Origin of the sequence: Rhodovulum sp. PH10 (assembly GCF_000293785.1) — a bacterium.
Lineage (GTDB): Bacteria > Pseudomonadota > Alphaproteobacteria > Rhizobiales > Xanthobacteraceae > Rhodoplanes.
The window spans coordinates 57,466-104,623 of record NZ_AKZI01000030.1 but is presented as its reverse complement, the minus strand read 5'-3'; the positions used below and the strand labels follow the sequence as shown (position 1 = coordinate 104,623).

The 47,158-nt window shown below is 70.1% G+C and carries 48 protein-coding genes (1 of these 48 cut by a window edge); 28 read left to right on the top strand and 20 right to left on the bottom strand.

Going from position 1 to position 47,158, the window contains the following annotated elements; all coding sequences use genetic code 11:
* Positions 1-78: 78 nt before the first annotated feature.
* On the bottom strand, positions 79-645 hold the full coding sequence (gene thpR, locus A33M_RS06275; RefSeq protein ID WP_040619518.1) for an RNA 2',3'-cyclic phosphodiesterase: 567 nt from the start codon (positions 643-645) through the stop codon (positions 79-81).
* A gap of 99 nt (positions 646-744) precedes the next feature.
* A complete protein-coding gene (locus A33M_RS06270) occupies positions 745-1,428 on the bottom strand; it encodes an arylesterase (protein ID WP_237718289.1) in 684 nt (227 codons plus the stop codon).
* Positions 1,429-1,528: 100 nt separating this feature from the next.
* Here A33M_RS06270 and A33M_RS06265 point away from each other — a divergent pair, with 100 nt between their 5' ends.
* The 4 genes from A33M_RS06265 to A33M_RS06250 all read left to right on the top strand — a co-directional run bounded on the left by A33M_RS06265 (position 1,529) and on the right by A33M_RS06250 (position 6,947).
* Complete coding sequence (locus A33M_RS06265; RefSeq protein WP_008384780.1) at positions 1,529-2,260, top strand: ABC transporter ATP-binding protein; 732 nt, start codon at positions 1,529-1,531, stop codon at positions 2,258-2,260.
* The gene (locus A33M_RS06260) at positions 2,257-4,845 is read left to right on the top strand and encodes an ABC transporter permease (protein WP_008384777.1); all 2,589 of its coding nucleotides are present in this window, start codon (positions 2,257-2,259) and stop codon (positions 4,843-4,845) included. Before A33M_RS06265 ends, A33M_RS06260 begins: the two co-directional genes overlap by 4 nt.
* A gap of 297 nt (positions 4,846-5,142) precedes the next feature.
* A complete protein-coding gene (locus A33M_RS06255) occupies positions 5,143-5,964 on the top strand; it encodes a Bax inhibitor-1/YccA family protein (RefSeq protein ID WP_008384776.1) in 822 nt (273 codons plus the stop codon).
* A 212-nt stretch (positions 5,965-6,176) separates the two neighbouring features.
* Positions 6,177-6,947, top strand: a complete 771-nt coding sequence (locus A33M_RS06250) for a Bax inhibitor-1/YccA family protein (protein ID WP_008384774.1) — start codon at positions 6,177-6,179, stop codon at positions 6,945-6,947.
* 231 nt (positions 6,948-7,178) lie between these two features.
* Here the strand turns inward: A33M_RS06250 and map are convergent, their stop codons facing one another.
* Positions 7,179-8,027, bottom strand: coding sequence for a type I methionyl aminopeptidase (gene map, locus A33M_RS06245; RefSeq protein WP_008384771.1), 849 nt, complete (start codon positions 8,025-8,027; stop codon positions 7,179-7,181).
* A gap of 336 nt (positions 8,028-8,363) precedes the next feature.
* On the opposite strand from map, the gene A33M_RS06240 reads away from it, so the two are divergent.
* From A33M_RS06240 to A33M_RS06205, 8 genes are all read left to right on the top strand, one after another.
* Complete coding sequence (locus A33M_RS06240; protein WP_040619517.1) at positions 8,364-9,134, top strand: transporter substrate-binding domain-containing protein; 771 nt, start codon at positions 8,364-8,366, stop codon at positions 9,132-9,134.
* A 671-nt stretch (positions 9,135-9,805) separates the two neighbouring features.
* Positions 9,806-10,858 (top strand): MaoC family dehydratase, encoded by a 1,053-nt coding sequence (locus A33M_RS06235; RefSeq protein WP_008384767.1) that lies wholly within the window; start codon positions 9,806-9,808, stop codon positions 10,856-10,858.
* A 136-nt stretch (positions 10,859-10,994) separates the two neighbouring features.
* Positions 10,995-11,405 (top strand): succinate dehydrogenase, cytochrome b556 subunit, encoded by a 411-nt coding sequence (gene sdhC / locus A33M_RS06230; protein ID WP_008384766.1) that lies wholly within the window; start codon positions 10,995-10,997, stop codon positions 11,403-11,405.
* Positions 11,402-11,791, top strand: a complete 390-nt coding sequence (sdhD, locus tag A33M_RS06225) for a succinate dehydrogenase, hydrophobic membrane anchor protein (RefSeq protein ID WP_008384763.1) — start codon at positions 11,402-11,404, stop codon at positions 11,789-11,791. The genes sdhC and sdhD overlap by 4 nt, the downstream gene beginning before the upstream one ends.
* A 1-nt stretch (position 11,792) precedes the next feature.
* Positions 11,793-13,628 carry a succinate dehydrogenase flavoprotein subunit gene (gene sdhA, locus A33M_RS06220; protein ID WP_008384761.1) on the top strand — a complete coding sequence of 612 codons (1,836 nt, stop codon included), beginning with the start codon at positions 11,793-11,795 and terminating at the stop codon, positions 13,626-13,628.
* A 57-nt stretch (positions 13,629-13,685) separates the two neighbouring features.
* Positions 13,686-13,982: a virulence factor gene (locus A33M_RS06215; RefSeq protein WP_008384759.1), complete on the top strand. Its 297-nt coding sequence runs from the start codon at positions 13,686-13,688 to the stop codon at positions 13,980-13,982.
* Between the two features lie 24 nt (positions 13,983-14,006).
* A complete protein-coding gene (locus tag A33M_RS06210) occupies positions 14,007-14,789 on the top strand; it encodes a succinate dehydrogenase iron-sulfur subunit (protein WP_008384757.1) in 783 nt (260 codons plus the stop codon).
* A gap of 111 nt (positions 14,790-14,900) precedes the next feature.
* A complete protein-coding gene (locus tag A33M_RS06205; protein ID WP_008384755.1) occupies positions 14,901-15,293 on the top strand; it encodes a VOC family protein in 393 nt (130 codons plus the stop codon).
* 130 nt (positions 15,294-15,423) lie between these two features.
* On the opposite strand, the gene A33M_RS06200 is transcribed toward A33M_RS06205, so the two are convergent.
* Positions 15,424-15,933 (bottom strand): GNAT family N-acetyltransferase, encoded by a 510-nt coding sequence (locus A33M_RS06200; RefSeq protein WP_008384753.1) that lies wholly within the window; start codon positions 15,931-15,933, stop codon positions 15,424-15,426.
* A 221-nt stretch (positions 15,934-16,154) separates the two neighbouring features.
* On the opposite strand from A33M_RS06200, the gene A33M_RS06195 reads away from it, so the two are divergent.
* Positions 16,155-16,712 carry an O-acetyl-ADP-ribose deacetylase gene (locus tag A33M_RS06195; RefSeq protein WP_008384751.1) on the top strand — a complete coding sequence of 186 codons (558 nt, stop codon included), beginning with the start codon at positions 16,155-16,157 and terminating at the stop codon, positions 16,710-16,712.
* Here A33M_RS06195 and A33M_RS06190 read toward each other — a convergent pair.
* Positions 16,709-17,815 carry a CaiB/BaiF CoA transferase family protein gene (locus A33M_RS06190; RefSeq protein ID WP_008384748.1) on the bottom strand — a complete coding sequence of 369 codons (1,107 nt, stop codon included), beginning with the start codon at positions 17,813-17,815 and terminating at the stop codon, positions 16,709-16,711. The two genes, A33M_RS06195 and A33M_RS06190, sit on opposite strands and share 4 nt — an antisense overlap.
* 178 nt (positions 17,816-17,993) lie before the next feature.
* Between A33M_RS06190 and A33M_RS06185 the strand changes: the two genes are divergently transcribed.
* The 10 genes from A33M_RS06185 (at position 17,994) to A33M_RS06140 (ending at position 25,528) form a co-directional block, all read left to right on the top strand.
* A complete protein-coding gene (locus A33M_RS06185) occupies positions 17,994-18,521 on the top strand; it encodes a hypothetical protein (RefSeq protein WP_008384744.1) in 528 nt (175 codons plus the stop codon).
* 117 nt (positions 18,522-18,638) lie between these two features.
* Positions 18,639-19,151, top strand: a complete 513-nt coding sequence (gene ruvC, locus A33M_RS06180; RefSeq protein ID WP_202801805.1) for a crossover junction endodeoxyribonuclease RuvC — start codon at positions 18,639-18,641, stop codon at positions 19,149-19,151.
* Between the two features lie 79 nt (positions 19,152-19,230).
* Complete coding sequence (gene ruvA / locus A33M_RS06175; protein WP_008384740.1) at positions 19,231-19,848, top strand: Holliday junction branch migration protein RuvA; 618 nt, start codon at positions 19,231-19,233, stop codon at positions 19,846-19,848.
* Positions 19,849-19,873: 25 nt separating this feature from the next.
* A complete protein-coding gene (locus tag A33M_RS06170; protein WP_008384738.1) occupies positions 19,874-20,332 on the top strand; it encodes a cytidine deaminase in 459 nt (152 codons plus the stop codon).
* Between the two features lie 82 nt (positions 20,333-20,414).
* Positions 20,415-21,461: a Holliday junction branch migration DNA helicase RuvB gene (ruvB, locus tag A33M_RS06165; protein WP_040619514.1), complete on the top strand. Its 1,047-nt coding sequence runs from the start codon at positions 20,415-20,417 to the stop codon at positions 21,459-21,461.
* Between the two features lie 176 nt (positions 21,462-21,637).
* Positions 21,638-22,522 carry a DUF6869 domain-containing protein gene (locus A33M_RS06160; protein ID WP_008384733.1) on the top strand — a complete coding sequence of 295 codons (885 nt, stop codon included), beginning with the start codon at positions 21,638-21,640 and terminating at the stop codon, positions 22,520-22,522.
* A gap of 76 nt (positions 22,523-22,598) precedes the next feature.
* Positions 22,599-23,525, top strand: coding sequence for a metallophosphoesterase (locus tag A33M_RS06155; RefSeq protein WP_008384731.1), 927 nt, complete (start codon positions 22,599-22,601; stop codon positions 23,523-23,525).
* A gap of 78 nt (positions 23,526-23,603) precedes the next feature.
* Positions 23,604-24,071, top strand: a complete 468-nt coding sequence (ybgC, locus tag A33M_RS06150) for a tol-pal system-associated acyl-CoA thioesterase (RefSeq protein WP_008384729.1) — start codon at positions 23,604-23,606, stop codon at positions 24,069-24,071.
* 86 nt (positions 24,072-24,157) lie between these two features.
* A complete protein-coding gene (locus A33M_RS06145) occupies positions 24,158-24,817 on the top strand; it encodes a TetR/AcrR family transcriptional regulator (RefSeq protein ID WP_008384728.1) in 660 nt (219 codons plus the stop codon).
* 294 nt (positions 24,818-25,111) lie between these two features.
* The gene (locus A33M_RS06140; RefSeq protein WP_008384727.1) at positions 25,112-25,528 is read left to right on the top strand and encodes a DUF2852 domain-containing protein; all 417 of its coding nucleotides are present in this window, start codon (positions 25,112-25,114) and stop codon (positions 25,526-25,528) included.
* Between the two features lie 134 nt (positions 25,529-25,662).
* Here A33M_RS06140 and A33M_RS06135 read toward each other — a convergent pair whose 3' ends face one another.
* The 13 genes from A33M_RS06135 to A33M_RS06075 form a co-directional block, all read right to left on the bottom strand.
* Entirely contained in the window at positions 25,663-26,691 is a 1,029-nt protein-coding gene (locus A33M_RS06135; protein WP_008384723.1) for a DUF4424 domain-containing protein, read from the bottom strand.
* 52 nt (positions 26,692-26,743) lie between these two features.
* Positions 26,744-27,076: an AzlD family protein gene (locus A33M_RS06130; protein ID WP_008384721.1), complete on the bottom strand. Its 333-nt coding sequence runs from the start codon at positions 27,074-27,076 to the stop codon at positions 26,744-26,746.
* The gene (locus A33M_RS06125) at positions 27,057-27,770 is read right to left on the bottom strand and encodes an AzlC family ABC transporter permease (RefSeq protein ID WP_008384719.1); all 714 of its coding nucleotides are present in this window, start codon (positions 27,768-27,770) and stop codon (positions 27,057-27,059) included. The genes A33M_RS06130 and A33M_RS06125 overlap by 20 nt, the downstream gene beginning before the upstream one ends.
* A gap of 317 nt (positions 27,771-28,087) precedes the next feature.
* The gene (gene ftsH, locus A33M_RS06120; RefSeq protein WP_008384718.1) at positions 28,088-30,013 is read right to left on the bottom strand and encodes an ATP-dependent zinc metalloprotease FtsH; all 1,926 of its coding nucleotides are present in this window, start codon (positions 30,011-30,013) and stop codon (positions 28,088-28,090) included.
* Positions 30,014-30,243: 230 nt separating this feature from the next.
* A complete protein-coding gene (gene tilS, locus A33M_RS06115; RefSeq protein ID WP_008384714.1) occupies positions 30,244-31,344 on the bottom strand; it encodes a tRNA lysidine(34) synthetase TilS in 1,101 nt (366 codons plus the stop codon).
* Positions 31,331-32,431 (bottom strand): tol-pal system protein YbgF, encoded by a 1,101-nt coding sequence (gene ybgF / locus A33M_RS06110; RefSeq protein WP_008384711.1) that lies wholly within the window; start codon positions 32,429-32,431, stop codon positions 31,331-31,333. The genes tilS and ybgF overlap by 14 nt, the downstream gene beginning before the upstream one ends.
* Positions 32,432-32,568: 137 nt before the next feature.
* Positions 32,569-33,075 (bottom strand): peptidoglycan-associated lipoprotein Pal, encoded by a 507-nt coding sequence (pal, locus tag A33M_RS06105; protein ID WP_008384709.1) that lies wholly within the window; start codon positions 33,073-33,075, stop codon positions 32,569-32,571.
* 367 nt (positions 33,076-33,442) lie between these two features.
* On the bottom strand, positions 33,443-34,777 hold the full coding sequence (gene tolB / locus A33M_RS06100) for a Tol-Pal system beta propeller repeat protein TolB (RefSeq protein WP_008384705.1): 1,335 nt from the start codon (positions 34,775-34,777) through the stop codon (positions 33,443-33,445).
* 202 nt (positions 34,778-34,979) lie between these two features.
* Entirely contained in the window at positions 34,980-36,059 is a 1,080-nt protein-coding gene (tolA, locus tag A33M_RS06095) for a cell envelope integrity protein TolA (RefSeq protein ID WP_008384703.1), read from the bottom strand.
* Positions 36,056-36,442, bottom strand: a complete 387-nt coding sequence (gene tolR / locus A33M_RS06090; RefSeq protein ID WP_237718288.1) for a protein TolR — start codon at positions 36,440-36,442, stop codon at positions 36,056-36,058. Before tolR ends, tolA begins: the two co-directional genes overlap by 4 nt.
* A 251-nt stretch (positions 36,443-36,693) precedes the next feature.
* On the bottom strand, positions 36,694-37,398 hold the full coding sequence (gene tolQ / locus A33M_RS06085) for a protein TolQ (RefSeq protein WP_040619511.1): 705 nt from the start codon (positions 37,396-37,398) through the stop codon (positions 36,694-36,696).
* 266 nt (positions 37,399-37,664) lie between these two features.
* Complete coding sequence (locus A33M_RS06080) at positions 37,665-39,140, bottom strand: hypothetical protein (protein WP_192814091.1); 1,476 nt, start codon at positions 39,138-39,140, stop codon at positions 37,665-37,667.
* Between the two features lie 513 nt (positions 39,141-39,653).
* On the bottom strand, positions 39,654-41,594 hold the full coding sequence (locus A33M_RS06075; protein WP_040619509.1) for a propionyl-CoA synthetase: 1,941 nt from the start codon (positions 41,592-41,594) through the stop codon (positions 39,654-39,656).
* A gap of 357 nt (positions 41,595-41,951) precedes the next feature.
* On the opposite strand from A33M_RS06075, the gene A33M_RS06070 reads away from it, so the two are divergent.
* From A33M_RS06070 to A33M_RS06055, 4 genes are all read left to right on the top strand, one after another.
* Entirely contained in the window at positions 41,952-42,734 is a 783-nt protein-coding gene (locus A33M_RS06070; RefSeq protein ID WP_040619551.1) for a sulfite exporter TauE/SafE family protein, read from the top strand.
* 113 nt (positions 42,735-42,847) lie between these two features.
* The gene (locus tag A33M_RS06065) at positions 42,848-44,488 is read left to right on the top strand and encodes an acyl-CoA synthetase (RefSeq protein ID WP_008384690.1); all 1,641 of its coding nucleotides are present in this window, start codon (positions 42,848-42,850) and stop codon (positions 44,486-44,488) included.
* A gap of 229 nt (positions 44,489-44,717) precedes the next feature.
* Positions 44,718-45,497 carry a PadR family transcriptional regulator gene (locus A33M_RS25215; protein ID WP_008384688.1) on the top strand — a complete coding sequence of 260 codons (780 nt, stop codon included), beginning with the start codon at positions 44,718-44,720 and terminating at the stop codon, positions 45,495-45,497.
* A gap of 48 nt (positions 45,498-45,545) precedes the next feature.
* Positions 45,546-46,091 (top strand): Fur family transcriptional regulator, encoded by a 546-nt coding sequence (locus tag A33M_RS06055; protein WP_008384686.1) that lies wholly within the window; start codon positions 45,546-45,548, stop codon positions 46,089-46,091.
* 236 nt (positions 46,092-46,327) lie between these two features.
* Here A33M_RS06055 and A33M_RS22795 read toward each other — a convergent pair whose 3' ends face one another.
* Complete coding sequence (locus A33M_RS22795; protein WP_083850333.1) at positions 46,328-46,504, bottom strand: YdcH family protein; 177 nt, start codon at positions 46,502-46,504, stop codon at positions 46,328-46,330.
* A gap of 252 nt (positions 46,505-46,756) precedes the next feature.
* Between A33M_RS22795 and A33M_RS06050 the strand changes: the two genes are divergently transcribed.
* Positions 46,757-46,978 (top strand): YdcH family protein, encoded by a 222-nt coding sequence (locus tag A33M_RS06050; protein ID WP_008384681.1) that lies wholly within the window; start codon positions 46,757-46,759, stop codon positions 46,976-46,978.
* A 101-nt stretch (positions 46,979-47,079) separates the two neighbouring features.
* Here the strand turns inward: A33M_RS06050 and A33M_RS24805 are convergent, their stop codons facing one another.
* Positions 47,080-47,158, bottom strand: the final stretch of a protein-coding gene (locus A33M_RS24805; protein ID WP_008384679.1) for a GGDEF domain-containing protein. Its footprint extends 662 nt past the window's final position; only the last 79 of its 741 coding nucleotides appear in the window; the start codon falls outside the window, past its right edge; the stop codon is at positions 47,080-47,082.

Below are 47,158 nucleotides of genomic sequence, written 5' to 3'. Positions count from 1 at the left end.
ATATCGGCATCGCTTTTCTCCTGGCCTCCGGCAGTTCGCGCCGCAACGCAGCCCGCGTCCGAGTTTCCAAACGGGCTCTCAGCGGGCGCCGAGCCGGGCGCGTTCGGGAAGCACCTCGAGCGGATACTCGGCCTCGACCACGTAGGGCCCGCCGCCGACCGAGGCTCGCGAGGAGTAGAGCACGAAGCGCTCGACCGGGAACGGCATCGAGCGGAAGCCGGCGCGGGTGGCGAGATAGTCGGCGACCTGACGCGGCGAGGAGTCGCGCAGCCGCGCGAGCGACACGTGCGGCGCGAATTTCCGCCCCTCCGCCGGCAGGCCGACCCGCTGCATCAGCCGCTCGTGCTCGGCCTGCAGCTCGACGAGCGCCGGATTGGGCGCGACCGCCGCGAACACCGCGCGCGGCTTGCGGCCGCCGAACGCATCCACCCCGTCGAGCCGCAGCGTGAAGGGGGCGCGCGCCACGCCTTCGAGCGCATAGGCGACCTCGCGGGCGGTGGCGTCGTCGATGTCGCCGATGAAGCGCAGCGTCAGATGGTAGTTCTCGCGGTCGATCCAGCGAGCGCCCGGCAGCCCACCGCGCAGCATCGACAAGGCCTCCCCGACATCGCGGGGAATCTCTATGGCGGTGAACAGTCTGGGCATGGGGGATACCTGCGGCTGGAGGACGCGTCCCGCTCGCCGGCCGCGCTGTTTCGCGGACCGGTCGGGAACGGAGGGCAGGCGGGCCGGAGGCTTTTCGTCTCAGCTCCGGTCGCGCCGGGCGGCGGCGCGGGCGATCAGCTCCTCGACGCGCGGCAGGATGCCCCGCACGATCACCCGCACGCCCGCGGCGTTCGGATGCATCCCGTCGGCCTGATTGAGGCTCGGCTGGGCCGCCACCCCCTCCAGGAAGAACGGGTAGAGCACCGAATCATAGGCCTTCGCCAAGTCGGGAAATATGACGTCGAAGGCGCGCTTGTAGTCTGTCCCCATGTTCGGTGGCGCCTTCATGCCGGCGAGCAGCACCGGAATGCCGCGCGCTTTCAGCCGCCGCAGAATCTCGCCGAGCGCTTTCCGGGTGACCGCCGGGTCGATGCCGCGCAGCGCGTCGTTGGCGCCGAGCTCGACCACCACCGCGTCGGTGCCCGAAGGCACCGCCCAGTCGAGCCGGGCGAGGCCGTCCGTGGTGGTGTCGCCCGACACGCCGGCATCGACGATCTCGACCGGCGGCGCGTTTTCCGGATGTCCGCCCTCCGCCAGGGCCTTTCGCAGCTGGGCGGCAAAGCCGTCGCCCGGCGGCAGGCCGTAGCCGGCGGTGAGCGAATCCCCCAGCAGCACGACTTTCAGCGGCCGCTCGCCGGCTTTTTCCGCACGTGCCGAGGAAAATGTGGCCGGTGCCACGTAAAAGACGATGGCGGCGAGCAGCCCGGCGAGAGCGGCGACCACGCGTCGCGCCGGCTTCATCCGCCAATGCGGGGCCCCATATGCCGCCCCATATGACGAAAACCCCGCCCGCGGCCCCGGTACGCACGAAAAAGACGGCAGCATGGACGATACCTCGCTTCTCCGATCCCCGCCCGCGATCGCCCTGTCGGGGGTCGATCTCTCCCTCGGCTCCGAGGCCGCACGGGTCCACATTCTGAAACACGTCTCCCTCGATATAGGGGCGGGCGAGGCGATCGGCCTGGTCGGGCCGTCCGGATCGGGCAAATCGACGCTTTTGATGGTGATGGCCGGGCTCGAGCGGCCGGATTCCGGCACGGTGACGGTCGCCGGCACCGATCTCGGAGACCTCGACGAGGACGGGCTCGCGCAGTTCCGCGGCCGAAACATAGGAATCGTCTTTCAGTCGTTCCACCTGATCCCGACCATGACCGCGCTCGAGAACGTCGCGGTGCCGCTCGAGCTCGCCGGGCATCAAGATGCCTTCGAGATCGCGGCCCGGGAGCTGGAGGCGGTCGGCCTCGCCGCGCGGCGCGACCATTATCCGGCGCAGCTGTCGGGCGGCGAGCAGCAGCGCGTCGCGCTGGCGCGCGCACTCGCCCCGCGCCCGGCGATCCTGGTCGCCGACGAGCCGACCGGCAATCTCGACGAGACGACCGGCCGCGGCATCGTCGACCTCTTGTTCGCCGGCCATCGCGAGCGCGGCATGACGCTGGTGCTGGTGACGCACGATCCGGGGCTCGCGGCGCGCTGCGACCGCACGGTGCACATCCATTCCGGCCGGATCGACGAGACCGCCGCGCACGAATCCGCGGACCGCGAGGTTTTGGCGTGACCGCCGCCGACGCGACGGGCTCGCCCGCCATCGCCCGCCCCGCCGGCACGCCGTGGCGGCCGCTCCTGAAGGTGGCATTGCGCGATCTGCGCGGCGGCTTTCGCGGCTTTGCCGTTTTCGTCGCCTGCATGGCGCTCGGGGTGATGACCATCGCCGGGGTCGGCTCGCTCGCGACCTCGATGACCGCCGGCATCGCCGGCCAGGGCAGGGCTATTCTCGGCGGCGACGTCGCCTTCACGCTGGTCCAGCGCGAGGCGGGGCCGGCCGAGCGCGCCTTCATGGAGGAGGCCGGGACAGTCTCCGTCACCGCCTCGATGCGGGCGCTCGCCAGAACCGCCGACGGCCGCTCGACGCTCGTGGAGCTGAAGGCGGTCGATGCCGCCTATCCGCTCTATGGCGCGGTCGTCACCGACCCGCCGGCCCCGCTCGACCAGACGCTCGCTCGCGACGGCGACGCCTTCGGCGCGGCGGCCGACCCGCTGCTGCTCGCCCGGCTCGGCCTGACGGCGGGCGACAAGATCACCATCGGCTCGGCGACCTTCGTGCTGCGCGCCAGCGTGACGAGCGAGCCCGACCGGCTCGCCGGCGGCATCGGCTTCGGGCCGCGGCTGATGGTCTCGGCCGATGCGCTCGCCGCGACCGGCCTGGTCCAGCCCGGAAGCCTGGTGCGCTGGGTCTACCGGCTGCGGCTCGACGATGCCTCGGCGCGCCACATCGACGCGGTGACCGAGGCGGCCGAGCAGAGATTCCCGAACGCCGGATGGGACGTGCGCTCCAGCGCCAATGCCTCGCCGCGGCTCGAGCGGTCGATCGGCCGCTTCACCCAGTTCCTCACGCTGGTCGGGCTGACGGCGCTGCTGGTCGGCGGCGTCGGCGTCGCCAACGCGACCCGCCACCATCTCGACCGCAAGCGCGACACCATCGCCACGCTGAAGGCGCTCGGCGCCGGCGGTGGCGGCGTGGTCGCGGTGTATCTGGCGCAGATCCTGGTGCTGGCGGCGATCGGCTCGGCGATCGGCCTCGCGCTCGGCGCCGCGCTGCCGTTCCTGATCGCCGCGGTGTGGGGCGCGGTGCTGCCGCTGCCGATCGCGCCGTCGCTGCATGCCGGGCCGTTGGCGCTCGCCTTCGTCTACGGCCTCCTCACCGCGGTGACCTTCGCGCTGTGGCCGCTCGGCCGCGCCCACGACGTGCCGGTGTCGGCCTTGTTCAGGGATGCGGTCTCCCCCGACCGCCAGCGTCGGCCGCGCCCGCGCTACGTCGTCGCGACCGTCGTCTCGGCGCTCGCGCTCGCGGGGCTGGCGATCGGCGCCTCCTACGATCCGCCGGTGGCGGCCGTGTTCGTCGGGGTGGCGGTCGCGGTGCTGGTGCTTCTGCGCCTCGTCGCGAGCGGGGTGATGGCCTTGGCGCGACGCGCGCCGCGGGCCCGCAAAACCGTGCTGAGGCTGGCGATCGCCAACATTCACCGGCCGGCGGCGCTGACGCCGACGGTCGTCATCTCGCTCGGGCTCGGCATGGCGCTTCTGGTGACCATTCTCGAGGTCGACGCCAATCTGCGCCACGCGCTGACCTCCGAGCTGCCGCAGCGCGCGCCCTCCTTCTTCTTCCTCGACATTCCGAGCCGCGAGACGGCGCGCTTCGACGCGCTGATGAAGGACACCGCGCCCGCCGCGACCCTCGAGCGCGTGCCGATGCTGCGGGGACGAATCGTCGCGGTGAAGGGCGTGCCGGCCGAGGAGCTGAAGACCACCGGGCGCGGCAGCTGGGCGCTGCACGGCGATCGCGGCATCACCTATGCGGGCACCGTGCCGGAGGGCTCGCGGGTGGTGGCGGGCGACTGGTGGGGCGCCGATTATCGCGGGCCGCCGCTCCTCTCGCTCGAGGAGAAGGTCGCCGACGGGCTCGGGCTTTCGGTCGGCGACCGCCTCACCGTCAACGTGCTCGGCCGCAACATCGGCGCCACCGTCGCCAATCTGAGAAAGGTCGACTGGCAGTCGCTCGGCATCAATTTCGTGCTCGTCTTCTCGCCCGGCGCCTTCGCCGGGGCGCCGCACAGCGACATCGCCACCGTCTCCTTCCCCGACGGCGGCACGCCCGCCGAGGAGGCCGCGGTGATGAACGCGGTGGCGAAGGCGTTTCCCTCCGTCACCCCGGTGCCGGTGAAGGAGGCGCTCGACCAGGTGGCGGGCGTGCTCGCCGATCTCTCCCGCGCGATCCGCGCGGCGAGCGCCGTCACGCTGATCGCCGCGGTGCTGGTGCTGGGCGGCGCGCTCGCGAGCGGCCATCGCCACCGCGTCTACGACGCGGTGATCCTGAAGACGCTCGGCGCCACCCGTCGCACCATCGTCACGGCGTATCTGATCGAGTACGCGCTGATCGGCCTCGCGGCGGTGCTGTTCGGGGTCGCTGCCGGCTCGGTCGCGGCGTGGCTCGTGGTCGGCGACATCATGACGCTGCCCTTCACGTGGCACGCCGGGCCGGCGCTCGCCGCCGCGTTCGGCGCGCTCGCGGTGACGCTCGCCTGCGGCCTCGTCGGCACCGTCTCGGCGCTCGGCCGCAAGCCGGCCGCCGTGCTTCGCGCGTTGTGAATGCGCTCGAAGCGCGCTCCGAGCGCGCGCGAAGTCCCGCCGCCGTTAACGATCGCTGAACCATGCGGCCCGATGATCGCCCCGCCACCGGCCGGCAGGGGACGGGCGGGCGGCGACCGCCTCGGCTGCGCAACACGCGGCGCGCGAGATCTTTGCGACAATCCGTCGCCGCCGGGAGTCCGCCAGCGGTCGCATATAATGCGTTCCTATCCGGCACGTGCTTTTCGGACCGCCGGGCGACGGGCTGCGGCACACAGCGGGACGGCACACAGCGGGACAACGGAAGGGGGTTCGACGATGTCGGACTACGATCGGAACACCTGGGGCGTGCCTTACGGCGCGGCCGGCCACGCGGAGGCGGCCGCGTTCGACGCCGGGCTGCGCGCGTACATGCTGCGCGTCTACAACTACATGGTGCTGGGGCTGGCGATCACCGGGTTCGCCGCGCTCGGCATGTATCTCGTCTCGGTCACCGGCGACGCCTCGGACGCGGCGCGGGTGGTGAGGAACGGCGCCGAGCTGCCGGCCCGCATCGGCGGCAGCATGTTTCTCACGCCGATCGGCTGGGCCGTCTATGTGAGCCCGCTCAAATGGGTCATCATGCTGGCGCCGCTCGCGCTGGTGTTCGCCCTGAGCTTCGGCATCCAGCGGCTCAAGCCGGCGACCGCCCAGGCGCTGTTCTGGGTCTATGCGGCGCTGGTCGGGCTGTCGCTCGGCGCGATCTTCATGGTGTTCACCCACACCTCGGTGGTGCGGGTGTTCTTCATCACCGCCGCCTCGTTCGGCGCGCTGTCCTTGTGGGGCTACACCACCAAGCGCGACCTCTCGGGGATGGGCTCGTTCCTGATCATGGGCTTGTTCGGGATCATCATCGCGAGCCTGGTGAACGTGTTCGTCGCCTCCTCGATGATGCAGTGGCTGATCTCGGTGATCGGCGTCCTGGTGTTCGCCGGCCTCACCGCCTACGACACCCAGCGGCTGAAGAGCGAGTATCTCTACGGCGCGATGGACGGCGAGACGATGGAGCGCTCGGCGGTGATGGGCGCGCTCTCGCTCTATCTCGACTTCATCAACCTGTTCACGCTGCTCCTGCAGCTGCTCGGCGAGCGGGAGGAGTGACGCCGGCCGGGTAACGCTCCGGTAACGCCACGCGAACGCCGTGGCGTAACGGGGCCGAGGGTGGCGAATTTGTCATGATCGGACAGGGGCCCGTCCCCTTCACGGCGACCATGACGAGGCCTACATTGAGGCCGAATTCGACGGTGTCGGACCGGGTGCCCTTCCCGGCCGCTGACCAGCGGTGAACGGGCGGACAGAAAGGACTATCCCCCATGTCGGACTTCGACCGGAATACGATCGCATCGCGCGGCTACGGGGCCGACCGGGCGGTCGCCATCGACCAGGGCCTGCGGGCCCACATGATCCGCGTCTACAACTACATGGCCAGCGGCGTCGCGCTCACCGGCGTGACGGCGTGGCTGACCTATCTCGCCGCCGGTGGTGATTCCATCACGGTGGCGAACGGCCGCATCTCCGGGCTCACCGGGTTCGGCGAGGCGGTGTTCACCAGCCCGCTGATGTGGGTGCTGGTGCTCGCCCCGCTCGGCCTCGTCTTTTTCATGAGCTTCCGGATCAACTCGCTGTCCGCCTCGACCGCGCGGACGCTGTTCTTCGTCTATGCCGGCATGCTCGGCCTGTCGCTCGCCTCGATCTTCCTGATGTACACGGCGGGCTCGATCACCCGGGTGTTCTTCATCTCGGCCGCCTCGTTCGGCGCGCTGTCGCTGTGGGGCTACACCACCCAGCGTGATCTCTCGGGCATGGGCTCGTTCCTGATCATGGGCTTGTTCGGCCTGGTCATCGCGATGCTCGTGAACATGTTCCTGCAGTCGAGCGCGCTCGACTGGGCGCTGTCGGTCGCGGGCGTGCTGATCTTCGCCGGCCTGACCGCCTGGGACACCCAGAAGATCAAGGAGATGTACAGCGCGATGGACGACGGCACCGTGGCCGGCCGCAAGGCGGTGATGGGCGCGCTGTCGCTCTATCTCGACTTCATCAACCTGTTCCTGATGTTGCTGCGCCTGGTCGGCGACCGCCGCTAGACCCGCGCATCCGCCACGACGGGCGCTGCGGGACGACCCGGACGACGATCGGCAAGCAGATCGGCACACGCGGCGCCGAGAGCGAACCCAAGCAAAAAGGCCCGGGCGACACCCGGGCCTTTTTTCGTGGCGACGGTGGGACCGACGACCGCGGCCCGAGGTCTCGCGTCCGGATCCTCACGCGGATCCGGGCGAGGATCAGGGCTTCGGGCGGCCCGAGGGCCGCGCCGGTCAGTGCCGCGAGGCGAGCGCCGGGCCGCCATTGACCGGCGGCTTGTCGAGCCCCTTGGGCGAGTAGGTGAACACCTCGACCCCGGTCTCGGTGACGCCCACCGTGTGCTCGAACTGTGCCGACAGCGAGCGGTCGCGCGTCACCGCGGTCCAGCCGTCGGACAGGACCTTCACGTGCGGGCGGCCGAGATTGATCATCGGCTCGACGGTGAACAGCATGCCGGGCCGCAGCACGATGCCCTCGCCGGGCCGGCCGACATGGACGATGTTCGGCTCGTCGTGAAACAGCCGGCCGAGCCCGTGGCCGCAGAAATCGCGCACCACGCTCATGTTGTGGCCCTCGACGAACTTCTCGATCGCCGCGCCGATGTCGCCGGTGGTGGCGCCGGGCCGCACCGCGGTGACGCCGATCTCGAGCGACTCGAAGGTCACGTCGATCAGCCGCTCGGCGCGGCGCGGAATCTCGCCGACCGCGTACATCCGGCTCGAATCGCCGTGCCAGCCGTCGACGATCAGCGTCACGTCGACATTGACGATGTCGCCCTCGCGCAGCGGCTTCTCGTTGGGGATGCCGTGGCAGACCACGTGGTTGATCGAGGTGCAGGTCGACTTGGTGTAGCCGCGGTACATCAGCGTCGCCGGATAGGCGCCGTGGTCCATCGCGAACTCGAACACCAGCTGGTCGATCCGGTCGGTCGGCACGCCCGGCTGAATCTCGGGCACCAGCATGTCGAGGCACTCGGCGGTCAGCCGTCCGGCCTTGCGCATCCCGGCGAACGCCTCTTCGCCGTGAATCTTGATCTGTCCGTTCTTGCGAAGCGGAGCCGCAGTCGCGTCGATATAGGTCATGGGGAGAGCCTTTCTGGCGCCCAATGTAGGGTTTTCGGGACGCGAATCAAAGCGCTTCGGCGGGACTGGCGTCGGTTTGCGCGCATATCTGTCGTGATTCGCGCCGTCGAACCGGTCCGGCTGCCGGCCGGGCCGCCGGTGCCGCTGCACCGTCCGCTGGCGGACATTGGTGCCTCGGTGCGGCATTCCTTCGGCAAGGTGCGAATTTTTCAGAGGAATTGCCGCGAATCGTGCGCTTCCCCATGGCGCCCCGCGACGCCTTCGTGTCATGATTGTGTCGGGCGCACACCGACCTTCGGAGGAGCAGATGCCCGCGCCGGAGCCGAGCGCACGACCATGACGGCCCTTCGCGCGACCGGGTGCACGGCCGCAGACGCGGCCCTGTCCGAGCTGATGCCGACCGGCCGGCTGCGGGTGGCGATCGCCGTCGGCGCGACGCCCTCCGCGGCGTTCGCGGTGCGCGATGCGGCCGGCGCCCTGCACGGCGTCACCGTCGACCTGGCGGCGGCGCTCGCCGACGAGCTCGGCGTGCCGGTCGAGTGGCTGGCCTATCGCAGCTCCGGCGAGATCCAGAACGCCGCCGCGCGCGGCGCCTGGGATCTCGCCTTCATGCCGGTCGACGCGCAGCGCCGGCAGGTGGTGGCGTTCGGCGCCGCCTATCATCTGATGCGGGCGAGCTACCTCGTGCCGGCCGGCTCGCCGATCAAGCGGATCGCCGATGCCGACGCGCCGTGGGTGCGGATCGCCGGCGTGCGCGACACCGCGACCCTGCGCGCCTCGGCGCTCGCCTCGCCGCGCGCGGTGCATCTCGCGCTCGATTCGTCGGAGGATGCCGTCACGCTGATGACGAGCGGCGGGGCGGACGCGATCGCGCTCGGCCGCGAGTCGCTCGCCGCCACCTCCGCCCGGATCGCCGGCGCGCGGGTGCTCGACGGCGCCTTCCTCGAGGCGCGCACGGCGGTCGCGGTTCCGCGAGGGCGGCCGGTGGCGCTGGCGCTGGTCAGCGGCTTCGTCGAGCAGGCGAAGGCGACCGGCCGGGTGCGGCGCTGGCTCGATGCCGCCGGGCTCACCGAGGCGTCGGTCGCGCCGCCAGGCATGGGCGGCTGACCCCGCCGCCAAGAGATCGTTTGGAAGCTCGGACGGCGGCTGGGATGCGGTGCGAACTGCCGGGGGCCAGGAGAAAAGCGATGCCGATACCGCGGATGTCGACGAACTTTTCGATGCCGCGGCCGGCGTTTGCCCCGCAACCCATGCAAATGGGGCTTGCCCGACTTGCGAACGTCCACGTGCCGAACACCGGCGAGCCCGTGTGTGTCTTCGTGCCGAACACGGGCAAGCCCGCGTTCGCTGGCCGGGGCCGCTTTCGGCCGCCCGGTTCGTCACCGATCTCGCGCGTGCTCCCGGTACGCGCGTCGATTCGCTCTGTGATGGTGGCGACGTGGCGCCGCCGCAGCTCACCGGGAAAGTGCCGACCCCGTTCGGCCAATCCACCTCGCGGGCGACCGTGACGGTGTGGCCTTCGATGCCGCCGTTGCTCTTGCCGTGGTCGGGGACGCTCGACGGGGGCGCCCCGGCTCGGGTGGGTTCGCGATTGCCGACAGGTCGCTGATCGTGGAACTCCAAGTCGAGGCCTTTCTCCGAATCCGACCTTCCGCAACCCTGAAGCCCGGTCGCGCGCGTCCGCTCGGCCGGGTTCGCGCGTCCCGCCCATTGCCAAGTGGCCCGGCCGCGGGTACGACTCGCTGCACTGCAACCTCACCCCCAGTCCGTCCTGAACCATGGCCAGCAAGACCAGTCCGGGGCGCTTCTTCGAAGACTTTCGCATCGGCGAGGTGATCCGGCACGCGACCCCGCGCACCGTCACCGCCGGCGACGTCGCGCTCTACACCGCGCTGTACGGCCCGCGCTTCGCCGTGCAGTCCTCCGACGCCTTCGCCCGGGCGATCGGCTATCCGAAGGCGCCGATCGACGACCTGCTCGTCTTTCACGTGGTGTTCGGCAAGACCGTGCCGGACATCTCGCTCAATGCCGTCGCCAATCTCGGCTATGCCGAGTGCCGGTTCCTCGCCCCGGTCTATCCGGGCGACACGCTGAGCGCGGTCTCCGAGGTGATCGGCCTCAAGGAGAATTCGAGCCGCCGCACCGGCGTCGTCTATGTCCGCTCGACCGGCTTTCGCCAGGACGGCGAGAAGGTGCTGGAATACGTGCGCTGGGTGATGGTGCACAAGCGCGACGAGGCGGCGAAGCCGCAGGGCGAAGCGGTGCCGGCGCTCGCGAAGGTGCTCGATCCGGCGACGCTCGGCGCCGCCTGCCCGCCGATCGATCCGGCCGCCTGGGACGACGGGCTGTCGGGCTCGCCGCATCGCTTCGGCGACTACGAGATCGGCGAGAAGATCGACCACGTGGACGGCATGACGGTGGAGGACGCCGAGCACCAGATCGCCACGCGGCTCTACCAGAACACGGCGAAAGTGCACTTCAACCACTTCGCCCAGGTGCGGACGCGAATCGGCCGGCGGCTGATCTATGGCGGGCACGTGATCTCGCTCGCCCGCGCGCTGTCGTTCAACGGCCTCGCCAACGTCTTCCATGTCGCGGGGATCAACAGCGGCTCGCACGTCGCGCCGCTGTTTGCGGCCGACACCGTGTTCGCCTGGTCGGAGGTGCTCGACAAGGCGGATCTGCCGAACCGCAACGACGTCGGCGCGCTGCGGCTGCGGCTGGTCGCCGCCAAGGATCGCGCCTGCGACGACCATCCGTTGCGGGTGGGCAGCGACTACGATCCGGGGGTGGTGCTCGACCTCGACTACTGGGCCCTGGTGCCGCGCTGAGGAGCGCGAACGCGGGCGGGGGCCGCGCCCCCGTCCTGTCTCGGCGTGCCCCCCGGCGAGGCCCGCACGCGTGATTGGGCATTGCACCGGGGGCGCGCTTCTGCTTCAAGGGACTGGCCCTATTTGGAGTTCTTCCATGGCTGAACGCCCGGCGCGGGTCGCGCGGCCGCTGTCGCCGCATCTTCAAGTCTATCGCCTGACCTTCACGTTCCTGATGTCCGGGTTCCACCGGGTCACCGGGGTCGTGCTCTATGCCGGCTTCCTGCTGGTGGTGTGGTGGCTGCTCGCCGCCGCCGCGGGGCCGAATCAATATGCCTGGGTGCAGTGGTTCATGAGCACCTGGATCGGCCGGCTGGTGCTGCTCGGCTTCTCCTGGGGGCTGATCCACCACTCGCTGGGCGGTGTCCGCCACCTGATCTGGGACACCGGCCGCGGCTTCGCCCCCAACGAGCGCGAATGGCTCGCCCGGGCGACGCTGATCGGCTCGATCTCGCTCACCCTGCTCGCCTGGATCATCGGCGGCTTCGTGATGGGAGGCCTGCGATGAAGCTGTCCAGCATCCGCACCCCGATGGCAAAGGCCCGCGGGCTCGGCTCGGCGATGTCCGGCACCGAGCACTGGTGGGAGATGCGGCTGACCGCGATCGCGCTGGTGCCGCTCACCTTCGCCGCGATCGTCATCGTCATCTCGCTGATCGGCCGCAACCACGCCGCGGTCGCGCAGATTCTCGGATCGCCGCTGGTCGCGATCGTCATGCTGCTGTTCGTCTACGCCACCACGCTGCACATGCGGCTCGGTCTCCAGTCGGTGATCGAGGACTACATCTACGGCAAGGGGCTCAAGACGGCGCTGCTGATCGGCAACACGTTCCTCACGGTCGTGCTGTGGCTGGCCTGCACCTACGCGATCCTCAAGCTTTCGTTCGGAGTGTGACATGGCGGCTAACGGTTCCGGAAACGGCGCGGCGCCGGCGGTGAACGGCCGCGCCTACCCGCTCGAAGACCACACCTACGACGTGGTCGTGGTGGGAGCCGGCGGGGCCGGCCTGCGCGCCGTGGTCGGCTGCAGCGAGGCGGGCCTGCGCACCGCCTGCCTGACCAAGGTCTTTCCGACCCGCTCGCACACGGTGGCGGCGCAGGGCGGCATCTCGGCGGCGCTCGGCAACATGGGTCCGGACGACTGGCGCTGGCACATGTACGACACCGTCAAGGGGTCGGACTGGCTCGGCGACCAGGACGCGATCGAGTATCTGTGCCGCAACGCGCCGGCCGCGGTCTACGAGCTCGAGCACTGGGGCGTGCCGTTCTCGCGCACCGAGGAAGGCAAGATCTATCAGCGCCCGTTCGGCGGCATGACGACGAACTACGGCCAGGGCATCGCCCAGCGCACCTGCGCCGCGGCCGACCGCACCGGCCACGCGATGCTGCACACGCTGTACGGCGCCGCGCTCAAGCATCACGCCGAGTTCTACGTCGAGTATTTCGTGCTCGACCTGATCATGGACGAGGAGGGCGCCTGCCGCGGCGTGATCGCGCTCAATCTCGACGACGGCACGCTGCACCGCTTCCGGGCGCAGACCACCATTCTCGCGACCGGCGGCTACGGCCGCATCTATCTCTCCTGCACCGGCGCCCACACCCAGACCGGCGACGGCAACGCGATGGTGCTGCGCGCCGGCCTGCCGCTGCAGGACATGGAGTTCGTGCAGTTCCATCCGACCGGCATCTACGGCTCGGGCTGCCTGATCACCGAAGGCTCGCGCGGCGAGGGCGGTTATCTGGTCAATTCCGAGGGCGAGCGCTTCATGGAGCGCTACGCGCCGTCGGCCAAGGATCTGGCCTCGCGCGACGTCGTCTCGCGGGCGATGACCATCGAGATCCGTGAAGGCCGCGGCGTCGGCAAGAACAAGGATCACATCTTCCTGCACCTCGATCACCTCGACCCGAAGATCCTCCACGAGCGCCTGCCCGGCATCTCGGAGAGCGCGAAGATCTTCGCCGGCGTCGACGTGACCAAGGAGCCGATCCCGGTGCTGCCGACCGTCCATTACAACATGGGCGGGATCGCCACGAACTATCACGGCGAGGCGCTGATCAGGAAGGACGGCGATCCCGACCACATCGTGCCCGGCCTGATGGCGCTCGGCGAGGCGGCCTGCGTGTCGGTGCACGGGGCGAACCGCCTCGGCTCGAACTCGCTGATCGACCTCGTGGTGTTCGGCCGCGCGGCGGCGCTGCGCTGCGCCGAGATGCTGGAGCCCGGCGCCGACCAGCCGTCGCTGGCGAAGGACGCCGCCGACAAGGCGCTCGCCCGGCTCGACCGGTTCCGCTACGCCAATGGCGGCACGCCGACCGCGGTGCTGCGGTCGAACATGCAGAAGGTGATGCAGAACAACTGCGCGGTGTTCCGCACCGGCGAGATTTTGTCGGAAGGCGTCGAGCTGATCGACAAGGTGATGGCCGGCGCCGAGGACGTGAAGGTCTCCGACCGCTCGCTGATCTGGAACACCGACCTGATGGAGACGCTGGAGTTCGACAACCTGATCTCCCAGGCGGTCGTCACCATGAACTCCGCCGTCAACCGGCAGGAAAGCCGCGGCGCCCACGCCCGCGAGGACTTTCCGAACCGCGACGACAAGGAGTGGATGAAGCACACGCTCGCGTGGCTCGACCCCGAGACGCGCAAGGTGACGATCGACTACCGGCCGGTCCACACCTACACGATGACGAACGAAGTGACCTACATCGAGCCCAAGGCGAGGGTTTACTGAGGGTGTCCAATGGCGTCGGTTGCCGGAATCGGACACAATCGACCGGGGAGCGGACGCGTGTACGCCATCGTGTTCGATTTCGACACCGAGATCCTCAAGCAAACCTATCCGAGCTCGTCCTGGAACAACGCCTATGCCGATGTCCGGAATTATCTGACGGCGCGCGGCTTCGAGTGGATGCAGGGAAGCGCGTACTTCGGAGACGAGACGGTCGATGCCGTCCGCTGTGTCCGGGTGGTGCAGCGGATGGCGAAGAAGTTCCCGTGGTTCACGCCGGCGGTTCGCGACATCAGAATGCTGCGGATCGAGGAAAACAATGATCTCAAGGCAGCTCTCGACGACGAAGACGATTGAGCCGCGGTTGGAAAAGGTCTGATCATGGTCGAATTCACCCTGCCGAAGAACTCGAGGGTCACCCAGGGCAAGGTCTGGCCGGCGCCGCAGGGCGCGACCCGTCTGAAGGAGTTCCGCGTCTATCGCTGGAACCCGGACGACGAGGCCAATCCGCGGATGGACACCTTCTCGGTCGATCTCGACGACTGCGGGCCGATGGTTCTCGACGCGCTGTTGTGGATCAAGAACAAGATCGACCCGACGCTCGCCTTCCGCCGCTCCTGCCGCGAGGGCATCTGCGGCTCGTGCGCGATGAACATCGACGGCGTCAACACGCTCGCCTGCACCAAGGACATCGCCGAGATCAAGGGGCCGGTGCGCATCAGCCCGCTGCCGCACCAGCCGGTCGCCAAGGACCTCGTGCCGGACCTCACCAACTTCTTCGCCCAGCACGCGCTGGTGCAGCCCTGGCTGCAGACCGAGACGGTGGCGCCCGAGAAGGAGTGGAAGCAGAGCCGCGAGGACCGCGAGCTGCTCGACGGCCTCTACGAGTGCATCCTGTGCGCGTGCTGCTCGACCTCGTGCCCGGAATATTGGTGGAACCCGGACCGCTATCTCGGCCCCGCCGCGCTCCTGCACGCCTATCGCTGGGTGATCGACTCGCGCGACGAGGCGACCGGCGAGCGGCTGGACCTCCTGGAAGATCCGTTCCGCCTGTTCCGCTGCGTGACCATCCTCAACTGCTCGAAGGCGTGCCCGAAGGGCCTCAACCCGGCCAAGGCGATCGCCGAGCTGAAGAAGCTGATGGTCGAGCGCCAGAAGACCTGACCGGACTCGTCCGGCCCGGACCTGTCCGGCCCCGACTCGGCGGCCGGCGACCGCGTTCCCTGCATTTCCCCGGCTCGCGTGAGCCGGGGAGAGAATATCGGAGAACAAAGCATGATCGACCACATCGGCTTCCCGGTCTCGGACTTCGCGCGGTCGCGGGCGTTCTACACCGCGGCGCTGGCGCCGCTCGGCTACACGGTGATCATGGCGTTCGAGCCGGGCGAAACCCCCGACGGCTTTCCGCATGCGGGGCTCGGGCGCGCCGGCAAGCCGGACTTCTGGATCAGCGGCGGGGGCGCGTCGGGCGGTCGGGTGCACGTCGCCTTCACCGCGCCGGACCGCGAGACGGTCGATGCCTTCTACGAGGCGGCGATCGCCGCCGGCGGCACCGACCACGGTGCGCCGGGCGTGCGGCCGCACTATCATCCGAATTATTACGGAGCCTTCGTGCTCGATCCCGACGGCCACAATATCGAGGCGGTCTGCCACACGCCGCCCGCGTGAGCGCGGCCTCGGCGGTTTCGCGCAAGCCCGGCGGTTCGTCGGGCGAGGGTCGGCGGGCAGGGGAGACGGTCGGTGGAGGCGGTCGGCGGGCGTCACGCCCGCGACCGTACGACGCCGATGTGCGAAAAGATCAGGCCGGCCAGGCGAAGGCGATCTTGTCGAGCGTCTTGTTGCCGAACGTTTCCGACGAGCGGGCCACCGGCCGGCCGCCGAGCGCGCGATAGAACTCGGTCGCCGGCTCGTTGTCCGACAGCGCCCACACGACCAGGCTCTTCATGCCGGTCTGCGCGAGGTCGCGGCGGGCCGCCTGGAACAGCCTGCGGCCGAAGCCGAGGCCCTGGAACTCCGGGCGGAGATACAGCTCGTAGATCTCGCCGTCGTAGGGCAGGCTGCGCGCCCGGTTGCGGCCGAAATTGCCGTAGCCGGCGACGGTGTCGCCGAACACGAACAGCGACACGCGGCTGCCTTTGCGCAGCGCCCCGTCCCACCAGGCCGGTCCACGCCGGCTCACCAGCTTCTCGAGCTCGGGGCCCGGGATGATGCCGCGGTACGAGGTCCGCCACGCTTCGTCGTGGGCCGCTGCGATCAAAGTCGCATCGGATGGCTTGGCACGGCGAATCTCGATCAGGACGGTGCTCATGCCCCAATTAGAGCCAACGGCCCGGACCGCTTCAAGAGGGAGCAGTTACGTACGTTGCAGGCCATATCCGACTGTTGCGCTCTGGACACGTTTCGAATAGCCAGGGTCGCTGGGCGTATTGTCCGCCCTGCCACCCGCGTGGCCGGGCCGGCGCATCGATCGGCGGTTGCGCCGTGTGGGGGATGCGCGGGGCGGCCGCGCGCACCCGCGGAGTTTTCCCGATGCCCTCCTCGCCGCTGCCGACCGCCGTGATCGGCGGCACCACGCTCGAGATTCTGGTCGCCGACATCACCACGCTTCGGGTCGATGCCATCGTCAATGCGGCGAACCGCACGCTGCTCGGCGGCGGCGGGGTCGACGGCGCCATTCACCGGGCAGCCGGGCCCGAGCTTCTGGAGGCGTGTCGGCCGCTCGGCGGCTGCGACACCGGGTCGGCGAAGATCACCGAAGGATTTCGGCTGCCGGCAAAATTCGTGATCCATGCGGTCGGCCCGGTGTGGCGGGGCGGCACCGCGGGCGAGGAGGCGGCGCTCGCCTCGTGCTACGAGACCTCGCTGACATTGGCGCGTGAGAAGAACCTCGTGTCGATTGCCTTCTCGGCGATCTCGACCGGCGTCTACGGCTTTCCGCCCGAGCGGGCAGCGCCGATCGCGGTCGGCACGGTGGCGGAGGAGATCGAGAAGAAACCCGGCTCGCTGGCGCGGGTGGTCTTCTGCTGCTTCAGCGAGGCATCTGCCGCTCATCACGCGGCGGCATTTTCCTCGCTCGCTCCGCGCTAGAGAAACTCGCGCCGCACCGCCTCGGTGTGGGCGCCGAGCGCCGGCACCGGGCCGAAGCATTTGCCGCGCGCGCCGGGCGGCGCCGGATACGTCACCGGGCCGGACGGCGTGTCGACGGTGACGCGGCGCAGATGCGGATGGGTCGAAAGCTGCGCCATCTCGTTCACCCGCGCGAAGGCGATCTCGGCCGCCGCAAGCTTTTCCGTCAGTTCATTTGCATCGAGCGCGCCGAAAGCGGCCTGCACCCGCCCGTCGGTCTCGGGCCGGCGCGCCATGCGGTCGATATTGGTGGCGAAGTCGGGGTCTTTCGCGAGCGCCGGATCGTCCATCACCTCGCGGGCGAGCATCCGCCACTCGCGGTCGTTCTGGATCGAGATCAGCACCTCGACGCCGTCGCGCGAGCGAAACACACCATAGGGCGAGATGCCCGGATGGGCGAGGCCGATGCGCCGCGGCGTTTGGCCGAACTCGTGCTGCAGCAGCGGCACCGTCATCCATTCGGCGAGCGAGTCGAACAGCGACACCGAGAGCGTAGCTCCCTCGCCGGTGCGCCCGCGGGCGATCAAGGCCTCGAGGATCGCCTGATAGGCGTTCAGCCCGGCAGAAATGTCGGCGACCGAGGCGCCGACCCGCGACGGCCCGTCCGGCGTGCCGGTGAGCGAGGCGAGCCCGGTCTCCGCCTGCACCAGGAGGTCGTAGGCCTTGCGCCGGGCATAGGGACCGGCCTCGCCGTAGCCGGAGATCGAGCAGACGATCAGCCGCGGGTTTCTTTCACGCAGCCGCTCCACCGCGAAGCCGAGCTTTTGCAGCGCCCCCGGCTTGAGATTTTGGACCAGCACGTCGGCGCGGCCGAGCATCGCCTCGAGCAAACGCTTGTCGTCGTCCGCCGCGAGGTCGAGCACCACCGATTCCTTGCCGCGGTTGAGCCAGACGAAATGGATGCTCTCGCCGTGCGCCAGCGCGTCGTAGCCGCGGGCGAAATCGCCCTCCGGCCGTTCCACCTTGATCACCCGCGCGCCGGCGTCCGCCAGCCGGCAGGTGCACAAGGGAGCGGCCACCGCCTGCTCGAGCGAGACGACGAGAAGACCCTTCAGCGGCAGCATGGCTCCTCCGGTGTGGGCGAGAGCGAGGCCGGTCCGGGATAGCGCGATCCCCTCCGCCTGTCTCGGCGGAACCTCCGGTGCGGGCGGCGCGATCGCCGGATTCGGGGAACCGCTGCCGCGCCCGGGTGATTGTCCGACGGACCGCCCACACGCAACGCCGCGACCGAGGGAGACCGCCATGGCCGACCGTCCCATCCGCTCGTCCAAGGATGCCCGCAGCCCTGCCGAGATGCCGGAAGACATGCGCCCCGATCCGATGCGCACCCCGCGCGCGAACCGCAACTGGGCGATGATCTTCGCCGTGGCCGGCATCGCGGTGGTGATCGCGATCGTGCTGGCGATCGGCCAGAACCGCGGGCCGGAGCGCGCCGCCGGCAACCTGCCGGGGACCGTCTCGGAAGGCACCACCGCGGGCATGACCGGCGAATCGGCACGAGGCGGGCTCGTCGGCTCCCCGAGCGTCGATCCCGGCACGTCGGACTACCGGCTGCGGCAGGACACCACCGGCTCCGGCTCGTCCGGCAGCCAGCCGCCGATGCCCGGCACCCGCGCCACCGGCGTGGTCGGCGGCACGTCCAACACCATGATCCCCGGCAGGAGCGCGCCGACCGATCCGGCCGGCAGTGATCCGGCAGGTACCTCCGCCGGCGGTTCCGGCACCGGCACCGGGACGGGGACCGAGAGCGGCGAGCCGCCGCCGCAGTAATTTTTCCGCGCGGCGCGCCGCTCCGGCCGCCCGGGGCGTTCTCGCCTTTTCTCGCCGGGGCGGTCCTCGCTGGCCGCCCCGCCCGGCTCCGAGTAAGAGTCGGGCATGCCGGACACGATTCGCATCCTCGGGATCGACCCCGGGCTCCGCCGCACCGGCTGGGGCGTGATCGATGTCGCCGGTAATCGGCTCACTTACGTCGCCTGCGGCTCGGTCGCGACCGACGACCGCGGTGCCATGGGCGAGCGGCTGGTCACCATCCATGCCGGGCTGTCGAAGGTGATCGCCGCGTTCGATCCGGTCGAGGCGGCGGTCGAGGCGACCTTCGTCAACAAGGACGCCTCCGCCACCTTGAAGCTCGGGCAGGCGCGCGGCGTCGCGCTGCTGGTGCCGGCGCAGGCCGGGCTCCCGGTCGCCGAGTACGCGCCGAACCTCGTGAAGAAGACCATCGTCGGCGCCGGCCACGGCGACAAGGCGCAGATCCGCATGATGATCGGCGTGCTGTTGCCGAAGGCCGATCCCACCACCCACGACGCCGCCGACGCCCTGGCGATCGCCGTCACCCACGCCCACCACCGCACCAGCGCGATCACCCGCGCCGCGCTTTTGATGAAGGTCGCCGGGGCATGAGGACATCTCCGCCGAGGGCGCATTTCGGTCGCGACCCGGCGCGGCGCTGTTTCTTTGCCCCTGTCCGGACGACGTACGCATGATCGCCAAGCTGAAGGGGGTGGTGGATTCCTACGGCGAGGACTTCGTCGTCATCGACGTGCACGGCGTCGGCTATCTGGTGCACTGCTCGGCGCGCACGCTGCGGGCGCTGCCGGCGGCCGGCGAGGCGGCGACGCTGTCGATCGAGACGCACGTCCGCGAGGACCAGATCCGGCTGTTCGGCTTCCTCTCCGACGTCGAGCGCGAATGGTTCCGCCTGTTGCAGACCGTGCAGGGCGTCGGCACGCGGGTCGCGCTCGCGGTCTTGTCGACGCTGGCGCCGTCCGAGCTCGGCTCGGCGGTCGCGATGCGCGACAAGGCGATGGTGGCGCGCGCGCCCGGCGTCGGCCCGAAGGTGGCCGAGCGGATCGTCACCGAGCTGAAGGACAAGGCGCCGGCGCTGTCCGCGGTCGATCCGGCGGCGGCGAAGCTCTCCGCCGACCTCGACGCCGATGCGGCGCCGCGGCCGGTCGCCGATGCGGTCTCGGCTCTGGTCAATCTCGGTTATGCTCGCCCGCAGGCGGCGGCCGCGGTCGCCGCCGCCGCAAAAGCCGCCGGCGAGGGAGCCGACACGGCAAAGCTGATCCGTCTCGGGCTGAAGGAGCTCGCCCAATGACGGACGTCGCGTGAAGGGTGCCGCCATGATGGATGCACGAACCGGCGCGCCGGGCGCCTCGGGCTTGAGCGAGCGGGATCGCGAGCTGGTCGAGGCCGCCCGCGCCGCGATCAAGGAGCGCTATCGCAACGATTGGCAGGAGGTCGGCGCGGCGCTGCGCAGCCGCTCCGGCCACATCGTGACGGGCGTCAATCTCGACGCCTATCTCGGCCGCATGGCGGTGTGCGCGGAGGGCGTCGCGCTCGGCAAGCTGGTCACCGATCTCGGCGAGATCGGCATCGAGACGATCGTCGCGGTGCGCCACCCGCGCCCGCACGAGGCCGACCAGTCGGTCCGCATCGTCTCGCCGTGCGGCAGCTGCCGCGAGCTGATCTGCGACTACGATCCCGAGGCCCGCGTCATCGTGATGGGCGAGCACGGGCCGGAGGCGGTGCCGATCCGCGAGCTTCTGCCCAACAAGTACAGCCGCGGGACGGGATTGTGACGGCGATCGAAACGACTGTCGGTACGCGGCGAGCCGACCTTTCCCCGCAAGCGGGGAGCGGTGAAGAGCGCCGGGGGGCCGCATGACCACGCCCCCCCGCCGACTGGTGAGCGCCGAGCGCCGCGACGAGGACCTTTCCGAGACCACGCTGCGTCCGCAAAAGCTCGGCGACTTCGTCGGGCAGGCGCAGGCGCGCAAGAATCTGTCCGTGTTCATCGAGGCCGCGCGCGGGCGAAGCGAGGCGCTCGACCACGTGCTGTTCGTCGGGCCGCCGGGCCTCGGCAAGACGACGCTCGCCCAGATCGTCGCGCGCGAATTGGGCGTGAATTTCCGCTCCACCTCCGGCCCGGTGATCGCCAAGGCGGGCGACCTCGCGGCGCTCCTGACCAATCTCGAAGAGCGCGACGTCCTGTTCATCGACGAGATCCACCGGCTCAACCCGGCGGTGGAGGAAATCCTCTATCCGGCGATGGAGGACTTTCAGCTCGATCTGATCATCGGCGAGGGTCCGGCCGCGCGGTCGGTGAAGATCGATCTGGCGAAATTCACGCTGGTCGGCGCCACCACCCGCGCGGGGCTCTTGACCAACCCCTTGCGCGACCGCTTCGGCATCCCGATCCGGCTCAACTTCTACACCGAGGAGGAGCTGGAGCTGATCGTCGCGCGCGGCGCCCGCGTGCTCGGCGTGCCGATGACCGTGGACGGCGCCAACGAGATCGCCCGGCGCGCGCGCGGCACGCCGCGGATCGCCGGCCGCCTCCTGCGGCGGGTGCGCGACTTTGCCGAGTACGAGAAGGCGGCGGCGGTCGACCGGCCGGTCGCCGACCGCGCGCTGCAGGCGCTCGAGGTCGACGCCTCCGGGCTCGACGCCATGGACCGGCGCTATCTGTCGGTGATCGCGCTGAATTACGGCGGCGGCCCGGTCGGGATCGAGACCATCGCCGCGGCCTTGTCGGAGCCGCGCGACGCGCTCGAGGAGATCATCGAGCCGTTCCTCATCCAATGCGGGTTCGTCCAGCGCACCCCGCGCGGAAGGCTCCTCACCGGCCACGCCTTCCGCCATCTCGGCCTCGCCGAGCCGGCGCGCGACATCGCGCAATTCGGCCTGTTTCCCGACGCCGACGACTGACCGCGGCACCACCCGCCCGCCGTCTCCGATGCCCCGAATGCATGGCGGGAATTCCGTGCTCCGGTGCCTTTGAACCGTGGGCGGGGGGCTCGCGACCAATGTCCCGGACGGCGCTGCCGGGTGCCCCCGCACCCGCGTCCGCCGCACACGGGGGACTCTCCCATGAGCTTCGTTCAATGAGCTTCATCGACGACGCTCGGCACTGGGCGACCATGCCGGTGCCCGGAGCCTCGGCTTCGGACGCCCGCTCGGCCGTCTATGCGGCCATGCCGGTCGACGGCCTCGCCGTCCTGTGGTGCCGCCTGCAGACGCTCGGCCTCAAGGAGCAGACCGACGAGACCTGGGCCGCGAGCGTCTATTTCGACCATCTGCCGCACAATGCGCCGGAGCGCGCGCTCGAGCTGATTCTCGCGGTGCTCGCCTCCGACGCCGAGACGCGGGTGAAGATGCAGCTCGGCCAAAAATTCGGCAGCGCGCTGATCTACAACCACGCCGGCCGGCTGATCGCGCGGCTGGAGGCGGAGGCGCCCGACAACCCGCGGCTGCGCTGGCTGCTCGGCGGGGTGCATTGGTGGGCGCCGGGGCGCGAGCTGAAGGCCCGGCTCGCCCGCATCGCCGACGAGCCCGCCTGGCGGGCCGACGAGGCGGCGCGCGATGCCCCGGCGGTGCGGCTCGACATCGAGGCGCTGCCGCTCGACGCCCTCGCCCGCGTCTGGGTCGAGCAGCACGTCCGCCCGGAGAAGGACCGCGACGCCAACTGGTACGCGCTGGTCGAGCACGAGCATACGCTCGCCCGCAGCGATCCCGGCCGGGTGATCGACCTGGTGCTCGCGGTGCTGGCGATCGAGACGGACCCCAACGTCCTGTCGCTGCTCGCCGCCGGCCTCCTGGAGACGGTGATCGGCGCGGAGACCATCGACCGGGTCGAGCGCGAGGCGGCGCGAGACCCTCGCTTCCGCGCGCTGCTCGGCGGCGTCTGGTACTGGAACGAGCCCGACGACCTCAAGGCCCGGATCGACGCCATCGTGAAGGGGCCGGCCCGGCCCGACGCACCGGCATAGTCTCGCGGATCGGAGTAAGCGGACCGTAACGGCGACGGTCGCAATATGGGCCAATGTCCGTGCATGTGTCCGTCCGATGATCACCCGTCGCCGTTTCCTCCAGCTCCTCGTGACGCTCGGCGTGGCGGGCTCCACCGTGCCGGCCTACGGCTTCGGCATCGAGCCGCTGCGCGACCCCGCGATCACGCCCTACCGGCTGCGCCCGCCCGGCTGGCCGGGCGATCTGCGGCTGAAGATCGCCGTGCTCGCCGACCTGCACGCCTGCCGCCCGTGGATGGACCCCGACCGCATCGCGGGTCTCGTCGCCCGCACCAATTCGCTCGGCGCCGACCTCGTGCTGCTGCTCGGCGACTACGAGACCGGCCATCGCTTCGTCACCGCCTATCTGCGGCCGGAGGAGTGGGCGGGTCCGCTCGGCAAGCTGCGGGCGCCGCTCGGCGTCCATGCGGTGCTCGGCAATCACGACTGGTGGCAGGACCCCGACATCCGCTGCACCGGGCACGGCGTGCCGCGCGCCCAGAGGGCGCTGGAGGCGGCCGGCATCGCCGTCCATCACAACACCGCGGTGCGGATCGAGACCGACGGGCCGGGCGGCGGCTTCTGGCTCGCCGGGCTCGGCGACCAGCTGGCTTATGCCGGCGTGCGCCATCTGCGCCGCAATCTCCGCACCGGTGCCGACGATCTGCCCGGCACGATGGCGCAGATCGCCGACGACGGCGCCCCGGTGATCCTGATGGCGCACGAGCCGGACATCGTGATGAAGGTGCCGGAGCGCGTCTCGCTGGTTCTGTGCGGGCACACTCATGGCGGACAGGTGCGGCTGTTCGGCTGGTCGCCGGTGGTGCCGTCGCGCTACGGCAACCGCTTCGCTTATGGTCACGTCACCGCGCCACGCGACATGGTGGTGTCGGGCGGGCTCGGCTGCTCGACCGTGCCGTTCCGGCTCGGCATGCCGCCGGAGATCGTGCTGATCGAGCTGGGTGACGATCCGCCCGGTGCATGACCGGATTTGTTATATTATACCACTTCGCACGGGAGCCGCGGCGCCGCGATAGCGAGGCGTGCGGGTGAAGGGGGAGGCATGACCCAAAATCTCGACGGCGAGATCCGTGACGGCCGCCACGTGATGGCGGTGCGGGTCTATTACGAGGACACCGATTTTTCCGGCGTGGTCTATTACGCGAACTATCTCCGGTTCCTGGAGCGCGGCCGGACCAACTACCTGCGCCTGCTCGGCGCCGACCAGCGGGCGCTGTTCGAGGAAACCGCGCGCGAGGCGCCGGGCTTCGCCTTCGTCGTCCGCTCGCTGGCGATCGAGTACCTGAAGTCGGCGCGGATGGACGACGTGATCGTCGTCACCACCGTGCCGGTGGAGGTGAAGGGCGCCTCGATCGTGCTCGACCAGACGGTGGCGCGCGACGGCGTGGTGCTGGTCACCGCGTCGGTGCGGGTGGCGTTCGTCTCGGGCGGCCGCGCCCGGCCGATCCCCAAGGCGTTGCGCACCGCGATGAAGGCCGACCAGGACGCCTCCGGCCAGACGGTAGCCTGAGGTGGTATGCGTCCTTCGCGGCTAGCCCGCTATCGACGCGGCGGCCCGCCTCATGTAAGCCTGCCTTACATGAGCGGGTCCGAGGCATGAGCTGGAACAAGTCCGGTCGCGACGGTCCCGGTCGGGAGGGCGCGCGGGGCTATCACCACGGCAATCTGAAGGAGGCCTTGGTCCGCGCCGCGCTCGAGCTGATCGCGCAGAAGGGCCCGGCCGGCTTCACCTTCGCCGAGGCGGCGCGGGTCGCCGGCGTCAGCCCGGCCGCCCCCTACCGGCATTTTCGCGACCGCGACGAGCTGATGGCCGACGTCGCCCGGCGCGGCTTCTCCGTGCTCGAGGAGGCGCTGGCGCAGGCCTTCGACCAGGGCCGGCCCGACCCGGTGACGGCGCTCGACCGCATCGGCAAAGCCTATCTCGCTTTTGCCCGCACCGAGCCCGCCTATTATTCCGCGATGTTCGAGGCGGGCGTGCGCCCCGATGCGAGCCCCGAGCTGCGCGCGGCGAGCGACGACGCGTTTGCCGTGCTGCGCGCCGCCGCCGAGGCGATCGCCGTCGCGCAGCCCGCCGCCACCCGCCCGCCGGCCCTGATGGTGGCGCTGCACGTGTGGTCGCTCGCGCACGGCATCGCCGCCCTGTTCGGCCGCGCCGATGCCACCCGCCGGCCGCTGCCGATGTCGCCCGAGGAGCTCCTGGAGGCCGGCGTGCTGGTCTATCTGCAGGGGCTCGGCGTCTCGCGAAACGGCGCCTGAGCGGCGGGCCTCCGGCCGGCGCCGCGAGCGCGGCCCGAGACGTTTTCCCGCGCAACTTTTCGTGTCCGCGCCCTTGTCGCACGCTCGGCCGAGGCCACCTCGAGAGACGAGAGACGATTTCGGACCGCCGTCCGCGAGCACGCGCGAAGCGCGCGACGGGCGAGACGACGCTCCGCCGATCGGCAGACGCGAGAATCGCGATCGCCGAGCCGAGGTCGTCTTGACAAGCACGAGGGCCGCCTCTACGTATGTAAATGTAATTAACATTCACAGCAGAGGATCATCGGGATCGCCATGCCTATCGTAGCGAAGCTGGACGAGCTCGGGTCGGGGGCCTGGATCGCGCTCACGATCCTCGCCTTCATCATCTGGTGGCCGATGGGGCTCGCGCTCCTCGCCTTCACCTATTGGAGCGGTCGGATGGGTTGCTGGAACGGACGCGGGATGAGTCGCTGGCAGAACAAGATGGAGCGCATGAAGGAGCGCATGGACCGCCACGGCGCCGGCGACTTCTGGGGTCCCCCGTCGAGCGGCAACCGTGCGTTCGACGAGTATCGCAGCGAGACGCTGCGGCGGCTCGAGGAGGAGCAGCAGGAGTTCAAGGACTTCCTGCATCGCCTGCGGATGGCCAAGGACAAGGCCGAGTTCGACCAGTTCATGGCCGAGCGCCGCGGCCGCTCCTCGGCCGACGTCCACCAGCCGCAGGGCTGAGCCGGACCGTCCCTCTGCCGCGAACGAAAAACGCCGCCGCCTCCCCCGAGGCGGCGGTTTTTTGTCACCTGCGCCCGTCGGACCGCATGCACCTTCAGAAAAAGGCGCGTGCCCGCGAAAAGAAAAGCGGGCGGTCAGCGCTCGGGCTCGAACTTCGTCAGGATCAGGACGCCGATGTCGCCGGTCGGAGTGAAGTTCGTCTTGCGCATCTCGAACCGGGTCGGCGAGATCTTTTTGACGTTCTCGCCGCAGAAGCTGACGAGATCGGCCGGCGCACCCTTGTCGACCACCAGCCGGAACTCGCCGATCGGCCCGGCCCAGTTCGCCCCGGTCGACAGCACGTAGTCGATCCGCTTCTCGCGATAGGGCGGGCCGAACGCGTCGGCCGAGCCGCGCGCCCGCTCGAGCTTCGCCAGGATGTCGCGCTCGACGCAGTACTTCTTCACCTCGGCCGTGACCCACGGCTCGCCGGCGATCGACGGCGCGCCGAGCGAGGTCTGCACGCTCTCGCCGACGCTCGGCCGGTAGCGGTGCTCGATCACGGTCTCGCGGGCCGCCGGAAACACCTGCTGCCAGTAGAAGGTGGTCCTCAGCGCCCAGCGCGGGGCGAGGTGGCGCTCGAGCCCCTTGCCGATGTCGTACTCGTCGATGTCGGCGAGGCCGAGCCCGACCAGCTCCTTCTGAACCGTCGCCGGCAGCCGGTCGAGCGCCGCGCCGGTCGAGGCGAGATGCGGCGCCAGCGGCACGCCGAGCTTTTGCAAAAGCTCGGTGCGGTCGCCGCCTTTGGCGATCACCCGCTGCTCGACCGCCGCCTCGACCCGCTCCCCGTTCACGGTGGTGACGAAGCCGAGCAGGTCCACGGGATCGTCGGTCGGCAGCGCGACCATCTGGTCGGGGCCGTCGATCCGCACCTCCGGCATCGGGAAGGCGACATGGACGGTGACGTCGTGGTCGGCCCGATTGAAGAAGCGGTAATGGACCCGGACCTCGGCGGTGGAGAGGAAGAGATCCTCCGCCCGCATCTCGATCGCGTCGTTCTTCACGAACACCAGGCCGCCGGTGGCGAGCTCGGCGGTGGAGTCGTTGGCGCAGGCCGGGCCGCCGAGCACGGCGAGGCCGGCGAGCGCGGGGAGGGCTGCGAGGGCGAGACACGACGGCCGCATGGGCGCCTCCTCCGGACCGGGAACCGGAAGCGGTATGCGCGCCGCCGCGCCGTTAGTCCAGGCCCGCCGCCCGCGCCGCCGCGGCCACCGCCATGCCGGTGAGCACCGCGGCGAAATCGTTGCGCAGCGCCAGCATCGCCACCGCCCCGGCGCCGACCGACAGGCCGGCGACCAGCCCGCCGCTCGCCACGATCGGCAGCACGGTGGCGGCGATGATCGAGCCCGGCAGGGCGGCCAGCATGCGCTGCACGAACGGGCGCAGCGGCACCCGCCCCATGATCCAGAAGCCGCCGGCGCGCAGCGCGTAGCTCACCAGGCCGAGCGCCAGGATGGCGACGACCGGCCCGAAATCGACGCCCCAGATGTCAGTCGCGCTCGGGCTCACCCAAAAATCCCCCGGTGAGGCTGCCGGCGACCGCCCCGGCGACGATGAAGGCGAAGCCGCCGAACAGGGCCTCGGTGGCGAGCGCCACGGCGCCTGCGACCACCCACGGGATCGCCGCCCGCCGTCCGCGCCATAGCGGCACCAGCATGGCGGCGAAGAAGATCGGCATCACCAGATCGACGCCGAACGTTTTCGGGTCGACCAGGCTGCCGAGCCACCAGCCGACCAGCGTCGCGACGTACCAGGCGACGGCGAACACCACGCTGGCGCCGAAGAACACGCCGGCGTCGCGGCCGCCCTGGGCGGTGTAGCGGATCGACACCAGCCAGCCGGGATCGGTGGTGAGGTGGAGCGTCGGATAGATCCAGCCCGGCAGGCCGCCGAGCCACGGCCGCAGGCTCGCCGAGATCAGCAGCATGCGGGTGTTCACGGTGAACACGATCAGCATCATCCCGGCGATCGCGCCGAGCGTGAAGTGCTGCGGCCACACCTCCATCACCACCAGCTGGGCGGCGGAGGCGAACACGGTCGCGCACATCAGCGCGTTCTCGAAGAACGACAGGCCGATGCGGGCGGCCGAGGCGCCGGTGGCGAGCGCGAGGGCGATGCCGCCCGGCACCAGCGGCAGCGCGAGCTTCATGCCGAGCCGGAACCCGGCGCGCGAGTAGGGAGGGCGGCGGTTCGACTCGGCCATACCGGATTCGGGAGGGAGTTCAGCATTCATGATCGGGTCGCACCACGCCGCAGTCTTCACCGCTCCCCGCTCGCGGGGAGCGGTCGACATCGCGCCTCGGCGCGGATGTCGGGTGAGGGGCGCCGCCGCGAATCCGGGGCTCTCGGCGCCGTGGCGGCGCCCCCACCCCGACCCTCTCCCCGCGCAGCGGGGAGAGGGAGCACCGGCGCCGTGCGCGATGGTGAAACGGGTTTCATCGCCGAGCCGATTGGACGGGTGCGAACGCCAAAGAAAACGCCCGCCGGAAGGGCGGGCGCTCTCGAACCGTGTGGCGGGCCTCAGCCGGTCGGCTGGGGCTCCATGTCGCCGGCGCCGGGCTCCGGCCGGGGCCGCGGCTTGCCGGCGGTGGGCACCGCCGAGCCGCGCGGGCCGGGCGGCTCCATCACCGATTCGCGCATCGGCTTCTTGCCGTCGAGCAGGTCGCGGATCTCGTCGCCGGTCAGCGTCTCGTATTCGAGCAGTCCGCGGGCCAGCGCCTCGAGGTCGTGGCGCTTCTCGGTGAGGATCTTGGTGGCTTCCTGAAAACCCTCCTCGACCAGCCGGCGGACCTCCTTGTCGATCGTCTGGGCGGTCGCCTCCGAGATGTTCTGCTGGCGGGCGACCGACATGCCGAGGAAGACCTCGTCCTGGTTCTCGCCATAGGCGACGGTGCCGAGCTGCTCGGAGAAGCCCCAGCGGGTCACCATCATGCGGGCGAGGCGGGTCGCCTGCTCGATGTCCGACTGGGCGCCGGAGGTGACCTTGTCGCGGCCGAAGATCATCTCCTCCGCCACGCGGCCACCCATCATGATGGCGAGCCGCGAGGTCATCTGCTCGAAGCTCATCGAGAGCTTGTCGCGCTCCGGCAGCTGCATGACCATGCCGAGCGCACGGCCGCGCGGGATGATCGTCGCCTTGTGCACCGGGTCGGTCGCCTTGACGTTGAGCGCGACGATCGCGTGGCCGCCTTCGTGATAGGCCGTGAGGAGCTTCTCCTCCTCGGTCATCACCAGCGACTTGCGCTCGGCGCCCATCATCACCTTGTCCTTGGCGTCCTCGAACTCGGCCTGGGTGACCATGCGCTTGTTGCGCCGGGCCGCCATCAGGGCCGCCTCGTTGACGAGGTTCATCAGGTCGGCGCCGGAGAAGCCGGGGGTGCCGCGGGCGATCGTCTTGAGGTTCACGTCCGGGGCGAGCGGCACCTTGCGCACGTGCACCTTCAGGATCTGCTCGCGGCCGGTGACGTCCGGGTTCGGCACCACCACCTGGCGGTCGAACCGGCCGGGGCGCAGCAGCGCAGGATCCAGCACGTCGGGCCGGTTGGTGGCGGCGATCAGGATGATGCCCTCGTTGGCCTCGAAGCCGTCCATCTCGACCAGCAGCTGGTTCAGCGTCTGCTCGCGCTCGTCGTTGCCGCCGCCGAGGCCGGCGCCGCGATGGCGGCCGACCGCGTCGATCTCGTCGATGAAGATGATGCACGGCGCGTTCTTCTTGGCCTGCTCGAACATGTCGCGCACGCGGCTCGCGCCGACACCGACGAACATCTCCACGAAGTCCGAGCCCGAGATGGTGAAGAACGGCACGTTCGCCTCACCCGCGACCGCACGCGCGATCAGGGTCTTGCCGGTGCCGGGCGGGCCGACCAGCAGCACGCCGCGCGGAATCTTGCCGCCGAGCCGCTGGAACTTTCCGGGATCGCGCAGGAATTCGACGATCTCCTGGAGGTCCTGCTTGGCCTCGTCGACGCCGGCGACGTCCTCGAAGGTGACGCGCCCGTGCGCCTCGGTCAGAAGCTTCGCCCGCGACTTGCCGAAGCCGAGCGCCTTGCCGCCGGCGCCCTGCATCTGGCGGGACAGGAAGATCCACACGCCGATCAGCGCGATGAACGGCAGCCACGACACCAGGAGCTGGACGAACCACGGCAGGTTGTCCTGCTGCGGCCGCGCGGTGATCGAGACGCCCTTCTTGTAGAGCTTGTCGACCAGTGTCGGGTCGCTCGGGGCATAGGTGTTGAAGGCGCGCCCGTCGGTGAACGTGCCGTGGATCTCGGGGCCCTGGATCACCACGTCCCGCACGCGGCCCTGATCGACCTCGTTGAGCAGCTGCGAGAAGGCGATGTCCTGCGAGGGAGAGCGCTGCGCCGGGTTCTGAAAGAGGGTGAACAGAGCGAGCAGCAGCAGGACGATGATCACCCACAGGGCGAAATTGCGCAAATTTGCGTTCATCAGGCGTCCTCAGGCCCAGTGGCCATTGGGGGTCGGGCCGTTCGAGTCGCGCTCTCGCCACACGCACGCGCAGCGCCGAGCATAATCGGCAATGTAGGGGTCTCCCCCTTGCGCCACAAGCACGGGCACTGCCGACGAGCCAATTTGCCGCTGCGTGGTGAATGGTAATCCTGCGCGATCACAAGACGGTAAGTCGCAGCTGCCGGGTCCGTTCCGCGGCGGGAACCGGGTCACGACGACGCACGTCGCGGCGGCGCCGGCTCCACCGTCAGGCGGCCGCCGGCGAGCGTCACCATCGCTCCCGCCAGCGTGCGACGCAGCCGCGCCGCGGCGGGGTCGGCGGCGGAGGCCGCGGCGGTGAGCGCCTCGGCGCACGCCTCGAGCTTGGCGAGCTCGACCTCGCCCTCGCGGCCGGCGGCGGCGATCAGCCGGCCGAGCAGGCGCAGGCGGAGCTCGGCCGGTGCCCGGCTCCACACCGCGGCGTCGAGGCCGACCGGGGCGCCGTCGATCGCCTCCGGCACGCCGAGATCGCGGGCGAGCCGGCCGGTCGCCGCCTCGAGCGCCGCCTCGGCGCGCCGCATCCGCTCGGCGAGCCGCACCAGCCGGGACGGGCCGAGCCCCTCCGTCGCGAGGTTCGGCAGCAGCGCTCGCAGGCGGGCGCGGGTGTAGCGGGGATCGCGGTTCGAGGCGTCCTCGGCGAAAGCGATGTGTTCCGCCCGCAAGGTGGCGATCAGGCGCGCCTTCGCCACGTCGAGGAACGGCCGGACCAGCACCACCGGGTCGGCGGCCGGCGCGCCGTGCCGGCCGGTGTGCGCGGCGACCGGCAGGGGCGCCACCCGCGCCATGCCCGACAGCCCGGTGACGCCGCTGCCGCGGGCGAGCCGAAAGAGCACCGTCTCGGCCTGGTCGTCGCGGGTGTGGGCGGTGAGCACGTGGCGCGCGCCGGTTTCGCGGGCCGCCTCGGCGAGCAGGCGGTAGCGGGCGATCCGCGCCGCCTCCTGGATCCCGGTCGCGGGCTTCTCGCCGACCCAGCGGGTGGTGAGATGCGGCACCCCGAGCGATTGGGCGAGCGCCGCCACCGCCTGCGCCTCCAGCGCCGCCTGCGGCCGCAGCCCGTGATCGACGGTGACGGCGAGGAGCCGCGGCCCGGCACCGGCCTGAAGGGTTTTCCGCCAGCGCGCCGCGAGAACCAGGAGTGCCGTGGAATCCGGGCCGCCGGAGACGGCGATCACCAGCGCGGGGAGTTTTGCGAGGTCGGCGAACAGGGCGGCCGCCTCGGCCCCGTCGAGCGGCCGGGCGGCGTGCTCCGCGACCTGGTCAGCAGCCGACACGCTTCTGTTCGCGGTCGACCGCCCGCTTCACGTTGGCCGACGCCTTCGGATACTTGCGCTCGACCTCGGCAAAACTCGAGCAGGCGAGGTCCTTCTGCTGCATCGCCGCCAGCGACTGGCCGAGCCGCAGCAGCGCGTCGGGCGCCTTCTCGCTGTTCGGGTGCTTCTGGCTGACCGCCAGGAAGGCGTCGGCGGCGTCGCGATAGGAGCGGCGCTGATAGAGGCTCTCGCCGAGCCAGAACTGCGCGTTGTCGGCGAGCGCGTCGTTCGGGTGCTTGCGCAGGAACTCGCGCAGCGTCTGTTCGGCGAGCGCGTAGTCCTTGCGCAGCACGTAGCCGTAGCCGAGGTCGTACTCGTCGCGCGGCGAGGCGGACGGCGGCAGGGTGGCGTAACGGGCGCCGGTGCCGGACGGGTTGCTCGGCGGGGGCGGCGGCAGGCCGCCGGCCGAGGCCGTGCCGTAGGACGAGCCGCCATAGGACGAGCCGGGCGAGGATTCGGCGGCCGCGGCGGCGGCCATGGCGGAGAGGTCGAGCGGCGCGCCCGGCTGCTGCTGGCCGGGGGCCGGCGTCGATTCGCCCTGGATCGAGCCGAGCACGCGCGGCGTGCCGGGCGCATCGGGGCGTCGCGACGGATCGAAGGCATCGGAGCGCCGCCCCGAGGGGGCGGCGGGGGAAGGCTCGGCGGACTGGGCCATGGTCGGCGGGGTCGCGCCGGACGGCGGTGGCGAGGCCTCGCTGCGGCGGCCGGGCGCGGCGCCACCGCCGCCCTTGCCGAGCTCCTGGAAGCGGAACTCGTAGTCCTCGCCCATCCGCTTGAGCTGCTGCTCGAGCTGCTGATTGCGATACTGCAGCTGCTCGATGTCGCCGGTCAGCCGGCGCATCTGGCTCTCGAGCTGGTTCAGCCGGACGATCAAGTCCGACTCGCTCATCTGCGCCCGCACCGGCGAGGTCGCGAGCGCGACCGAGCCGAGCGCGAGCGCGCCGACCAGCAACGCGGTCCAAGAGACCGAGCCGGCGACCGAGCCGGCGACCGAGCCGCGCCGTCTCGCGCGAAACGTGGCGAAGGAGGTTTTGTCGACGCGGGCCATCGCGGTTCACCCGAGTGTCAGGAAAGGCCGTCCCACCATAGAACCGGCTGCGTCGAAAGTGTGGCCGAACCCGGCCGGCGCCCCTCGGCGCCGTCCGGTTCGCCATGCCGATGGAGAGAGGGACGAGTCCCTCCCCGTCACGAGCTCGCGTTGAGCACCGTCACCGCGCGGCGGTTCTGCGACCAGCAGGAGATGTTGTTGCACACCGCGACCGGGCGCTCCTTGCCGTAGGAGATGGTGCGCATGCGCGAGGCGGGGATGCCGCGCGAGACCAGATAGTCGCGCACCGCCTGGGCGCGCCGGGCGCCGAGCGCGATGTTGTACTCGCGGGTGCCGCGCTCGTCGGCGTGGCCTTCGATGGTGAAGGCGTAGCGGTTGTAGTGCTGCAGCCACTGGGCCTGCTTGTCGAGCGTCTCCTGGCCTTGCGGCGAGATGTCGGAGGAATCGCTCTCGAAGAAGACGCGGTCGCCGACATTGACGACGAAATCCTGCTGGCTGCCGGGCACGGCGGCTCCGGCGCCGCCCATGCCGGCGCCGGCGCCGTAAGGGTCGTTCGGCTTGTTGGCGCAGGCCGCGATCAGCAGAACGCCCGCGAGGGCGGCGGCGATCCTGACACCGGTTCGAAGACGCGTGACATTCGGCATGCCGTAACTCCTGTCGTGTGCGCGGCGCCGGATGTGCCCCCCCGGCTGCTGGCTTCCCGATCTAGCCCCGGCTTGGTTAAGCGAAGGTTCCGTCAACCTTGACGAGGCCTTGCCGCACATCCTCGAATCCGAGGAATCGGCCGAAACCGTTTGGAATGGTTAATGCGGCGTGAACGCGGCGGCACCGAGGCGCGGCGGCGCGCCGCCGCCCGCGCGGGACACGATCGCGCTTCGGCATGGCGCCGCTGCAACACTCTTTTGCGCGCCGGACGAGACGTATGTGAGGGAAAGCGAGAGGGGGGCGAGGGCGCGCGTGGGAGAGAGGTGCGCACGCTTCGCGCTGCGCACCCTACGGGCGAGTCTTCGCCTACGACAGAAGCGGCGACCAGGCCGGGTCGGAGGCGAAGCCCGGCGTCGGCACCCGCTGCTCGTTGCGGCCGGTGACGTCGATCGTGTAGAGCGCCGGGCCGGCGCCGAGGTCGCGGAAGAACATCAGCACGCGGCCGTTCGGGGCAAAGGTCGGCCCCTCGTTGTGATAGCCCTCGGTCAGCAGCCGCTCGCCCGAGCCGTCCGGCTTGATGATGCCGATGCCGAACTTGCCCTGTTCCTGCTTGGTGAAGGCGATGAAGTCGCCGCGCGGCGACCACACCGGGGTCGAGTAGGAGCCCTGGCCGAAGCTGATGCGCCGGGCGTTGCCGCCGCCGGCGCCCATCACGTAGACCTGCTGGCTGCCGCCGCGGTCGGACTCGAAGCAGATCCGGCTGCCGTCCGGCGAGAAGCACGGCGCGGTGTCGATCGCCGGCGTGTCGGTCAGGCGGGTGGTCGCCTTGGAGCGCAGATCCATCACGAACAGGTTCGAGTTGGCGCCCTGCTGCAGGCTCATGATCACCCGCTGGCCGTCCGGCGAGAAGCGCGGCGAGAAGGTCATGCCCGGGAAATTGCCGACGATCTCGCGCTGGCCGGTCTCGACATTGAGGAGATAGACGCTCGGCTCGCTCTGGCCGAACGACATGTAGGTGATCTCCTGGGTGGTCGGCGAGAAGCGCGGTGTCAGCACGAGGTCGTCGCCGCGGGTGAGGTAGCGCACATTGGCGCCGTCCTGGTCCATCAGCGCGAGCCGCTTGACGCGGCGCTCCTTGGGGCCGGACTCGTCGACGAACACGATGCGGGTGTCGAAATAGCCCTTCTCGCCGGTCAGCCGCTCGTAGATCGCGTCCGAGATGATGTGGGCGATCCGCCGCAGATTGTCGGGCGAGGTGAAATATTGCTGGCCGGTGAGCTGGGTGCCGCCGAACACGTCCCACAGGCGGAACTCGGCCTTGAGGCGGCCGTCCGACTGGCGGGTGAGGCGGCCGGTGACCAGCGCCTGGGCGTTGATGGCGCGCCAGTCCGGGAATTTCGGCTGCACGTCGATCGATGTGATGCGCTCGATGAAGGCCGCCTGGTCGATCGGCGCGAACAGGCCGGAGCGGCGCAAGTTCGCGGTGATGATCTGGCTGATGGTGCGGGCGCCCTCGGCGTCGCCCGGCCCGCCGCCGACGAAGTCGGGGATGGCGATCGGCACCGGCTGGACGTTGCCCTGGGTGACGTCGATCTGCAGCACCGCCTGGGCGCGGTCGAGCGGCCAGCCGGCGAGCACGGCGGCACCTGCCGCGGCGGCGCCGGTCGCGAGCAGGCGCCGGCGGGTGAAACGCTCGTTCATGGCGAACGAATCCTTCTGATGACACTGTGCCGATGAGACTCGGCCCGATGAACCACGCGCGAAGAAGAGCCCGGCGGCGCACGCCTCGCCGCGCCGACCCGGTCGGGGCGGGCGGCGAAGCCGGCACGGTCCGTCGCCCGAGGGCCGGGCGCGAGGATGCCGGCGTGCGATCGCCTTGCCATCGAAGGAACGCCGCGGCCTGTCAACCCCGATACATGTCGCGCGGGTCGAAGGTGACCTCGACGTCCTTCCAGATCTGGTACTTGGCGATCGGCAGCCGGTAGGGCTGGCAGCGCCGGATCGCGCGCAGCGCGCTCTCGGCGGCGACCTGGAAGTAGGGATGCGAGCCGCGGTTGAGCAACACCGGGTCGGCCTCGAGCGAGCCGTCCTGGCGCAGCATCAGGCGCACCTTGACGATCAGCTCGCTGCCTTCCATCGCGCCGGCCGGCGGGTTCCAGCAGGCCTGGATCTGCGCCCGGAGCGCGTCGATCTCGCTCTGGGTCAGCATGGCGGCGCGGCCGGTCGGCAGGCCGAGCGAGGCGGTCTGGTTCAGGGTGTCGCCGGTGGCGGCCTGGCGCTGGGCGTCGCGCTTGTCGAGCAGCGCGGCGATGCGGCTCGGGTCGAAGGTTTGCTGGCGCTCGCGCTCGGCGATCTCCTTGCGGCGCTCCTCCTCCTTGCGCTTCTTCTCCTCGGCCTTCTTGCGCTGCTCTTCCTTGCGCTTCTCCTCGGCCTTCTTCTGCTCGTCCTTCTTCTTCTGTTCTTCGGCCTGCTTCTTCTGCTCCTCGGCCTTCTTCAAGGCCTCGGCGATCGGGTCGGGCTTCGGATCCGCCTTGGGCTCGGGCTTGGTCTCGGCCTTGGCGGGCTCCGGCTTCTTCTCCTCGACCTTCTTCTCGTCGGGCTTCTTTTCCTCGGCCTTCGGCTTCTGCGGCTCGGACTTGGACTTCTCGGGCTTGGGGTCGGGCTTGCGCGGCTCGGGCGGCGGCGGCATCGGCTCGGCCGAGGCGGTCTTGATCTCGGGCTTCTTCTCGACGGTTTTCGTCAGCTCCTCGACCGGCTTGGTGTCGCCGAGCTTCTCGACGAGGGGCTTGGGCGCCTCGGTCTTCTTGGCGGAGCGCACGCCGGCGGTGATCTGCGAGAACTCGGCGTCCGACACCACGTCGACCGCCAGCGACTCCATCGGGGTCGCCTCCAGCGGCTTGATCACGAACGTGATCATGCCCCACAGGAGCAGCATCGCGTGACCGATCACCGAGACGGTCCAGGCGACCCGCGTCCGCCTCATGAGCCCTGCTCCACCTCGGTCACCAGCGCGACCCGGCGGAAGCCGGCGGCCGACAGCCGGCCCATCACCTTCATCACCGTGCCGTAGTCGACCTTGCGGTCGCCGCGCACATAGATGCGCTCCTCCATGCCGCCGCGCGCGGAGGTGACCGCGGTCAGCTTGGCGACCAGCTCCTCGATCGGGATCTCGCTGTTCTGGAGGAACACCTTGCCCTCGGTGTCGACCGAGACGGTGAGCGGCTCCTTGTCCTGGTCGAGGCTCTTGGCCTGGCTCTGCGGCAGGTCGATCGGCACGCCGACCGTGAGGAGCGGCGCCGACACCATGAAGATGATCAGCAGAACGAGCATCACGTCCACCATGGGCGTGACGTTGATGTCGCTCATGATGCGTTTGCGGCCTCGGCCTCGGCGCTTGCCGGAGGCGCCGCCTGCCATCATTCCCATGCGCCGGCTGTCCCCGTGCTGTCCTTTCGGTGGTCCGCCTCTTGCGAACCCTCACGCCCCGTTCCCCGCGGGACGTGCGAACCGATCGTGTCTCGTCCCGAGCCGTTTTCCGGCTCGTCTTCTGGTCGCCCGCCGTGTCCCCGTGGGTGTCCCCGTGGGTGTCCCCGTGGGTGTCCCGACGGGCGAGCCCGTCAGGCCCGCTCGTCGATCTGCCGCGACAGGATGGCGGAGAACTCGTCGGCGAAACCCTCGAGGCGGGCGGTGTGCTTGGCGACCTCGGAGGCGAACTTATTGTAGAAAATCGTCGCCGGTATGGCAGCCACGAGGCCGATCGCGGTCGCGAACAGGGCTTCCGCGATGCCCGGCGCCACCACCGCGAGCGAGGTGTTCTTCGAGGCGGCGATCGACTGGAACGAGTTCATGATGCCCCAGACGGTGCCGAACAGGCCGACGAACGGGCTCGCCGAGCCGACGGTGGCCAGCACCAGGAGGCGCTTCTCCAGCCGCTCCACCTCCCGCGAGATGGTGACGTCCATCACCTTCTCGATGCGCATCTGCAGGCCGGCGAAGGAGCGGCTCTGGCCTTCGAAGCTTCGCTTCCATTCGCGCATCGCGGCGACGAACAGGGCCGCCATCGAGTGGTTCGGCTTGGCGGCGAGCGCGCGGTAGAGCTCCTCCAGCGACTGGCCCGACCAGAACGCCTGCTCGAACTTGTTCATCGCCTGGGTGGTGCGGGAATAGAGCAGGAACTTGTCGATCGCGATCGCCCACACCCAGATCGAGCAGGCGATCAGCCCGCTCATCACCAGCTTGACGACCCAGTGGGCCTGCCAGAACAGGGTGAAGATCGAGAGGTCGGCCGAGGCGGCCACGCTCGGGATATCGGCAGGGTTCATGGCGTGCTTCCAAGGCTCCGGGCGACGGACGGGGGCTCTGCGTCGCGCCGTGAACCTGTCGCAGACGTGCGGGCCGGCAGGCGCGAGACACCCGGCCGACCGTCTCCACGGATGAGTTGCGAGCCGCCCCGTCCCCGGCCGACCGATTCCAGGCGAAACATGACGAAAAGAGGGCGTTTGCCCGGACGCATCGGCACAATAACGAGCCGCCCGCGGTTAATGCGGGGTAAATGCCGCGAAGTTTTGGCGGCTTCCAGGGTGCGCGGTCAGTCCGCGGGATCCGCCTCGCCGCCGCTGCCGGCACCGTCGCGACCGGTACCGTCGCGGCGCCGGGCCTGCACCATCGCCATGGCCGCCATCGCCACCACCAGGGTGGCGAGCCAGGCGACGCGGGCGCCGTAGCGGTCGTGCGGCCCGGAGATCGCCCCGCACACCACCGCATTGGCGAGGATCGCCAGCATCACCGAGGACGCGAGCAGCGCGAGTGGCGCGAGCGGTGCAGGCCGCCGGCGGACCACCGACCAGCCGATCAGCCCGACCGCGAGGATCATCGAGATCGCCGCGACCGGCCGGTGCAGCCGGTTGAGACGTGCAAAGTCGATCTCGCCGCGCTGCTGGCGGGCCGCGCGCATCGCCGGCACCATGCCCGGCAGGTAATGACCGATGATCCCGTAGGTGTGCCACAGGTCGTCGCCCATGCCCCAGCCGGTGCCGTTGGCGGCGAGCTGCTCGGCAGTCGCCTCGGCGGCCTTCTCCGCCTGCAGTCCCGGATAGGCCGCGAGGCTGCCGCGCACGATCGCCCGCATCTCGGCGGCCATCCCGTCGAACCGGCCGAGCCGGTCGAACATGCTGCCGCCCCAGAAGAACAGGTCGGCGGTGGCGGGCAGGTCGTGGCGATAGGGGCAGAGGGCGAAAACCTTTCGGCCGCAGGTGTCGTCGAGATAGCGGGCGACGATGCCGTCCTGCAGCATGCGGCCGAACGGGATGGCGTAGCCGCCGGGCGTCCAGGCGAGCCGATGGCCGAGCGCGAGATTGGTGGCGAGCAGCATGGCGGCGCCGACCAGGAGCGCCGCCGCGCCGCGCCCGATCGCCGCGAGCGGGGCGACCGGCCGGCGCACCAGGGTGGCGGCGAAGGCGGCGGCGACCAGCGCCAAAAGCACCGCGAGCGTGCCGGTGTGGCTCGCCGCCGCGAACGCCACCACCAAAAAGAGGCCGATCGTCTCCCCCCGCCGCAGCGCCGCCGGCCGCACCACGAGAAGATGCAGCGCCAGGACGCCGAGGCCGACGAAGACGTCGGTGAGGATGGCGCTGGTGAGCCAGGGCAGCGCGGTGGCGACCGCGAGCCCGCCGATCAGCGCCGCGCTGCGCCACGGCTTTCCGCCGAGCCCGAACACCCGCAGCGTGAGACCGACGACCCACACCGTGAGGGCGGACTGCACGACGATCACCGGCCAAAAATCCGGCCATTCGCCGAGATGCAGAAACAGGCCGAAGGTGGTCGAGCGGCTCGGCACCAGCCAGTCCTCGTACCATCGGGCGATGTAGCCGCCGCTGTCGTACTGCAGCAGCGGGAAGCGGTTCCACAGCGCCGGCAGCAGCAGGATCGTCACGGCGACCGCGGCCGCGGCGATCGCCCCCGCGCGGGCGACGAGGCGCGAGCGGGTGCCGTCACCGGACGGGGCGAGCGGGACGGGCGACGGCGGGGCGAGAACGCCGGCCGGGCTCGACGAGGGCTCTTGCATGGGCGGTCCATCCGAGGCGGGACGATCGGGGGCGTGCCGCCTCCCGGTCCGCCGGATTTCTCTTCGCAGGCGACCCGGTCCTCGGGTGGCCGCGATCGCGGTGCGGGACCGGAAGGCGGGTTCGCCCGCCGGCCGAACCGCGAGCACGGTGATCGTGCGGGGAGCCGGATCGTGCGAACGCGCCCGGCCGAAAGCAAGTTACGGACAATCCGAATGCCCGGTGCCGGACAGACGTCGCAGTCGACACGGCGCCCGATACCGTCGCCCATTCCGGCCCCGATACCACACGTTGCGAGCGCCATTCGGCCGGCCAGCGGCGACAGGCAACCGCCCGTGGCATTCTTTGTATGCCACCTCGCTTTGTATTCCATCTCGGCGCCCGCCGGTCCGGCCACGAAAAAACCCGCCGGGCTCTCCACCCGGCGGGCTCTTTGGCGAAGCGACGGCGCGCGGCGTTTGCGCACGCGCCCGATGCTGGTCGTGTGGCGCCCGCGTCCGGTACGAGTGCCCGGCTCAGGAGCCGATGCCGTGCTCCTTGAGGGCGAGATCGATCTCGTCGAGGGCGGCCGGGTCGTCGATGGTCGCCGGCATCGCCCAGGTCTCGTGGTCGGCGATCTTCTTCATCGTGCCGCGCAGGATCTTGCCCGAGCGCGTCTTCGGCAGGCGGTTGACGCAGATGGCGATCTTGAACGCCGCCACCGGGCCGATCTTGTCGCGCACCAGCTTGACGATCTCCTGCTCGATGTCGCTCGGCTTCTTGGAGACGCCCGCCTTGAGCACGGCGAAGCCGCACGGCACCTCGCCCTTGAGCGTGTCCTTGATGCCGATCACCGCGCATTCGGCGACGTCCGGATGGGAGGCCAGAACCTCCTCCATGCCGCCGGTCGACAGGCGATGCCCGGCGACGTTGATGATGTCGTCGGTGCGACCCATGATGTAGACGTAGCCGTCCTCGTCCTTGAAGCCGGCGTCGGCGGTCTTGTAGTAGCCCGGGAACTCGGTGAGGTAGCTCTCCTGGAAGCGGTCGTCCTGCTGCCACAGGGTCGGCAGGCAGGCCGGCGGCAGCGGCAGCTTGACGACGATCGAGCCCATCGTGTTGGCCGGCAGCTCGTGGCAGCCCTCGTCGACGATGTGGACGTCGTAGCCGGGCATCGGCACGGTCGGCGAGCCGGGCTTGATCGGCAGCATGCCGAGCCCGACCGGGTTGCCGGCGATCGCCCACGCCGTCTCGGTCTGCCACCAGTGATCGATCACCGGGCGGTCGAGGATGCGCTCGGCCCACATCACCGTGTCGGGGTCGGCGCGCTCGCCGGCGAGGAACAGCGTGCGCATGTGCGACACGTCGTAGTCCTTCAGGAGCTTCGCCTCCGGGTCCTCCTTCTTGATCGCCCGGAACGCGGTCGGCGCGGTGAACAGCACCGACGCCTTGTGCTCGGCGACCACCCGCCAGAACGCGCCGGCGTCCGGCGTGCCGACCGGCTTGCCCTCGTAGAGGATGGTCGTGCAGCCGTGCAGCAGCGGCGCATAGACGATGTAGGAGTGGCCGACCACCCAGCCGACGTCGGAGGCCGCCCAATAGACCTCGCCGGGATCGACCCCGTAGAGGTTCTTCATCGTCCATTTCAGCGCGACCATGTGGCCGCCATTGTCGCGCACCACGCCCTTCGGCTTGCCGGTCGTGCCGGAGGTGTAGAGGATGTAGAGCGGATCGGTGGCGAGGAGCTGGACGCAGTCGGCCGCCCGGCCCGACTTCAGCGCCTGCGCGCGAAGCACCGCCCAGTCGTGGTCGCGCCCGGCGGTCAGCTCGGCGGCGAGCTGCGGCCGCTGCAGCACCAGGCAGGCGCTCGGCTTCGATTGCGAGAAGGCGATCGCCGCGTCGAGCAGCGGCTTGTAGGGCACGATGCGGCCCGGCTCGATGCCGCAGCTCGCGGTGAGGATCACCTTGGGCTGGGCGTCGTCGATGCGGGTGGCGAGCTCCTTGGCGGCGAAGCCGCCGAACACGACCGAGTGGATCGCGCCGATGCGGGCGCAGGCATACATGGCGATCAGCGCTTCCGGCACCATCGGCATGTAGACGATCACCCGGTCGCCCTTGCCGACGCCGAAGTCGCGCAGGATGGCGGCGAGCGTGCGCACCTCCTGCAGGAGCTCGGAATAGGTGATGGTGCGCTTGGTGCCGGTGACCGGCGAGTCGTAGATCACGGCGGCCTGGTTGGCGCGGCCGTTCAGCACGTGGCGGTCGATCGCGTTGTAGCAGGTGTTGCAGACGCCGCCGACGAACCAGCGGCCATAGACCCCGGCGTCGGGGTCGAACACCTTGTGCGGCTTCTCGAACCAGTCGATCGCCTCGGCCGCGGCGCCCCAAAATCCTTCCGGATCTGTTCTGGAGCGCTCGAACTCCTCGTAATAGCGGCTGCCGCTCGCGGCCGGTCCGCCGTGGGAGACGGAGTCCATTTGTAGTGCGGGTGTCGTCACGGGCATTTCCTCCTGTCGGCGCGACCGCCTTCGTTCGCCCTCTTTGCGGGTCGTCGCGGACGACGGTCGCCTCGTGCCATCCCGGGGGGCTTTGCCTCGATTGTGCAGCACTCGCGGCGGTTTGCAAGTCCTGGGCGAGTCATTCTTTGGTCGCCGATGGCCCGTTTCGCGGGAATTTGCGCGGCTTTTCACGGCTCGCTGCGAGCGGCCTCGCGCCGCTCGAGAGCGGCCGACGGCGGCCGAACCTCCACCGAAGGCGGCGGAGCCATGCTCGGGCGGCGGTGGCGCCCGCGGCGCCGATCGGCTCCAATGGCGCGCTTCGAACACTCCTCGCGAATGCCCGTCCCGCCCGTGCCCTTCACCGTCATCGACGATCCGGTCTTCTATCTGCTCGCCGTGCCGGCGGTGATCGTCATCGGCCTCGCCAAGGGCGGCTTCGTCGGCGTCGGGGTGATGGCGACGCCGTTGCTCGCGCTCTATGCGCCGCCGCTCGAGGCGGCCGCGGTGCTGCTGCCGATCAGTATGGTGCAGGACGCCGTGTCGATCTGGATCTATCGGCGCGACTGGGACGGCTGGAACCTCGCGGTGCTGATCCCCGGCGGCACGGTCGGCGTCGGCATCGCCTGGGCGATCGCCGCCTACGTCCCGGATGCCGCGGTGCGGCTGACCATCGGCATCATCGGGCTCGGCTTCGTCGCCAGCGTGTGGCTCGGCAAGCCGCGCGAGACGGTGAAGGCGCCGTCCGCCGCCGCCGGCCTGTTCTGGGGCGCGGTCACGGGCTTCACCTCGACCCTGTCGCAGGGCGGCGGGCCGCCGTTCCAGGTGTTCGTGCTGCCGCAGAGGCTGCCCAAGCTGGTGCTGGCCGGCACCGCGACGATCTTCTTCGCCAGCATCAACGCGATGAAGGTCGTGCCCTATGTCGCGCTCGGCCAGTTCAGCCCGCAAGGGCTCGGCACCACGGTGGCGCTGCTGCCGCTCGCGGTGGTGTCGAGCTTCGCCGGCGTCTGGCTGGTGCGGCGCATCCCGACCGAGCTGTTCTATCGGATCAGCTACCTGCTCCTGTTCCTGCTCTCGCTCGCGCTCCTGTGGCAGGGCGGCCGGGCGCTGTGGCCGGCCTGACCTCACGCGCTCTCGCTCGGCCGGGAAGCCTGTGCGCGACTCCACCGCCAGTTGGAGTGTGCTCGCGGCTCCGCTAACGTGTCGGGAACTTCGTCTCGGGAGGAGCGACTGCGATGACCTCGGCCATCTACGACATCGATCTCGACAAGAACCCGGCGAACCACCGGCCGCTCACGCCGCTCGTCTTCCTGGAGCGTGCCGCGCGGGTGTTTCCCGACCGGGTGGCGATCGTTCACGGCCCGCTGCGCCGCACCTATCGCGATTTTCACGCACGCGCGAAAAAGCTCGCCTCGGCGCTCGCCAAGCGCGGGATCGGCCGCGGCGACACCGTGGCGGTGATGCTCGCCAACACCCCGGCGATGCTCGAATGCCACTACGGCGTGCCGATGGCTGGCGCCGTGCTCAACACCCTCAACACCCGGCTCGATGCCGCGATCATCGCCTTCTCGCTCGACCACGGCGAGGCCAAGGTGGTGATCACCGACCGCGAGTTCGCCAAGGTGATGGGGCCGGCGCTCGACAAGGCCGCCGTGAAGCCGCTGGTGATCGACTACGACGACCCGGAGTTTTCCGGCGAGGGCGAGCGCCTCGGCGATCTCGACTACGAGGCGTTCTTGGCCGAGGGCGACGAGAGTTTTGCGCGAAGGCTCGAGATCGACGAGTGGGACGCGATCTCGCTCAACTACACCTCCGGCACCACCGGCAACCCGAAGGGCGTCGTCTATCACCACCGCGGCGCCTGGCTCACCGCGATGAGCAACGTGGTGAACTGCGCGATGGGCAAGCACCCGGTCTATCTGTGGACGCTGCCGATGTTCCACTGCAACGGCTGGTGCTTTCCGTGGTCGATCTCGATCGTCGCCGGCACCCATGTCTGCCTGCGCCAGGTGCGCGCCAAGACGATGTACGAGCTGATGGCGGCGCACGGCGTCACCCATCTGTGCGGCGCGCCGATCGTGATGGCGACGCTGCTCAACGCCGCGCCGGCCGACCGCAAGCCGCTCGACGGGGTGGTGCAGTTCTTCACCGCCGCCGCGCCGCCGCCGGAATCGGTGCTGGTGGCGATGAAGGAGGCGGGCTTCGAGGTGACCCATCTCTATGGCCTCACCGAAACCTACGGCCCGTCCGCCATCAACGACTGGCACCGCGAATGGGACGACCTGTCGGCCGCCGAGCAGGGCATCATGAAGGCGCGCCAGGGCGTGCCCTACACCTGCCTCGACGACCTCGCGGTGAAGGACGCGGCGACCATGGAGGACGTGCCGGCCGACGGGCAAACGCTCGGCGAGGTGATGTTCCGCGGCAATGTGGTGATGCGCGGCTATCTGAAGAACAAGAAGGCGACCGACGACGCCTTTGCCGGCGGCTGGTTCCACTCGGGCGATCTCGGGGTGATGCACCCGGACGGCTACATCCAGCTGAAGGACCGCGCCAAGGACATCATCATCTCGGGCGGCGAGAACATCTCCTCGATCGAGGTCGAGGACGCGCTCTACAAGCACCCGGCGGTGCAGGCGGTGGCGGTGGTGGCAAAGCCCGACGAGAAGTGGGGCGAGACGCCGTGCGCCTTCGTCGAGCTGCGCGAGGGCCAGCAGGCGAGCGAGGAGGACTTGCTCGACTGGTGCCGCGAGCACCTCGCCCGCTTCAAGTGCCCGCGCCAGGTGATCTTCACCGAGATCCCGAAGACCTCCACCGGGAAAATCCAAAAATACAAGCTGCGCGAGATGGCGAAGGAGATGGCCGCGGCAGTGTGACCGCAGCGGTGTGACGCCCGCGGAGAGACCACGGCGGAGCGACCCCGGGGCGCCCTCCGGCTCGTGTCTCGTCGGCTCCGGCCGGTCGCCGTTCGCGCCCGGCCGGGTTTCGGGATTTTGCACGGGACTCCGGGGAAGAGGGGGCTGCGGAGACAGTCATAAAATATATCTTGCGCTATGTCGCTCTTCGTCCTATCTGGAGATATATCTTCAGACGGAGAACGAACCCATGTTCGGACGATTTCACGGACTTCCCGACGAGCGCGGCGGCCGGCACGGTCGCGGCGGCGGCTGCGGCCCGGCGGGTGGCCCCCCGTTCGGCGGCCGCGGCTTTTTCGGTGCCGGCCGGTTCGGCGGCGGACCCCAGGGCGGCCCGGAGGGTGGCCCCGAGGGCGGTCGGCAGTTCGGCGGGCGCGGCGCCTTCGGCGGCGGCTTTTTCGGCGGTGGCCGCTTCGGCGACGGCCCCGAGGGCGGCCATCGCGGCATGCGCGGCGGCCACGGCGGCCCGTTCGGCCGGCTCGGCCGGATGCTGGGGCAGGGCGACCTGCGGCTTCTGGCGCTCGCGCTGATCGCCGAGCAGCCGCGCCACGGCTACGAGATCATCAAGCTGTTCGAGGAGAAGACCGAGGGGTGGTATGCGCCGAGCCCCGGAATGGTGTATCCGACCCTGACCTACCTCGAAGAGGTCGGTCACGTGACCGGCCAGACCGAAGGGAGCCGCAAGCTCTACACCATCACCGACGAGGGCCGGGCGCATCTCGCCGACAACCGCGAGCTGGTCGAGGCGATGATGGCGCGGCTCGCTGCGGTCGGCGAGAAGGCGAAGGCGTGGCGCCGCCGGGCCGAGGGCGACCAGGGCCCGAGCGTCTCGCGGCTGGTCGATGCGGCGATCGCCAATCTGCGCGACGTCGCGGCCGAGCGGTTTCGCGCCGATCCCGCGGCCGAGCCGCAGATCGTCGAGGTTTTGGCGAACGCCGCCTCGCAGCTGCGCCGGCCGGACCAACAATGATGCCGTCGATACCCGCGAGCGGATCGCGGAAGAGGACCGACCAGGATCATGACGCGATCGTGTGACGCCCTGCATCCCGCCGCGCACGAGGGCGCAGCGCCCGACACGCCGAGCCGGGAGGCCGCCACCGCGGCCCTCGTCGCCCGGATCGAGGCGCGCTGCGCCGCCCGCGGCGTGCGGATGACCGGCCAGCGGCGGGTGATCGCCCGCCTTCTGGCCGAGGCCGAGGACCACCCGGACGTCGAGCAGGTGTGGCGGCGCTGCGCCGAGATCGACCGGCGAATCTCGATCGCCACGGTCTATCGCACCGTGCGGCTCCTGGCCGAGGCCGGGGTGATCGACCGCCACAATTTCCACGACGGCCGTACCCGCTACGACATGCCGCGCGAGCGGCACGACCATCTGATCGACCGCAAGACCGGCCGGGTGGTCGATTTCACCTCGGAGGAGATGGAGCGGCTGCAGGCGGCGCTGGCGAAGAAGCTCGGCTACCGGCTGGTCGCCTATCGGCTCGAGCTCTATGGCGAGCCGTTGTCGTCCAAGAGCGAGGGCCGCGGCGCGGAGACGTCACGCCCGTCCGCGCCGGTCGAATGAGCGATTCGCGCGCCGCGGGAGAGCGCGGAAGAGGGCAGGAAGCGGGAATGTAAAAGGGGGGCGGAGAAAACCGAGCGGGTGGCTGTTCGCGGGCGGTTGTCGCCGGGGCGCTGTCGGCGAGGCGCGGTTGCCGAATCGTGGTCGCCGGAGGCCGCCGCTCCCACGCAGAACCGCCGACCTCGTTCCCGAGAGCCGGCGGATCTGCAAGATACAGCAGATTGTTGAGGGATCCCGATCTAGTGGACGCTGCACTTCTGTTGCATGCGGACGATCTCGTCCTTCAGCTGCAACTTGCGACGCTTCAACTCGGCGAGGTGGAGATCGTCGACCGATGGATGTTGGAGGGCCTCCGAGAGTTCCTGCTCCAACATCCGGTGCCGGTTTTCGAGGTCATCAAGCGAGAGCGTGGCCATATGGCGATTCTCCTCATGTCAGATTGTTGCCTGACGATGACAGTCTGCCACGCGTGTGCGCACGAGTCGACCGGGTTCGATTGTGCAGTGCAGCGTGCGCTACCGAATCGTTACGCCCGGACCCCCTGCCACGCTTGAAAAATTTCGCTGCGGGGCGATACAGTGCGGCGAGAGGCCGCGATCCATCTCATCCCGGCAGGATCGGACCGTCACCTCGCGTGCCGGTCCCAGGAACGTGCACGACCAGCGTCCATGATCAACGATGGTGCCAACGACGGTGACGGCGAGGATTTCGGCTCCGAGCTGGCGCGCCTCCGCCAGGAGCATCGCGATCTCGACGCCGCGATCGCCGCCCTCGAAGGCGCCCCCGGCGCCGACAAGCTGCAGGTCCAGCGGCTGAAGAAGCGCAAGCTCTGGCTGAAGGATCGCATCTCCTTCATCGAGGACCAGATCACTCCCGACATCATCGCCTGACGGGCTCGCCCGGCGGACTTTTCCGCGAGAGATCCGGCGACGGCTCGGTGCACCGGGCGCGGCGTCGTGTTCGGAAAAAAGACGGTACGCTGTGCGGCGCGTCAAAATGGCTCGGCGGCCGGGGTGGCGGGCGTGCCGCCATGGCCGTGGCGGGTGCGCTTGCGCCGGTACATCGCGGCA

Coding starts and splice junctions, on each gene's coding strand:
- ftsH (WP_008384718.1), bottom strand. CDS start 30,013: ATGAACGCAAATTTGCGCAATTTCGCCCTGTGGGTGATCATCGTCCTG.
- A33M_RS06075 (WP_040619509.1), bottom strand. CDS start 41,594: ATGGACTCCGTCTCCCACGGCGGACCGGCCGCGAGCGGCAGCCGCTAT.
- sdhD (WP_008384763.1), top strand. CDS start 11,402: ATGAAGCTGTCCAGCATCCGCACCCCGATGGCAAAGGCCCGCGGGCTC.
- A33M_RS06210 (WP_008384757.1), top strand. CDS start 14,007: ATGGTCGAATTCACCCTGCCGAAGAACTCGAGGGTCACCCAGGGCAAG.
- A33M_RS06170 (WP_008384738.1), top strand. CDS start 19,874: ATGATGGATGCACGAACCGGCGCGCCGGGCGCCTCGGGCTTGAGCGAG.
- A33M_RS06140 (WP_008384727.1), top strand. CDS start 25,112: ATGCCTATCGTAGCGAAGCTGGACGAGCTCGGGTCGGGGGCCTGGATC.
- A33M_RS06080 (WP_192814091.1), bottom strand. CDS start 39,140: ATGCAAGAGCCCTCGTCGAGCCCGGCCGGCGTTCTCGCCCCGCCGTCG.
- A33M_RS06185 (WP_008384744.1), top strand. CDS start 17,994: ATGGCCGACCGTCCCATCCGCTCGTCCAAGGATGCCCGCAGCCCTGCC.
- ybgC (WP_008384729.1), top strand. CDS start 23,604: ATGACCCAAAATCTCGACGGCGAGATCCGTGACGGCCGCCACGTGATG.
- A33M_RS06070 (WP_040619551.1), top strand. CDS start 41,952: ATGCCCGTCCCGCCCGTGCCCTTCACCGTCATCGACGATCCGGTCTTC.
- ybgF (WP_008384711.1), bottom strand. CDS start 32,431: ATGGCCCGCGTCGACAAAACCTCCTTCGCCACGTTTCGCGCGAGACGG.
- A33M_RS06160 (WP_008384733.1), top strand. CDS start 21,638: ATGAGCTTCATCGACGACGCTCGGCACTGGGCGACCATGCCGGTGCCC.
- thpR (WP_040619518.1), bottom strand. CDS start 645: ATGCCCAGACTGTTCACCGCCATAGAGATTCCCCGCGATGTCGGGGAG.
- ruvA (WP_008384740.1), top strand. CDS start 19,231: ATGATCGCCAAGCTGAAGGGGGTGGTGGATTCCTACGGCGAGGACTTC.
- map (WP_008384771.1), bottom strand. CDS start 8,027: ATGACCTATATCGACGCGACTGCGGCTCCGCTTCGCAAGAACGGACAG.
- A33M_RS06155 (WP_008384731.1), top strand. CDS start 22,599: ATGATCACCCGTCGCCGTTTCCTCCAGCTCCTCGTGACGCTCGGCGTG.
- sdhC (WP_008384766.1), top strand. CDS start 10,995: ATGGCTGAACGCCCGGCGCGGGTCGCGCGGCCGCTGTCGCCGCATCTT.
- ruvB (WP_040619514.1), top strand. CDS start 20,415: ATGACCACGCCCCCCCGCCGACTGGTGAGCGCCGAGCGCCGCGACGAG.
- tolB (WP_008384705.1), bottom strand. CDS start 34,777: ATGAACGAGCGTTTCACCCGCCGGCGCCTGCTCGCGACCGGCGCCGCC.
- A33M_RS06055 (WP_008384686.1), top strand. CDS start 45,546: ATGACGCGATCGTGTGACGCCCTGCATCCCGCCGCGCACGAGGGCGCA.
- A33M_RS22795 (WP_083850333.1), bottom strand. CDS start 46,504: ATGGCCACGCTCTCGCTTGATGACCTCGAAAACCGGCACCGGATGTTG.
- A33M_RS06205 (WP_008384755.1), top strand. CDS start 14,901: ATGATCGACCACATCGGCTTCCCGGTCTCGGACTTCGCGCGGTCGCGG.
- tolQ (WP_040619511.1), bottom strand. CDS start 37,398: ATGAACCCTGCCGATATCCCGAGCGTGGCCGCCTCGGCCGACCTCTCG.
- sdhA (WP_008384761.1), top strand. CDS start 11,793: ATGGCGGCTAACGGTTCCGGAAACGGCGCGGCGCCGGCGGTGAACGGC.
- A33M_RS06265 (WP_008384780.1), top strand. CDS start 1,529: ATGGACGATACCTCGCTTCTCCGATCCCCGCCCGCGATCGCCCTGTCG.
- A33M_RS06065 (WP_008384690.1), top strand. CDS start 42,848: ATGACCTCGGCCATCTACGACATCGATCTCGACAAGAACCCGGCGAAC.
- A33M_RS06200 (WP_008384753.1), bottom strand. CDS start 15,933: ATGAGCACCGTCCTGATCGAGATTCGCCGTGCCAAGCCATCCGATGCG.
- tolA (WP_008384703.1), bottom strand. CDS start 36,059: ATGAGGCGGACGCGGGTCGCCTGGACCGTCTCGGTGATCGGTCACGCG.
- A33M_RS06190 (WP_008384748.1), bottom strand. CDS start 17,815: ATGCTGCCGCTGAAGGGTCTTCTCGTCGTCTCGCTCGAGCAGGCGGTG.
- pal (WP_008384709.1), bottom strand. CDS start 33,075: ATGCCGAATGTCACGCGTCTTCGAACCGGTGTCAGGATCGCCGCCGCC.
- A33M_RS06250 (WP_008384774.1), top strand. CDS start 6,177: ATGTCGGACTTCGACCGGAATACGATCGCATCGCGCGGCTACGGGGCC.
- A33M_RS06145 (WP_008384728.1), top strand. CDS start 24,158: ATGAGCTGGAACAAGTCCGGTCGCGACGGTCCCGGTCGGGAGGGCGCG.
- A33M_RS06125 (WP_008384719.1), bottom strand. CDS start 27,770: ATGGCCGAGTCGAACCGCCGCCCTCCCTACTCGCGCGCCGGGTTCCGG.
- A33M_RS06240 (WP_040619517.1), top strand. CDS start 8,364: ATGACGGCCCTTCGCGCGACCGGGTGCACGGCCGCAGACGCGGCCCTG.
- A33M_RS06135 (WP_008384723.1), bottom strand. CDS start 26,691: ATGCGGCCGTCGTGTCTCGCCCTCGCAGCCCTCCCCGCGCTCGCCGGC.
- A33M_RS06195 (WP_008384751.1), top strand. CDS start 16,155: ATGCCCTCCTCGCCGCTGCCGACCGCCGTGATCGGCGGCACCACGCTC.
- tolR (WP_237718288.1), bottom strand. CDS start 36,442: ATGAGCGACATCAACGTCACGCCCATGGTGGACGTGATGCTCGTTCTG.
- A33M_RS06235 (WP_008384767.1), top strand. CDS start 9,806: ATGGCCAGCAAGACCAGTCCGGGGCGCTTCTTCGAAGACTTTCGCATC.
- A33M_RS06050 (WP_008384681.1), top strand. CDS start 46,757: ATGATCAACGATGGTGCCAACGACGGTGACGGCGAGGATTTCGGCTCC.
- A33M_RS25215 (WP_008384688.1), top strand. CDS start 44,718: ATGTTCGGACGATTTCACGGACTTCCCGACGAGCGCGGCGGCCGGCAC.
- A33M_RS06255 (WP_008384776.1), top strand. CDS start 5,143: ATGTCGGACTACGATCGGAACACCTGGGGCGTGCCTTACGGCGCGGCC.